53 protein-coding genes and 4 tRNA genes are annotated in these 56,222 nt (G+C 57.8%); 31 read left to right on the forward strand and 26 right to left on the reverse strand.

What is annotated here, in order from left to right:
* The first annotated feature begins 29 nt into the window (after window positions 1-29).
* The 7 genes from puuE to AB7M26_RS26295 all read left to right on the forward strand — a co-directional run bounded on the left by puuE (window position 30) and on the right by AB7M26_RS26295 (window position 6,746).
* A complete protein-coding gene (puuE, locus tag AB7M26_RS26265; protein ID WP_123496252.1) occupies window positions 30-956 on the forward strand; it encodes an allantoinase PuuE in 927 nt (308 codons plus the stop codon).
* Entirely contained in the window at window positions 953-1,468 is a 516-nt protein-coding gene (uraD, locus tag AB7M26_RS26270) for a 2-oxo-4-hydroxy-4-carboxy-5-ureidoimidazoline decarboxylase (protein ID WP_429386849.1), read from the forward strand. Before puuE ends, uraD begins: the two co-directional genes overlap by 4 nt.
* Before the next feature lie 88 nt (window positions 1,469-1,556).
* The gene (gene alc / locus AB7M26_RS26275; protein WP_427625197.1) at window positions 1,557-2,552 is read left to right on the forward strand and encodes an allantoicase; all 996 of its coding nucleotides are present in this window, start codon (window positions 1,557-1,559) and stop codon (window positions 2,550-2,552) included.
* 154 nt (window positions 2,553-2,706) lie between these two features.
* Window positions 2,707-3,210 (forward strand): ureidoglycolate lyase, encoded by a 504-nt coding sequence (locus tag AB7M26_RS26280; protein ID WP_007898831.1) that lies wholly within the window; start codon window positions 2,707-2,709, stop codon window positions 3,208-3,210.
* Between the two features lie 50 nt (window positions 3,211-3,260).
* A complete protein-coding gene (locus tag AB7M26_RS26285; RefSeq protein WP_123496246.1) occupies window positions 3,261-4,565 on the forward strand; it encodes a urate hydroxylase PuuD in 1,305 nt (434 codons plus the stop codon).
* Window positions 4,566-4,797: 232 nt separating this feature from the next.
* Window positions 4,798-5,583, forward strand: a complete 786-nt coding sequence (locus AB7M26_RS26290) for an outer membrane protein OmpK (RefSeq protein ID WP_429386853.1) — start codon at window positions 4,798-4,800, stop codon at window positions 5,581-5,583.
* 377 nt (window positions 5,584-5,960) lie between these two features.
* Window positions 5,961-6,746, forward strand: coding sequence for an outer membrane protein OmpK (locus AB7M26_RS26295; protein ID WP_123496242.1), 786 nt, complete (start codon window positions 5,961-5,963; stop codon window positions 6,744-6,746).
* 119 nt (window positions 6,747-6,865) lie between these two features.
* On the opposite strand, the gene AB7M26_RS26300 is transcribed toward AB7M26_RS26295, so the two are convergent.
* On the reverse strand, window positions 6,866-8,038 hold the full coding sequence (locus tag AB7M26_RS26300) for a patatin-like phospholipase family protein (RefSeq protein WP_123496240.1): 1,173 nt from the start codon (window positions 8,036-8,038) through the stop codon (window positions 6,866-6,868).
* A 35-nt stretch (window positions 8,039-8,073) separates the two neighbouring features.
* Window positions 8,074-9,006: a lipid A biosynthesis lauroyl acyltransferase gene (locus tag AB7M26_RS26305; RefSeq protein ID WP_429377391.1), complete on the reverse strand. Its 933-nt coding sequence runs from the start codon at window positions 9,004-9,006 to the stop codon at window positions 8,074-8,076.
* Window positions 9,007-9,124: 118 nt separating this feature from the next.
* Between AB7M26_RS26305 and minC the strand changes: the two genes are divergently transcribed.
* From minC to AB7M26_RS26335, 6 genes are all read left to right on the forward strand, one after another.
* Complete coding sequence (gene minC, locus AB7M26_RS26310) at window positions 9,125-9,862, forward strand: septum site-determining protein MinC (protein ID WP_032830770.1); 738 nt, start codon at window positions 9,125-9,127, stop codon at window positions 9,860-9,862.
* A gap of 201 nt (window positions 9,863-10,063) precedes the next feature.
* The gene (gene minD / locus AB7M26_RS26315) at window positions 10,064-10,876 is read left to right on the forward strand and encodes a septum site-determining protein MinD (RefSeq protein WP_007898841.1); all 813 of its coding nucleotides are present in this window, start codon (window positions 10,064-10,066) and stop codon (window positions 10,874-10,876) included.
* Window positions 10,876-11,130 carry a cell division topological specificity factor MinE gene (gene minE / locus AB7M26_RS26320; RefSeq protein ID WP_007898843.1) on the forward strand — a complete coding sequence of 85 codons (255 nt, stop codon included), beginning with the start codon at window positions 10,876-10,878 and terminating at the stop codon, window positions 11,128-11,130. Before minD ends, minE begins: the two co-directional genes overlap by 1 nt.
* A gap of 182 nt (window positions 11,131-11,312) precedes the next feature.
* Window positions 11,313-11,948 carry an RluA family pseudouridine synthase gene (locus AB7M26_RS26325; protein ID WP_030131660.1) on the forward strand — a complete coding sequence of 212 codons (636 nt, stop codon included), beginning with the start codon at window positions 11,313-11,315 and terminating at the stop codon, window positions 11,946-11,948.
* Window positions 11,949-12,157: 209 nt separating this feature from the next.
* Window positions 12,158-13,447 (forward strand): M18 family aminopeptidase, encoded by a 1,290-nt coding sequence (locus AB7M26_RS26330; protein ID WP_123496236.1) that lies wholly within the window; start codon window positions 12,158-12,160, stop codon window positions 13,445-13,447.
* Window positions 13,448-13,659: 212 nt separating this feature from the next.
* On the forward strand, window positions 13,660-13,836 hold the full coding sequence (locus AB7M26_RS26335) for a hypothetical protein (protein WP_007898847.1): 177 nt from the start codon (window positions 13,660-13,662) through the stop codon (window positions 13,834-13,836).
* Between the two features lie 66 nt (window positions 13,837-13,902).
* On the opposite strand, the gene AB7M26_RS26340 is transcribed toward AB7M26_RS26335, so the two are convergent.
* Complete coding sequence (locus tag AB7M26_RS26340; RefSeq protein ID WP_123360108.1) at window positions 13,903-14,616, reverse strand: UTRA domain-containing protein; 714 nt, start codon at window positions 14,614-14,616, stop codon at window positions 13,903-13,905.
* Window positions 14,617-14,966: 350 nt separating this feature from the next.
* Here AB7M26_RS26340 and AB7M26_RS26345 point away from each other — a divergent pair, with 350 nt between their 5' ends.
* From AB7M26_RS26345 to AB7M26_RS26370, 6 genes are all read left to right on the forward strand, one after another.
* Complete coding sequence (locus AB7M26_RS26345; protein ID WP_123496234.1) at window positions 14,967-16,031, forward strand: ABC transporter substrate-binding protein; 1,065 nt, start codon at window positions 14,967-14,969, stop codon at window positions 16,029-16,031.
* 248 nt (window positions 16,032-16,279) lie between these two features.
* Complete coding sequence (locus AB7M26_RS26350) at window positions 16,280-17,086, forward strand: alkaline phosphatase family protein (protein ID WP_123496232.1); 807 nt, start codon at window positions 16,280-16,282, stop codon at window positions 17,084-17,086.
* A 5-nt stretch (window positions 17,087-17,091) separates the two neighbouring features.
* Complete coding sequence (locus AB7M26_RS26355) at window positions 17,092-17,928, forward strand: ABC transporter permease (RefSeq protein ID WP_185022120.1); 837 nt, start codon at window positions 17,092-17,094, stop codon at window positions 17,926-17,928.
* Window positions 17,915-18,715, forward strand: coding sequence for an ABC transporter permease (locus AB7M26_RS26360; RefSeq protein ID WP_429377398.1), 801 nt, complete (start codon window positions 17,915-17,917; stop codon window positions 18,713-18,715). The genes AB7M26_RS26355 and AB7M26_RS26360 overlap by 14 nt, the downstream gene beginning before the upstream one ends.
* Window positions 18,712-19,701 carry an ABC transporter ATP-binding protein gene (locus tag AB7M26_RS26365; RefSeq protein ID WP_007898867.1) on the forward strand — a complete coding sequence of 330 codons (990 nt, stop codon included), beginning with the start codon at window positions 18,712-18,714 and terminating at the stop codon, window positions 19,699-19,701. Before AB7M26_RS26360 ends, AB7M26_RS26365 begins: the two co-directional genes overlap by 4 nt.
* Window positions 19,702-19,735: 34 nt before the next feature.
* Window positions 19,736-20,389, forward strand: coding sequence for an HAD family hydrolase (locus AB7M26_RS26370; protein ID WP_123496224.1), 654 nt, complete (start codon window positions 19,736-19,738; stop codon window positions 20,387-20,389).
* Window positions 20,390-20,495: 106 nt separating this feature from the next.
* On the opposite strand, the gene AB7M26_RS26375 is transcribed toward AB7M26_RS26370, so the two are convergent.
* Window positions 20,496-21,458, reverse strand: a complete 963-nt coding sequence (locus tag AB7M26_RS26375) for a zinc-binding dehydrogenase (RefSeq protein ID WP_123496222.1) — start codon at window positions 21,456-21,458, stop codon at window positions 20,496-20,498.
* Window positions 21,459-21,596: 138 nt separating this feature from the next.
* Between AB7M26_RS26375 and AB7M26_RS26380 the strand changes: the two genes are divergently transcribed.
* Together AB7M26_RS26380 and AB7M26_RS26385 are read left to right on the forward strand one after the other, a co-directional pair.
* Entirely contained in the window at window positions 21,597-23,678 is a 2,082-nt protein-coding gene (locus tag AB7M26_RS26380; RefSeq protein ID WP_185022099.1) for a carboxy terminal-processing peptidase, read from the forward strand.
* 134 nt (window positions 23,679-23,812) lie between these two features.
* Complete coding sequence (locus tag AB7M26_RS26385; RefSeq protein ID WP_429386863.1) at window positions 23,813-25,603, forward strand: bifunctional diguanylate cyclase/phosphodiesterase; 1,791 nt, start codon at window positions 23,813-23,815, stop codon at window positions 25,601-25,603.
* Between the two features lie 236 nt (window positions 25,604-25,839).
* Here the strand turns inward: AB7M26_RS26385 and AB7M26_RS26390 are convergent, their stop codons facing one another.
* The 12 genes from AB7M26_RS26390 to AB7M26_RS26445 all read right to left on the reverse strand — a co-directional run bounded on the left by AB7M26_RS26390 (window position 25,840) and on the right by AB7M26_RS26445 (window position 34,861).
* A complete protein-coding gene (locus tag AB7M26_RS26390) occupies window positions 25,840-26,163 on the reverse strand; it encodes a hypothetical protein (RefSeq protein WP_007936167.1) in 324 nt (107 codons plus the stop codon).
* Window positions 26,164-26,666: 503 nt separating this feature from the next.
* Window positions 26,667-27,764, reverse strand: coding sequence for a serine/threonine protein kinase (locus AB7M26_RS26395; protein ID WP_429386866.1), 1,098 nt, complete (start codon window positions 27,762-27,764; stop codon window positions 26,667-26,669).
* Entirely contained in the window at window positions 27,761-28,186 is a 426-nt protein-coding gene (locus AB7M26_RS26400; protein ID WP_429386869.1) for a DUF3010 family protein, read from the reverse strand. Before AB7M26_RS26400 ends, AB7M26_RS26395 begins: the two co-directional genes overlap by 4 nt.
* A gap of 378 nt (window positions 28,187-28,564) precedes the next feature.
* Window positions 28,565-29,278, reverse strand: a complete 714-nt coding sequence (locus AB7M26_RS26405) for a hypothetical protein (RefSeq protein ID WP_429386872.1) — start codon at window positions 29,276-29,278, stop codon at window positions 28,565-28,567.
* 144 nt (window positions 29,279-29,422) lie between these two features.
* Window positions 29,423-29,944 (reverse strand): ATP-binding protein, encoded by a 522-nt coding sequence (locus AB7M26_RS26410; RefSeq protein ID WP_429386875.1) that lies wholly within the window; start codon window positions 29,942-29,944, stop codon window positions 29,423-29,425.
* Window positions 29,941-30,408, reverse strand: a complete 468-nt coding sequence (locus AB7M26_RS26415; RefSeq protein WP_429386878.1) for an ASCH domain-containing protein — start codon at window positions 30,406-30,408, stop codon at window positions 29,941-29,943. Before AB7M26_RS26415 ends, AB7M26_RS26410 begins: the two co-directional genes overlap by 4 nt.
* Window positions 30,368-31,876, reverse strand: a complete 1,509-nt coding sequence (locus AB7M26_RS26420) for a PIN domain-containing protein (RefSeq protein ID WP_429386881.1) — start codon at window positions 31,874-31,876, stop codon at window positions 30,368-30,370. Before AB7M26_RS26420 ends, AB7M26_RS26415 begins: the two co-directional genes overlap by 41 nt.
* Window positions 31,877-32,168: 292 nt before the next feature.
* Window positions 32,169-32,576 carry an SEL1-like repeat protein gene (locus AB7M26_RS26425; RefSeq protein ID WP_429386884.1) on the reverse strand — a complete coding sequence of 136 codons (408 nt, stop codon included), beginning with the start codon at window positions 32,574-32,576 and terminating at the stop codon, window positions 32,169-32,171.
* On the reverse strand, window positions 32,577-32,948 hold the full coding sequence (locus tag AB7M26_RS26430) for a hypothetical protein (protein WP_007898892.1): 372 nt from the start codon (window positions 32,946-32,948) through the stop codon (window positions 32,577-32,579).
* Window positions 32,945-33,286 carry a helix-turn-helix domain-containing protein gene (locus AB7M26_RS26435; RefSeq protein WP_030131674.1) on the reverse strand — a complete coding sequence of 114 codons (342 nt, stop codon included), beginning with the start codon at window positions 33,284-33,286 and terminating at the stop codon, window positions 32,945-32,947. The genes AB7M26_RS26430 and AB7M26_RS26435 overlap by 4 nt, the downstream gene beginning before the upstream one ends.
* Before the next feature lie 111 nt (window positions 33,287-33,397).
* Window positions 33,398-33,853, reverse strand: coding sequence for a YkvA family protein (locus AB7M26_RS26440; RefSeq protein ID WP_007898895.1), 456 nt, complete (start codon window positions 33,851-33,853; stop codon window positions 33,398-33,400).
* Between the two features lie 294 nt (window positions 33,854-34,147).
* Entirely contained in the window at window positions 34,148-34,861 is a 714-nt protein-coding gene (locus tag AB7M26_RS26445; RefSeq protein ID WP_192345785.1) for an FKBP-type peptidyl-prolyl cis-trans isomerase, read from the reverse strand.
* 269 nt (window positions 34,862-35,130) lie between these two features.
* Between AB7M26_RS26445 and AB7M26_RS26450 the strand changes: the two genes are divergently transcribed.
* Both AB7M26_RS26450 and AB7M26_RS26455 read left to right on the forward strand, forming a co-directional pair.
* Entirely contained in the window at window positions 35,131-36,963 is a 1,833-nt protein-coding gene (locus tag AB7M26_RS26450) for a di-heme-cytochrome C peroxidase (RefSeq protein ID WP_429386889.1), read from the forward strand.
* A 3-nt stretch (window positions 36,964-36,966) separates the two neighbouring features.
* Window positions 36,967-38,103 carry a catalase family protein gene (locus tag AB7M26_RS26455; protein WP_429441058.1) on the forward strand — a complete coding sequence of 379 codons (1,137 nt, stop codon included), beginning with the start codon at window positions 36,967-36,969 and terminating at the stop codon, window positions 38,101-38,103.
* A gap of 308 nt (window positions 38,104-38,411) precedes the next feature.
* Here the strand turns inward: AB7M26_RS26455 and AB7M26_RS26460 are convergent.
* The 4 genes from AB7M26_RS26460 to AB7M26_RS26475 all read right to left on the reverse strand — a co-directional run bounded on the left by AB7M26_RS26460 (window position 38,412) and on the right by AB7M26_RS26475 (window position 38,941).
* Window positions 38,412-38,488 (reverse strand) — tRNA-Asp (locus tag AB7M26_RS26460).
* Window positions 38,489-38,507: 19 nt separating this feature from the next.
* Window positions 38,508-38,583, reverse strand: a tRNA-Val gene (locus tag AB7M26_RS26465).
* A gap of 187 nt (window positions 38,584-38,770) precedes the next feature.
* Window positions 38,771-38,847 (reverse strand) — tRNA-Asp (locus AB7M26_RS26470).
* Window positions 38,848-38,865: 18 nt separating this feature from the next.
* Window positions 38,866-38,941 (reverse strand) — tRNA-Val (locus AB7M26_RS26475).
* Between the two features lie 160 nt (window positions 38,942-39,101).
* On the opposite strand from AB7M26_RS26475, the gene rdgC reads away from it, so the two are divergent.
* The 3 genes from rdgC (at window position 39,102) to sugE (ending at window position 41,565) form a co-directional block, all read left to right on the forward strand.
* Window positions 39,102-40,022: a recombination-associated protein RdgC gene (gene rdgC / locus AB7M26_RS26480; protein WP_123496202.1), complete on the forward strand. Its 921-nt coding sequence runs from the start codon at window positions 39,102-39,104 to the stop codon at window positions 40,020-40,022.
* Between the two features lie 143 nt (window positions 40,023-40,165).
* A complete protein-coding gene (locus AB7M26_RS26485; RefSeq protein ID WP_007898902.1) occupies window positions 40,166-41,131 on the forward strand; it encodes a bile acid:sodium symporter family protein in 966 nt (321 codons plus the stop codon).
* Between the two features lie 119 nt (window positions 41,132-41,250).
* Entirely contained in the window at window positions 41,251-41,565 is a 315-nt protein-coding gene (sugE, locus tag AB7M26_RS26490) for a quaternary ammonium compound efflux SMR transporter SugE (protein ID WP_008071553.1), read from the forward strand.
* A 106-nt stretch (window positions 41,566-41,671) separates the two neighbouring features.
* On the opposite strand, the gene AB7M26_RS26495 is transcribed toward sugE, so the two are convergent.
* From AB7M26_RS26495 to AB7M26_RS26510, 4 genes are all read right to left on the reverse strand, one after another.
* Window positions 41,672-43,546 carry an MFS transporter gene (locus tag AB7M26_RS26495; protein ID WP_123496198.1) on the reverse strand — a complete coding sequence of 625 codons (1,875 nt, stop codon included), beginning with the start codon at window positions 43,544-43,546 and terminating at the stop codon, window positions 41,672-41,674.
* Between the two features lie 112 nt (window positions 43,547-43,658).
* The gene (locus AB7M26_RS26500) at window positions 43,659-44,810 is read right to left on the reverse strand and encodes a TDT family transporter (protein WP_123496196.1); all 1,152 of its coding nucleotides are present in this window, start codon (window positions 44,808-44,810) and stop codon (window positions 43,659-43,661) included.
* 104 nt (window positions 44,811-44,914) lie between these two features.
* Entirely contained in the window at window positions 44,915-45,226 is a 312-nt protein-coding gene (locus AB7M26_RS26505) for a cupin domain-containing protein (RefSeq protein ID WP_123496194.1), read from the reverse strand.
* A gap of 42 nt (window positions 45,227-45,268) precedes the next feature.
* Window positions 45,269-46,462: an MFS transporter gene (locus AB7M26_RS26510; RefSeq protein WP_123496192.1), complete on the reverse strand. Its 1,194-nt coding sequence runs from the start codon at window positions 46,460-46,462 to the stop codon at window positions 45,269-45,271.
* 91 nt (window positions 46,463-46,553) lie between these two features.
* On the opposite strand from AB7M26_RS26510, the gene AB7M26_RS26515 reads away from it, so the two are divergent.
* Both AB7M26_RS26515 and AB7M26_RS26520 read left to right on the forward strand, forming a co-directional pair.
* Window positions 46,554-47,093 (forward strand): TetR/AcrR family transcriptional regulator, encoded by a 540-nt coding sequence (locus AB7M26_RS26515; protein WP_123496190.1) that lies wholly within the window; start codon window positions 46,554-46,556, stop codon window positions 47,091-47,093.
* A gap of 248 nt (window positions 47,094-47,341) precedes the next feature.
* Window positions 47,342-50,812, forward strand: coding sequence for a hybrid sensor histidine kinase/response regulator (locus AB7M26_RS26520; RefSeq protein ID WP_123496188.1), 3,471 nt, complete (start codon window positions 47,342-47,344; stop codon window positions 50,810-50,812).
* Between the two features lie 111 nt (window positions 50,813-50,923).
* On the opposite strand, the gene rmuC is transcribed toward AB7M26_RS26520, so the two are convergent.
* Together rmuC and AB7M26_RS26530 are read right to left on the reverse strand one after the other, a co-directional pair.
* Window positions 50,924-52,288, reverse strand: coding sequence for a DNA recombination protein RmuC (gene rmuC / locus AB7M26_RS26525; RefSeq protein ID WP_162830921.1), 1,365 nt, complete (start codon window positions 52,286-52,288; stop codon window positions 50,924-50,926).
* A 175-nt stretch (window positions 52,289-52,463) separates the two neighbouring features.
* Window positions 52,464-52,787 carry an SEL1-like repeat protein gene (locus AB7M26_RS26530; RefSeq protein WP_123496183.1) on the reverse strand — a complete coding sequence of 108 codons (324 nt, stop codon included), beginning with the start codon at window positions 52,785-52,787 and terminating at the stop codon, window positions 52,464-52,466.
* 980 nt (window positions 52,788-53,767) lie between these two features.
* Between AB7M26_RS26530 and AB7M26_RS26535 the strand changes: the two genes are divergently transcribed.
* The 3 genes from AB7M26_RS26535 to AB7M26_RS26545 all read left to right on the forward strand — a co-directional run bounded on the left by AB7M26_RS26535 (window position 53,768) and on the right by AB7M26_RS26545 (window position 56,162).
* The gene (locus tag AB7M26_RS26535; protein WP_007898912.1) at window positions 53,768-53,992 is read left to right on the forward strand and encodes a hypothetical protein; all 225 of its coding nucleotides are present in this window, start codon (window positions 53,768-53,770) and stop codon (window positions 53,990-53,992) included.
* Window positions 53,993-54,264: 272 nt separating this feature from the next.
* Window positions 54,265-54,747: a hypothetical protein gene (locus AB7M26_RS26540; protein WP_007898914.1), complete on the forward strand. Its 483-nt coding sequence runs from the start codon at window positions 54,265-54,267 to the stop codon at window positions 54,745-54,747.
* A gap of 146 nt (window positions 54,748-54,893) precedes the next feature.
* The gene (locus tag AB7M26_RS26545) at window positions 54,894-56,162 is read left to right on the forward strand and encodes an OmpP1/FadL family transporter (RefSeq protein ID WP_123496181.1); all 1,269 of its coding nucleotides are present in this window, start codon (window positions 54,894-54,896) and stop codon (window positions 56,160-56,162) included.
* The last annotated feature ends 60 nt before the right edge of the window (window positions 56,163-56,222 follow it).

The following is a 56,222-nucleotide window of genomic DNA, read 5'->3' on the forward strand; positions in this document are numbered from 1 at the left end:
AGTCGACACGAACAAGAAGGAAGACTGCAGTGAGCGCTGACTATCCACGCGACCTGATCGGTTACGGCAGTAACCCTCCTCACCCACACTGGCCGGGCAATGCCCGCATCGCGCTGTCCTTCGTGCTCAACTACGAGGAAGGTGGCGAGCGCAATATCCTGCACGGCGATAAAGAGTCCGAAGCGTTCCTCTCGGAAATGGTCTCGGCGCAGCCGTTGCAAGGCGAGCGCAACATGAGCATGGAATCCCTTTACGAGTATGGCAGCCGTGCCGGCGTCTGGCGGATTCTGAAATTGTTCAAGGAATTCGACATCCCGCTGACCATCTTCGCCGTGGCCATGGCCGCCCAGCGCCACCCGGACGTGATCCGCGCCATGGTCGATGCCGGCCATGAAATCTGCAGTCACGGCTACCGCTGGATCGACTACCAGTACATGGACGAAGCGCAGGAACGCGAGCACATGCTCGAAGCGATCCGCATCCTCACCGAAATCACCGGCGAGCGCCCACTGGGCTGGTACACCGGCCGCACCGGCCCGAACACCCGTCGACTGGTGATGGAAGAAGGCGGTTTTCTTTACGACTGCGACACCTACGACGACGACCTGCCCTACTGGGAACCGAACAACCCGACCGGCAAGCCGCATTTGGTGATCCCCTACACCCTGGACACCAACGACATGCGCTTCACCCAGGTCCAGGGCTTCAATAAGGGCGACGATTTCTTTGAATACCTGAAAGACGCGTTCGATGTGCTGTATGCCGAAGGCGCCGAAGCACCGAAGATGTTGTCGATAGGCCTGCACTGCCGCCTGATCGGCCGTCCGGCGCGTCTGGCTTCGCTCAAACGCTTTATCGAATACGCTAAAAGTCATGAACAGGTGTGGTTCAGCCGCCGCGTCGACATCGCTCGCCACTGGCACGCAACCCACCCGTATCAAGGGGCTGCGAAATGAGCAACTTCCAAACCCTGAAGCCATCGACCCTGAGCCGCGACGCGTTTGTCGCCGCCTTCGCCGACATTTACGAACACTCGCCATGGGTGGCCGAGAAGGCCTTCGACCTGGGCCAGGACCCTTCGATCGACGAGATCGAAACCCTGCACCAGCGCATGAGCGACATCTTGTTGAGCGCTGATCACACAAGCCAACTGGCCCTGATCAACGCTCACCCGGACCTGGCCGGCAAAGCCGCCGTCCAGGGCCAGCTTACCGCTGCCAGCACTGAAGAACAGTCTGGCGCGGGTATTCACCAATGCACGGCCGAAGAGTTCCAGCGCTTCACCGAGCTGAACGACGCCTACAAGGCCAAGTTCAAGTTTCCCTTCATCATGGCGGTAAAAGGCAGCAACCGGCATCAGATCCTCGCGGCGTTCGAAACGCGCATTCACAACCCGGAAGACACCGAATTCAAATGCGCGCTAGCGGAGATCAACAAGATCGCCCTGTTCCGATTACTGACCCTATAGCGAACTTGGCCCGAGCGTTAAAAAACGCGGAAAACGCTCAGGGCCCTGCAAGCATCCCAAGCCAACTTATTAAAGGCAGACAAGAAGAATGAAAGCTTACGCCGTACCTTTCGAGAAGTTCGTCAACCTGGCCGACGCCCGCCTGGGCACCAAAATCATCTCGGTCACCGATGACTGGTTCGCCGACGCCAACCGTCTGTTCCAGCCGACGCCGGCCGTGTGGAAGGAGGGCGTGTTCGATGACAACGGCAAGTGGATGGACGGTTGGGAGTCGCGCCGCAAGCGCTTCGAAGGCTACGACAGCGCGGTGATCCGCCTGGGCGTACCGGGCTCGATCAAAGGCGTGGACATCGACACTTCATTCTTCACCGGCAACTACCCGCCATCGGCTTCGCTGGAAGCCTGTTTCCTGGCTTCGGGCGAGCCGGACGAAAACACCCAGTGGACTGAAGTGCTGTCTGCCGTCGAACTGCAAGGCAACAGCCACCACTACCACGAAATCAACAACGACCAGGCCTTCAGCCACCTGCGCTTCAACATCTACCCGGATGGCGGCGTGGCCCGTCTGCGTGTGTACGGCATTCCTTACCGCGACTGGTCGGCTGTGGGCGACAACGAACAGGTCGACCTGGCCGCAGCCCTGAACGGTGGCCGTGCACTGGCCTGCTCCGATGAACACTTCGGCCGCATGAGCAACATCCTCAACCCGGGTCGCGGCATCAACATGGGGGACGGCTGGGAAACCGCCCGTCGTCGCACGCCGGGCAATGACTGGGTGATCGTCGCGCTGGGCCACGCCGGCGAGATCGAAAAAGTCATCGTCGACACCCTGCACTTCAAGGGCAACTACCCGGACACTTGCTCGATCCAGGGTGCATTCGTGAAAGGCGGCACCGACAGCCAGATCGAAACCCAATCGCTGTTCTGGCGCGAACTGTTGCCAAGCCAGAAGCTGGAAATGCACGCCGAACACACCTTCGCCGAGCAGATCAAGGCGCTGGGCCCGATCACCCACATCCGCCTGAACGTGTTCCCGGATGGGGGCGTGAGCCGCCTGCGGGTACTGGGCAAGGTCGCTAAATAAGCGCTGAACCTGTGGCGAGGGAGCTTGCTCCCGCTGGGCTGCGAAGCGGCCCCGCTCTTTGTTTAAAAAGAATCGGGAGCGCTACGCACTCCAGCGGGAGCAAGCTCCCTCGCCACAAAAGCAACCAACACAGAATTCGGAAAAGAAGACCAGCATGCGCACATTGACGATTGAACCGCTGACCAAAGAAGCCTTCGCCCCTTTCGGTGACGTGATCGAAACCGACGGCAGCGATCACTTCATGATCAACAACGGTTCGACCATGCGCTTTCACAAACTGGCGACGGTGGAAACCGCTACGCCAGAGGACAAGGCGATCATCAGCATTTTCCGCGCCGATGCGCAGGACATGCCGCTGACCGTCTGCATGCTGGAGCGTCATCCGCTGGGCAGCCAGGCTTTCATTCCGCTGCTCGGCAACCCCTTTCTGATCGTGGTCGCGCCACTTGGCGATGAACCTGTATCAGGCTTGGTCCGCGCCTTCGTCACCAACGGCAGGCAGGGCATTAATTACCATCGCGGCGTTTGGCACCATCCGGTGCTGACGATCGAAAAGCGGGATGACTTCCTGGTGGTTGATCGCAGTGGCACAGGCAATAACTGCGATGAGCATTTTTTCAAAGAGGATGAGCGTTTGATCCTCGCCCCCCACCAATAAGAGAAGGTCTGATCACTCGACAACAGAGTGACAGGCGAGAGGTAAAGACTGTGGAAGCACATCTGTTGGAATGGCTGAACCTGAGCGTGCGCTGGGTTCACATGATTACTGGCGTGGCCTGGATCGGCGCGTCGTTCTATTTCGTCTGGCTGGAGAACAACCTCAATCGGGTCAACCCGAAAAACGGGCTGGCGGGCGATTTGTGGGCGATCCATGGCGGCGGTATCTACCACCTGGAAAAATACAAACTGGCTCCACCGACCATGCCGGACAACCTGCACTGGTTCAAGTGGGAAGCCTACTTCACCTGGTTGTCGGGGGTCGCGCTGCTGTGCGTGGTGTTCTACTCCAACCCGACGCTCTACCTGCTCGCTCCGGGCAGCAGCCTGACCGGCCCTGAAGGTGTTCTGCTGGGCATCGGCTCGCTGTTCGTCGGCTGGTTCGTCTACTCCTTCCTCTGCGACTCGGCCTTGGGCAAACGCCCTGCCCTGCTAGGCTTCATCCTGTTCGTGCTGATCATTGGCGCCGCTTACGGCTTCAGCAAAGTGTTCAGCGGTCGTGGTGCGTACCTGCACGTCGGCGCGATCATCGGCACCATCATGGTCGGCAACGTGTTCCGCATCATCATGCCGGCCCAACGCGCATTGGTGGCGGCGATTGCCGAGAACCGCACGCCCGATCCGGCGCTGCCGGCCAAAGGCTTGCTGCGTTCGCGACACAACAACTACTTCACCTTGCCGGTGCTGTTCATCATGATCAGCAACCACTTCCCGAGCACTTACGGCAGCCAATACAACTGGCTGATCCTGGCCGGGATCGCAGTGCTGGCGGTGTTGGTGCGTCACTACTTCAACACCCGTCATGACAGCCACAAGTTTGCCTGGACCCTGCCTGCTGCAGCGGTCGGCATGATCTGCCTGGCCTACGTGACCGGCCCGGCGCCGATGTCCAGCGCACCTGAAGTGGCCAAGGCGCCTGGGGCCATCGAGTACCAGCCGCTGCCGGAAACCGCCCTCGGCGGTGGCAAGAAACCGGCTGAAGCTGCACCGGCGGCGGCCCCTGAAACTGCACCCGCCCAGGCATCCAATGCCGGTCCTGCCTTCGACAAGGTGCATGACGTGATCCAGGAACGCTGCACGGTCTGCCATTCGGCGAAACCCACCAGCCCGCTGTTCAGCGCGGCACCGGCGGGCGTGATGTTCGATACCCCCGAGCAGATCAAGCTTCAGGCCCCGCGCATCCAGGCCCAGGCGGTTGCCAGCCAGATCATGCCATTGGGCAACATCACCCAGATGACCCAGCAAGAGCGCGACCTGATCGGTGCGTGGATTGTTCAGGGAGCTCAAACCCAGTAAGCAACACGCCGTTGTAGCGGGGGGGGCTTTTGTGGCCACCGCAAGCCCCCCCCCCCCCGCCACAGGTCCACTTGAAACAAAAATCACAAGATCCGAGGTGTTGCATTCCGAGCTGCCACACCCACCCGCACTGACCCACTAAAAGACACACCCCCTTGTGGGAGCGAGCAGGCTCGCTCCCACAAGGGTGGCTACCTGTGCCTCAAACAATAAAAACAAAAGGGAGCAACAGATGACTCGGACAAAAACCAGCGTGCTGTTGGGCTCTGGCCTGTTGGCCGCGAGCCAGGCCATGGCCAGCGATTTACTGCTGTGGCAAACCAACAGCCTGAGCTACCTGTACGGCAAGAATTTCGTGATCAACCCGTCGATCCAGCAGACGGTGACGTTCGAGCACGCCGACAAATGGAAGTACGGCGATAACTTCCTGTTCATCGACAAGATCTTCTACAACGGCGAACAAGACCGCAATAAAGGCCCCCACGCCTTCTATGGCGAATTCAGCCCACGCCTGTCCTTTGGCAAAATGCTCGACCGTCGTTTCGAGTTTGGCCCGGTCAAGGACGTGTTGCTGGCCATGACGTACGAGTACGGCGAAGGCGACAGCGAAGCGTATCTGATCGGCCCGGGTTTCGATCTGGCAGTACCGGGTTCCAACTACTTCACCTTGAACTTCTATCGTCGCCAGACCGAAGGCCCACGCCCCGGTGATGGTGTCTGGCAGATCACTCCCACCTGGTCCTACAGCGTTGCGCTAGGCAATTCGAACCTGTTGATCGATGGCTATCTGGACTGGGTGGTGGACAACGATCGCAATGCACGCGGCACTTACCACGCCAACTTGCACATCAATCCGCAGATCAAATACGACCTGGGCAAAGCGTTGGGCTGGGGCGAGAAATTCGTCTACGTCGGCACCGAATACAGCTACTGGAAAAACAAGTACGGAATCGAAAACAGCGCCAACTTTGACACTCACCAAAACACCGCCAGCCTGCTGGTAAAGGTGCACTTTTAAGATGGCCCGCAACCGTGCCCCACACCTGTCATGGGTGCTCTGTTGCGGGGCACTTGAGCCATGGTGCGCGAGTCAGTATTCTCCGCGCCCGCCCGAATCCGCTCTAAAAAAAAGCGCGGATATAATTCCTGACCAGAAAGCCAACTTATCCCGGCTCTGGACAGTACCAAGGCTTCTCGAATTGACGCTCAATCGACTGTTTTCGAAACAGCCGAACGGGCGTTTTTTTACTTTTTGAAAGCCTTGGCTCAGCTCTTGCTAACAGCATCAAAGCTGACCGAATGGATGATTTTTTACAGCAGCAAGAAAAGGCGCCACACCAGAGCGCCGACCTTAGAAAAATAACGTGGAACCACCTACTTTTTGGGAGCAACCGAATGAAACGTACGTGCACCAGCCTGATGCTCGCGGGATCCTTGCTGGCCGGGGGCCAGGCAATGGCCGGCGACTTGCTGCAATGGCAGAACAACAGCCTGACCTACCTCTATGGCAAGGACTTCCAGGTCAACCCGCGCATTCAGCAAACCGTCACCTTCGAGCACGCCGATGCCTGGAAATACGGGGACAACTTCGTGTTCGTCGACAAGATTTTCTACAACGGCAAGGAAGACAGCGGCGTCGGCTCGAACACCTATTACGGCGAAATCAGCCCACGCTTGTCGTTTGGCAAGATCTTCGACCAGAAACTGGCGTTCGGCCCGATCAAAGACGTGCTGCTGGCGATGACGTACGAGTTCGGTGAGGGCGATACCGAGTCCTACCTGATCGGTCCGGGTTTCGACCTGGCGATTCCCGGGTTCGACTACTTCCAGCTGAACTTCTACCAGCGTCACACCGAAGGCAGCCGTGCGGGTGACAACGTCTGGCAGATCACCCCGGTGTGGTCCTACACCATTCCCGTGGGCGATTCGAATATCCTGATCGATGGTTTCATGGACTGGGTAGTCGATAACGACCAGAACAGTAAAGGCACCTACCACGCCAACCTGCACTTCAACCCACAGATCAAATACGACTTGGGCAAAGCCCTGAACATCGGCGAGAAGCAGTTGTACGTCGGTGTCGAGTACGACTACTGGTCAGACAAGTACGGGATCAAGGACAGCCAGTACTTCAAGACCGATCAGAGCAACACGAGCTTGCTGGTGAAGTTCCACTTCTGATCGCAAAAAGCATCGCGGGCAAGCCACGCTCTCCCACAGGTTCTGTGTCGTTCACATCATCGGCGAACGACACAAAACCTGTGGGAGCGTGGCTTGCCCGCGATAGCCGCACCGCCGATTCAAGCCGGAACCGCAGGCTCCACCAATCCCAAAAACCGGCACAACTCATCCCGCTTGGCCAACGCATCGCGCCGCCCCAGATCGATCAATTCGCTGCAATACCCCGCCTCGAACAGCAGATAACTCAATACCCCTGCCCCGCTGGTCTTGGTCGCCCCCGGCCCGCGCAAAAACAGACGCAAGGCCGCCGGCAATTCCTGGCGATGCCGCGCCGCAATTTCATCGATCGGCTGACTCGGCGAAATCACCAGCACCTCCACCGGCGCTGCTCCCAATGCCCGACTCGGCGCGCCGTCGGGCAGCAGATGGCTGAACTGATTCAGACGCTGCAGCAACTCGATGTCACTTTCCAGGCTGTCAATGAACGTACTGTTGAGCATGTGCCCGCCGATTTGCGCCAGGGTCGGCTGCTGACCTGTGTAGGCGCGTTGCAGCGGCTGTTGCGGGTCGACCCCGCGCGGGTTGCCGCTGACACCCACCACCAGCACGCGGCTGGCACCCAGGTGCAGGGCCGGGCTGATCGGTGCCGATTGACGCACCGCGCCATCGCCGAAATACTCTTCGCCGATTTTCACCGGCGCAAACAACAACGGAATCGCCGAACTGGCCAGCAAATGGTCGACGCTCAATTGTGTCGGCACGCCGATTCGTCGATGGCGCAACCAGGATTCGATGGTGCCGCCACCCTGATAAAACGTGACGGCCTGGCCGGACTCGTAGCCAAACGCCGTGACCGCCACCGCCTTCAATTGCTTTTGCGCAATGGCCTCGGCAATTCCGGGCATGTGCAGTTTTTCGTTGAGTAAACCGCGCAGCGGCGAGCTGTTGAGCAGGGCCACTGGCACCGGGGCGCCAATGCCCATCAGATTGTGACTGACAAAACGGGTGGCTTGATGGATCACCCCCGGCCAGTCGCTGCGCAATACCAGATGACTGCGGAAACCTTGCCAGAAGGCAGTCAGACGCTGAATCGCGCCGCGAAAGTCCATTGCCCCACTGGCCAGGCTGACCGCGTTGATCGCGCCAGCCGAAGTACCGACGATCACCGGAAACGGATTCGCCGCGCCTACCGGTAGCAGCTCGGCAATCGCCGCCAGCACGCCCACCTGATAAGCCGCCCGAGCCCCGCCGCCGGAAAGTATCAACCCTGTAACCGGTTCAGCAGAACTCATCGCAACACTCCATGGTGCTTAAAGGGATCGGTGACTCAACCGCGTTTGGCGTACAGCTTCGCCTCGCCCGGTGGACGGGTCTTGAAGCGGCGATGTGCCCAGAGGTATTGCTCCGGACATTCGCGCAAAGCACTTTCGACCCACTGGTTGATACGAATGCAGTCAGCCTCTTCCGTCTCGCCGGGAAAGCCCTCGAGCGGCGCATGAATCACCAACCGATAACCACTGCCGTCCGCCAGGCGTTGTTGAGTGAATGGCACGACCAATGCCTTGCCCAGTCGCGCAAACTTGCTGGTGGCGGTGACGGTCGCCGCCTGAACCCCGAACAACGGCACGAAGATACTTTGCTTGGCGCCGTAGTCCTGATCCGGTGCGTACCAGATCGCTCGACCTGCCCGCAGCAGTTTGAGCATGCCGCGCACGTCGTCACGCTCCACCGCCAGCGAGTCGAGGTTGTGCCGCTCGCGACCAAGACGCTGGATGTAGTCGAACAGCGGATTCTTGTGTTCGCGGTACATGCCATCGATGGTGTGCTGCTGACCGAGCAGCGCCGCGCCGATCTCAAGCGTGGTGAAATGCACGGCCATCAGAATCACGCCCTTGCCGTCGCGTTGGGCCTGCTTCAAATGCTCCAGGCCTTCGACATGGGCCAGTTTCGCCAGACGCTTGCGCGACCACCACCAGCTCATGGCCATCTCGAAGAAGGCGATGCCGGTGGAGGCGAAGTTTTCCTTGAGCAGACGCTTGCGCTCGGCAGCGGACTTTTCAGGGAAACACAGCTCAAGATTGCGCTTGGCAATGCGCCGTCGGTCGCCGGCCACTCGATACATCAAGGCACCCAAGACGCGACCGACCGACAGCAACGCCGGATATGGCAACTGCACAATCAGCCACAACAGCCCCAAGCCACACCACAGCGGCCAGAAACGTGGAGAAAGAAATGCTGTTCGAAAACGCGGGCGATCCATTAAAGGTTCCGTCAAGACAGTGGCCGCGCATTCTACATCGTTCGACCCGGCTTGCGGCCTGCGGGCGTTCTCGTTATAAGTCTCGGCACTTTTAGTGACAAGCCGTTGTATGCCGACCATGAGCCAAACCGAACCGCTAGACCAAGATCCCGTGTTCCAGTTGAAGGGCAGCATGCTTGCCATTACGGTGCTGGAACTGGCCCGTAACGACCTTGAGAACCTTGATCGACAACTGGCCGCCAAGGTCGCCCAGGCGCCAAACTTCTTCAGCAATGCGCCGCTGGTCCTGGCCCTGGACAAACTTCCGGCCAGCGAAGCCTCGGTCGATCTGCCGGGGCTGATGCGCATCTGCCGCCAGCATGGCCTGCGCACCCTGGCGATCCGTGCCAGCCGCATTGAAGACATTGCCGCCGCCATCGCCGTCGATCTGCCGGTGCTGCCGCCGTCCGGCGCCCGTGAGCGCCCGCTCGACCCGCACGAAGGCACTGTTGCGAAAAAACCGGAAAAACCACCGGAACCGACCATTAAACCGACCAAAATCATCACGTCGCCCGTACGCGGTGGCCAGCAGATTTATGCCCAGGGTTGCGATTTGGTGGTGATTTCGTCGGTCAGCCCGGGGGCGGAACTTCTCGCCGATGGGAACATCCATGTATACGGCGCGATGCGCGGTCGTGTCTTGGCCGGCGTCAAAGGTGACACGAAAGCCAGGATTTTCTGTCAGCAAATGACCGCTGAACTGGTCTCCATCGCTGGCCACTACAAGGTTTCCGAAGATCTGCGTCGTGATCCATTGTGGGGCGCGGGCGTACAAGTCAGCCTGTCGGGCGACGTGTTGAACATCATTCGGCTTTAACGGATACTGCCGCATTTTCCAAGCATCTCTAAAACGTAGCGAAAACGGCTCAAACGAAGTAGGAAAAAGGCCAAAAGCAGTGTTTACCGGGGGTAAACGCCGCTCAGAACCGGATTCCAGCCAAGGCTGTCCGACTGCAGTAGTTTTTCAAGAGATGTTTTTCAGGGGCTAAACGTCCTTTTTCCTTAGGGGTAAAACACCTTGGCCAAGATTCTCGTGGTTACATCCGGCAAGGGTGGTGTGGGTAAGACCACCACCAGCGCCGCTATCGGTACCGGCCTCGCTCTGCGCGGTCACAAAACAGTTATCGTCGACTTCGACGTCGGCTTGCGTAACCTCGACCTGATCATGGGTTGCGAGCGCCGCGTGGTGTATGACTTCGTCAACGTGGTCAACGGCGAAGCCAACCTGCAACAGGCTCTGATCAAAGACAAGCGTCTGGAAAACCTCTACGTACTGGCCGCCAGTCAGACTCGCGATAAAGACGCGCTGACTGTCGAAGGCGTCGAAAAGGTCCTGATGCAGCTCAAGGAAGACTTCGAATTCGTGGTCTGCGACTCTCCGGCGGGCATCGAGAAAGGCGCCCACCTGGCCATGTACTTCGCTGATGAAGCGATTGTAGTGACCAACCCGGAAGTCTCCTCCGTACGTGACTCGGACCGCATGCTGGGCCTGCTGGCCAGCAAGTCCCGTCGTGCCGAAAACGGCGAAGACCCGATCAAGGAACACTTGTTGCTGACCCGCTACAACCCGACACGCGTGAGTAACGGTGAAATGCTCGGCGTCGAAGACGTCAAGGAAATCCTCGCAGTAACCCTGCTAGGCGTGATTCCGGAGTCGCAAGCCGTCCTCAAGGCCTCCAACCAGGGCGTACCTGTGATTCTCGACGATCAGAGCGACGCCGGTCAGGCGTACAGCGATGCCGTTGATCGCCTGCTGGGTAAAACCGTGGACCATCGTTTCCTCGATGTCGAGAAGAAGGGATTCTTCGAGCGACTTTTTGGAGGTAGGTAATGAACCTTTTTGACTTCTTTCGTGCCAGTAAAAAGGTCAGCACCGCGTCGGTAGCGAAAGAGCGTCTACAGATCATCGTGGCGCATGAACGCGGCCAGCGCAGTACGCCGGATTACCTGCCAGCCTTGCAGAAGGAACTGGTGGAAGTGATCCGCAAGTACGTCAATATCGGGTCCGATGACGTGCACGTCGCTCTGGAAAACCAGGGCAGTTGCTCGATCCTGGAACTCAATATCACCCTGCCAGATCGCTGAGTCGATCCGGCGGGAGCCACGGCGGCTCAGGCTCTCCAGCCATCTGTAGGAGCGAAGCTTGCTCGCGAACACAGGCAACTCGGTCTATCTGATAGACCGAGTTGACGCATTCGCGAGCAAGCTTCGCTCCTACAGGGCGCGGGGCCTGAGCCGCCGTTGGCGTTTGTTACGAGGCTGTTTTAATGCCGTTGTCCAACATCCGCATCATTCATCAGGACGCCGCCGTACTGGTGGTGGACAAACCGACCCTGTTGCTCTCCGTCCCCGGCCGGGCCGATGACAACAAGGACTGCCTGATTACGCGCCTGCAAGAAAACGGCTACCCGGAAGCGCGAATCGTCCATCGTCTGGACTGGGAAACGTCCGGTATCATTCTGTTGGCCCGTGACCCGGACACTCATCGCGAGCTGTCTCGGCAATTTCACGACCGCGAAACCGAAAAAGCCTACACCGCCCTGTGCTGGGGACAACCGGAACTGGACAGTGGCAGCATCGACCTGCCCCTGCGCTACGACCCGCCGACCAAGCCACGCCATGTGGTGGACCACGAATTTGGCAAGCACGCCTTGACCTTCTGGCGTGTGCTGGAGCGTTGTGGCGACTGGTGCCGCGTCGAACTGACGCCGATCACCGGCCGCTCTCACCAGTTGCGCGTGCACATGCTCTCCATCGGCCACCCACTGTTGGGTGACGGGCTCTACGCCCATGAGCAAGCCTTGGCTGCCTGGCCACGACTTTGTTTGCACGCCAGCATGCTCAGCTTCACTCATCCCCAGACGGGCGAACGCCTGCGCTTCGAGTGCCCTGCACCGTTCTGACTGCCAATGCAATAAAAACTGTGGGAGCGGGCTTGCCCGCGATGAGGTCGGCACAGCCAGCATGGATGTTGCCTGACCCGCCGCCATCGCGGGCAAGCCCGCTCCCACAGGGTTCTGCTGAAGACGTAAACTCGTAGCACCCGCAGCAGTCCTCCGCCAATTCTGTGACCAATACGTTAAACTGGCGCCACTGCTGTCTGGAGCTACTTATGCGCGAAGAGTTGAACCAAGGCCTGATCGACTTCCTCAAGGCCTCCCCTACCCCGTTCCATGCCACTGCCAGTCTTGTCCAGCGCCTGGAAGCGGCCGGTTTCATGCGCCTCGACGAACGTGAGCCATGGACCACTGAAGCCCATGGTCGTTACTACGTCACCCGTAATGACTCTTCGATCGTCGCGTTCAAAATGGGCCGTCATTCGCCCTTGCACGGCGGCATCCGACTGGTCGGCGCGCACACCGATAGCCCATGCCTGCGGGTCAAACCCCAGCCGGAACTGCAACGCCAGGGCTTCTGGCAACTGGGTGTCGAAGTCTATGGCGGTGCACTGCTGGCACCGTGGTTCGACCGTGATCTGTCTCTGGCCGGTCGCGTAACCTTCCGCCGCGACGGCAAGGTCGAGAGCCAGTTGATCGACTTCAAGGCACCGATCGCGATCATCCCGAACCTGGCCATTCACCTCAACCGTGAAGCCAATATGGGCTGGGCGATCAATGCCCAGACCGAACTGCCGCCGATCCTCGCGCAATTCGCCGGTGACGAGCGCGTGGACTTCCGCGCCGTGCTCACCGATCAACTGGCCCGTGAACACGGCCTGAACGCTGACGTAGTGCTCGATTACGAGCTGAGCTTCTACGACACCCAAAGCGCAGCGGTCATTGGCCTGCATGGCGACTTCATTGCGGGTGCGCGCCTCGATAACTTGCTGTCGTGCTACGCCGGCCTGCAAGCTTTGCTGACGACCGAAACCGACGAAACCTGCGTGCTGGTCTGCAACGATCACGAAGAAGTCGGTTCCTGCTCGGCCTGTGGCGCCGACGGCCCGATGCTTGAGCAAACCCTGCGTCGTCTGTTGCCCGAAGGGGATGAATTCGTACGGACCATTCAGAAATCCCTGCTGGTTTCGGCCGACAACGCCCACGGCATGCACCCGAACTATGCGGACAAGCACGATGCCAACCACGGCCCGAAACTCAACGCGGGCCCGGTGATCAAGGTCAACAGCAACCAGCGCTATGCCACCAACAGCGAAACCGCCGGGTTCTTCCGCCATTTGTGCATGGCCGAAGAAGTGCCGGTGCAGAGCTTCGTGGTACGCAGCGACATGGGCTGCGGCTCGACCATCGGCCCGATCACCGCCAGCCACCTGGGCGTGCGCACTGTGGACATCGGTTTGCCGACGTTCGCCATGCACTCGATCCGTGAGTTGTGCGGCAGCCATGACCTGGCGCATCTGGTCAAAGTGCTGAGCGCGTTTTACGCCTGCCGCGAATTGCCGTAGTCCTCAAAGATCAGCTCCTACAGGATGAACGCGCCCCCTGTAGGAGCTGCCGAAGGCTGCGATCTTTTGATCTTGATCTTTTGGCGTCTTCACATGCGCTGAAAATCAAGATCAAAAGATCGCAGCCTTCGGCAACTCCTACACACGCATCACCTCCGCTCGTCCGAAAGCCGCCTAGACTTGCAGTACCCCTCTCCGACAAGGCTGTCACCATGATCTCGTTGTCTTCGTTCCACGCCATGCTGATCCCGATTCTTTCCGGGATGATCATGCTGGCCATCGGCTTCAACTTTCGCGACAAGAACGCCGGTGTGTTCGCGATGTGGGTTGGCATGCTGATGATCCTCGCCACTGTGATCTACAAGATCCTCGCCAAACTCAACGAATAAATCCTCGCGCCTGGCTCGCATTGATTTTGACGGGCTCGCCAAGTGATGTGCAGTTGAATGCGTGTCCTACACCACATCCACCCCGACATGAATCGCATCATGGCGCCAGAACTCCAGGTCACAATCGATCAGTCGTTGATGCTGATCGTAATTGACCCGGGCAATCCGCAACCCCGGGCTGCCCACCGACACCCGTAAAGCCGCCGCGGCGTCCACCGATAACGCCGTTGGCACAATCTCGAAGCGCACCCGCCCGTAATGCAAGTCGTAATGCCGCGCATACAGTTCGGTCATCGACTGATTCAGATCGAAGTCCAGAATCCCGGGAAAAAACTGCGGGTTCAGGTAGTGCTCCACATACAACACCAATCGCCCGTCAATCCGTCGCGAGCGGCAAATCTGAATCACGCTCGACAGCGCCGGCAACTGCAACCAGGCACACACCGCCGCCGATGCCGGTTGCAAACGGGCCGAAATCACCTCGGTGGACGGCACTCGCCCCTGCGCACTGACCATCGCGTGAAAGTGGCTGCGCTGCATCAGGTTGTAAGCCAGCCTTGGTGGCGACACGAACCAGCCGCGCCGTTCCTCGCGATAAATCTGGCCCTGGGCCTCCAGCTGCAATAAAGCCTCACGCACGGTGATCCGTGTGGTACCGAACAACTCACTGAGCTTGCGCTCTGCCGGCAACTTGCTCCCGGGCGCCAACAAACCGTGGTCGAGCTGTTCTTGCAGAACCTGCCCGATGGCTGTCACCGCTTTGGTGGTCTCGATGCGCATCAACGTTACCTATCTGGACTAGACCAGCACTGATTCAGGGCAGAACCGTGATTCAAATCGGTTCCTTCAACTGCCTGCAAGCCTAGGCACTGCATATGACTGACAGATGACAAAGCCGCCGAACGGTTGCGCCAGACACCTGCAATTTTATGGCCAAGTCCCTTTCATATCAGCTCTTTAGCCATGGTCTACGCTTATCTCGCACCCCGCGTATCCGAGCGCAGAGAATTCAGGCCGACCGGTCGTCGACATCAAAATGTCATCCAACCCGCCTAAATTGGCTCAGGTATTGCTGACCTAGACCAACACAACCGCAATCGCAGCGTTGAAAACGCCCAAAGGAGCTTCGGATGAAACAGTTTTTCCTGGCATCACTGTTAGGCTCGACCATTGCCCTGTGCACCACCGCCATGGCGGCGGATGATCTGAAAACCCTGGAAGCCGCTGCGAAAGCGGAAGGTGCAGTCAACAGCGTCGGCATGCCCGATGACTGGGCCAACTGGAAAGGCACCTGGGAAGACCTGGCCAAGAAATATGGCCTGAAACACATCGACACCGACATGAGCTCGGCCCAGGAAATCGCCAAGTTCGCCGCCGAAAAAGACAACGCCACGGCCGACATCGGCGACGTCGGTGCCGCGTTCGGCCCGATCGCAGTCAAGCAAGGTGTCGTGCAACCTTACAAACCCACCACCTGGGAACAGATTCCGGACTGGGCCAAGGACAAGGACGGTAACTGGGCGCTGGCCTACACCGGCAGCATCGCGTTCATCATCAACAAAAAGCTGCTGCACGGTTCTGAAGCGCCGACCAAATGGGCCGACCTCAAGACTGGCAAGTACAAAGTCTCTATCGGTGACGTGAGCACCGCGGCACAAGCGGCCAACGGTGTACTGGCCGCCGCCCTCGCCAACGGTGGTGACGAAAAAAACATTCAGCCAGCCCTGCTGCTGTTCGCTGACATCGCCAAGCAAGGCCGCCTGTCCATGGCCAACCCGACGATCGCCACCATGGAAAAGGGTGAAATCGAAGTCGGCGTGGTCTGGGACTTCAACGGTCTGAGTTACAAGGCCAAGATGGCGAATCCGGATGACTACATCGTGCTGATTCCATCCGACGGCTCGGTGATTTCCGGTTACACCACCATCATCAACAAATACGCGAAGAACCCGAACGCCGCCAAGCTGACCCGCGAATACATCTTCAGCGATGCCGGCCAAATCAACCTGGCGAAAGGCAACGCCCGTCCGATCCGCGCTGAGCATCTGAAGTTGCCGGAAGAGGTCAAGGCCAAACTGCTGCCTAACGAGCAGTACAAAAAGGTCACACCGATCAAAGACGCCGACGCGTGGGAAAAGACCTCCAAGTCGCTGCCGCAGAAGTGGCAGGAAGAAGTCATTATCAATATGCCGTAACACGGTAGATCCCCACATTGGGTACCCAATGGAGATCCAGTGTGGGAGTGGGCTTATGGTGAGGAGGCTTTTGTGGCGAGGGAGCTTGCTCCCGTTGAACTGCGCAGCAGTTCCTTTTTTGGGGCCGCTTCGCAGCCCAACGGGAGCAAGCTCCCTCGCCACAGGCAAGCCCCCTCGCCACATAAGCCCGCTCCCACAGGGGATTGGTTGCGTATTTGAATCATCTGTTTTGCGGAGTTCCAGCCCCTATGAAGCACAACGTCATCCTTGTCGTGCTCGACGGCCTCAATTACGAAGTCGCGCGCCATGCCATGGGGCATCTGCAGGCTTACGTTGGCGCAGGACGCGCGGCACTCTACAAGCTGGAGTGCGAACTGCCGGCCCTGTCCCGACCGCTTTATGAATGCATCCTGACCGGCGTTACGCCGATCGTCAGCGGTATCGTTCACAACAACGTCTCGCGCCTGTCCAACCAGCGCAGCATCTACCATTACGCCACCGACGCCGGCCTGAAAACCGCCGCCGCGGCCTATCACTGGGTCAGCGAGTTGTATAACCGTTCCCCGTTCATGGCCGCCCGGGATCGTCATACCGATGACCCCAAACTGCCGATCCAGCACGGTCATTTCTACTGGAGCGACCACTACCCCGACTCGCACCTGTTCGCCGACGCGGAAAACCTGCGCCTGCGCCACGCGCCGAACTTTTTATTGGTCCACCCCATGAATATCGACGACGCCGGGCACAAGCACGGCCTCGACACCTCGCAGTACCGCAACAGCGCTCGCTCAGCCGACATCATCCTTGCCGATTACCTGCAAGGCTGGCTCGACGCCGGTTACCAGGTGCTGGTGACGGCTGACCACGGCATGAACAACGACCGCTCGCACAACGGCCTGCTGCCCGAAGAACGCGAAGTGCCGTTGTTCGTCCTCGGCGATGCCTTCAGCTTCAACCAAAACGCCGCGCCGAAACAGACCGAAATCTGCGGCACCGTCTGCGAACTGCTGGGCGTGCCCCACGACAAACCTGTGTGCCGGGAGCTGCTCAAGTGAATGCCATGACCCGCGGTAAATGGCTGGCCGCTTTGTGCCTGGTGCCCTTCGCGATTTTCTTCTTCGTGTTCCAGATCGCCCCGCTGCTCTGGGTAATGATCAACAGCCTGGAATCGGAAGAGTTCGGCTGGGGCCTGGCCAACTTCAGCAAAATCTTCAATTCGAAGTTCTATCTGCAGGCGATCCAGTACAGCCTTGAGATCAGTTTCTGGTCCAGCGTGTTTGGCATCATCATCGCCGTACTCGGCGCCTACTCCTTGCGCCGGGTCGACTCGAAACTGCGCAACTTCGTCAACGCCTTCGCCAACATGACCAGCAACTTCGCCGGCGTGCCCCTGGCCTTTGCGTTCATCATTTTGCTGGGGTTCAACGGCACCTTCACCATCATGTTGAAACAGGCGGGGATCATTCAGGACTTCAACCTGTACTCGAAAACCGGCCTGATCATTCTCTACACCTACTTCCAGATTCCCTTGGGCGTGCTGTTGCTCTACCCGGCTTTCGACGCCTTGCGCGAAGACTGGCGTGAGTCCGCCGCGTTGCTCGGTGCCAACGGCTGGCAATTCTGGCGACACATCGGTTTGCCGGTGCTGACCCCGGCGCTGCTGGGCACGTTCGTGATTCTGCTGGCCAACGCCCTTGGCGCATACGCCACGGTCTACGCCCTGACCACCGGCAACTTCAACGTATTGCCGATCCGCATCGCGGCGATGGTCTCCGGCGACATTTCCCTGGACCCGAACCTGGCCAGCGCCTTGGCCGTGGTGCTCGTGGCGTTGATGACCCTGGTGACCGTCGTGCATCAGTTGCTGTTGAAGAGGAGCTACCATGTCTCGCGCTGAACTGGGCCCCGTCGGTATCTACCACCGGGTGGTGGTGTATTTGTTGTTTGCCATTCTGCTGTTGCCGCTGCTCGGAACATTGATCTACTCGATCTCCAGCAGTTGGTCCGCGACGATCATGCCCAGCGGTTTTACCTTCAAGTGGTACCTCCAGCTGTGGAGCGATCCGCGCTTTCTCGACGCATTCGGTCAGTCCTTGCTGGTCTGCGTCGGCTCGCTGATTCTGTCGGTGGTGCTGATTCTGCCGCTGCTGTTCGTGGTGCATTACCACTTCCCGAAACTCGACGCTTTGATGAATATCCTGATCCTGCTGCCCTTCGCGGTGCCGCCGGTGGTGTCGTCGGTGGGGTTGTTGCAGCTCTATGGCTCGGGACCGTTCGCGATGGTCGGCACGCCGTGGATTCTGATTGGTTGCTACTTCACCGTGGCGCTGCCGTTCATGTACCGGGCGATCACCAATAACCTGCAAGCGATCAACCTGCACGACCTGATGGACTCCGCCCAACTGCTCGGCGCCAGCACTTGGCAAGCGGCATTCCTGGTGGTGCTGCCGAACCTGCGCAAGGGTCTGATGGTGGCGTTGCTGCTGTCGTTCTCGTTCCTGTTTGGTGAGTTCGTGTTCGCCAACATCCTCGTCGGCACCCGCTACGAAACCCTGCAGGTCTACCTCAACAATATGCGGAACAGCAGCGGCCACTTCACCAGTGCGCTGGTGATCTCCTACTTCTTCTTTGTGCTGGTTCTGACCTGGGCGGCCAATATCTTGAACAAGGACAAAAGCGAATGAGCTATGTCAGCGTCCAACACCTTCAGAAAAATTACTCTGGAACTACCGTATTCAGCGACATCAACTGCGAAATCAAGAAAGGCGAATTCGTCACGCTTCTCGGCCCGTCCGGTTGCGGCAAGTCCACCCTGCTGCGTTGCATCGCCGGTCTGACCTCGGTGGACGGCGGCAAGATCCTGCTGGAAGGTCAGGACCTCGTCCCATTGAGCCCGCAAAAACGCGGGATCGGCATGGTGTTCCAGAGTTATGCGCTGTTCCCGAACATGACCGTGGAGCAGAACGTCGCCTTCGGTTTGCGCATGCAGAAGGTCAACGCGGACGACAGCCACAAGCGCGTCGCCGAAGTGCTGGCACTGGTGGAGCTCAACGACTTCGCCGCCCGTTACCCGCATCAACTGTCCGGTGGCCAGTGCCAGCGTGTCGCCCTGGCTCGCTCGCTGGTGACCCGACCTCGGTTGCTGTTGCTGGATGAGCCGCTGTCGGCGCTAGACGCGCGGATTCGCAAGCACCTGCGCGAACAGATCCGTCAGATCCAGCGCGAACTCGGTCTGACCACGATCTTCGTCACTCACGATCAGGAAGAAGCCCTGACCATGTCTGACCGAATCTTCCTGATGAATCAGGGAAAGATCGTACAAAGCGGCGATGCCGAAACCCTCTACACCGCGCCAGTCGATGTGTTTGCCGCAGGCTTCATCGGTAACTACAACTTGCTGGATGCCGACAGCGCCAGCAAGCTGTTGCAACGACCGATCACCCACCGCCTCGCCATTCGTCCGGAAGCTATTGAACTGAGCCTGAACGGCGAACTCGACGCGCAGATTCGCAGCCACAGCCTGTTGGGCAACGTCATTCGCTATCGGGTCGAAGCCCGGGGCGTGGAATTGGTGGTGGATGTGCTGAACCGTTCGGCGGCCGATTTACATCCTGATGGTCAGCGCCTGGCGCTTTCCATCGATCCGACGGCCCTGTGTGAGGTAGCCTGATGACCTTGCTGATGTTGAAGAGAGAACTGCACTGATGGCCCTGGCAATTTTTGATCTGGACGAAACCCTGATCCACGGCGACTGCGCCACCCTCTGGAGCGAGCAAATGGGTCGCCTGGGCTGGGTTGATCCCGAGTCGTTCATGCGTCAGAACAACGAACTGATGGACGCTTACAGCCACGGCAAGTTGCGGATGGAGGAGTACATGACCTTCAGTCTGGAACCGATGATCGGTCGCACGCCGCAAGAGGTCGAGCACTTGGTCGCGCCTTGGGTAGAAGACTTCATCGAGCCGATCATTTTCAGCGACGCCACCAAAGCCATCGCCGCCCACCGCAAGGCCGGCGACCGGATCCTGGTGATCTCGGCCTCGGGCACGCATTTGGTCAAGCCGATTGCTGACCGCTTGGGCATCGACGAGATTCTCGGCATCGAGCTGGAACTGTTGCATGGGGTGTACAGCGGCCACACCGTTGGCACCCTGACCTACCGCGAAGGCAAGATCACCCGGTTGCTGGAATGGCTCGATGCCGAAGAGGAAAACCTGGAAGGCGCGAGTTTCTATTCCGACTCACGCAACGATTTGCCGCTGCTGCTGAAGGTGGATTTCCCACACGTGGTGAATCCGGATCCGGTCCTGCTTGAGCACGCCGAAAAGGCCGGTTGGCCGATCCATATCTGGAAGTAGTCCAAATCCTGTGGGAGCGGGCTTGCCCGCGATTCAGGCGACGCGGTGTGTCTTTCATACCGCGTCATCGTTCATCGCGGGCAAGCCACGCTCCCACAGGTGAGTGTCAAACCAGGCTTTCGTCAATCACCAGCACCAGCTTCCCCGACACCTTATTAGTCGCCAGTTCCGCAAATGCCGCTTCGGCATCCTTGATCGCAAATGTCCTGGCCAGTTGCGGGCTCAAACGCCCTTCGGCAAACAGCGGCCAGACATGCTGGCCGAGATCGCTGAACAAATCGGCCTTGAACTGCTCATCGCGGTTGCGCAAGGTTGAACCCAGCAGTTGCACCCGCTTGGCCAGTACCTGCGCCAGATCCAGCTGCGCCTCGCGACCGCCCATCAAACCGATCAGCACCCAACGACCATCGCGAGCCAGCAGCTTGAGGTTCAACGCCGCGTAGTTGCCACCCACCGGGTCGAGGATCACGTCGAACGGCGCAAGATCATTCAAGCTGTCCAGATCGCCGTTGCGCACCACTCCACCCTGTGCGCCCAACGCTTCACAGTAGGCCAGACGCTCGGCGGAACCGACGCTGACCCAGCACGGGTTACCAAACGCCTTGCACAGCTGAATGGCAGCTGAACCGATTCCACTGGCCCCGGCGTGCAGGAGAACTTTCTCACCCGGTTTGAGCGCAGCCAGTTGAAACAAATTCAGCCAAACGGTTGCATACACTTCCGGCAACGCGGCCGCCTCGGCCAGGGACAAACCTTCGGGAACCGGCAACACATGCCGTCCGTCGACAACTACCTCTTCGGCCATCCCACCCCCGGCCAGCAAGGCGCAAACCCGATCACCGACCTGCCAGGAAGAGCCCGGACCGACCTCGCTGATCACCCCCGAACACTCAAGACCCAGTACTTGACTGGCCCCCGGCGGGGGCGGATATAGTCCCGCCTTCTGTAACAAATCGGCGCGATTAAGTCCTGCTGCCGACACCCGGATGCGAACTTGTCCTACATCGCACGTAGGACTCGGCTCTTCAACCCACTCCACTCGCCCCTCAACGCCTTGCAATGCTTTCACAGTGCCTCCATAGTGAGTCTGGACTGAGCCCGAAGCTGTAGCGCCGGGCTTTTTGCATTATGCGACCGGTCCTTGTGGATCCGGCGACTTCAAAGACGGCCTAATATGCGTTATCAATTGTCCCCGCGTCGAATCAGCATGAAGCATCTGCTCCCCAGCACCGCCCTCGCTCTTGTCATTGGTCTCGGTCTTTTGCCGATGTCGAGCAATTCGTTCGCAGCCAACAGCTGGGACAAGCTTCAGCCCGATCGTGACGAAGTAATCGCCAGTCTGAACGTCGTCGAATTGCTCAAGCGTCACCATTACAGCAAACCACCGCTCGACGATGCACGCTCCGTGATCATCTACGACAGCTATATCAAGCTGCTGGATCCATCGCGTAGCTATTTCATGGCCAGCGATATTGCCGAATTCGACAAATGGAAAACCCAGTTTGACGACTTCCTCAAAAGCGGCGACCTGAACGCCGGGTTCACCATCTACAAGCGCTACCTGGACCGCGTCAAGGCGCGTCTGGACTTTGCCCTTGCCGAGCTGAACAAGGGCGTCGACAAGATCGACTTCACCGCCAAGGAAACCTTGCTGGTCGATCGCAAGGATGCCCCTTGGCTCAAGACCACCGCCGAGCTGGACGACCTGTGGCGCAAACGCGTCAAGGACGAAGTGCTGCGGATGAAGATCTCCGGCAAAGAGTCGAAGCAGATTCAGGAAACCCTGACCAAGCGTTACAAGAATCAGCTGTCGCGTCTGGACCAGACCCGTGCGGAAGACATCTTCCAGGCGTACATCAACACCTTCGCCATGTCCTACGACCCGCACACCAACTATCTGTCGCCGGATAACGCGGAAAACTTCGACATCAACATGAGCCTGTCCCTGGAGGGCATCGGCGCCGTGTTGCAGAGCGATAACGATCAAGTGAAAGTCGTACGCCTGGTGCCTGCCGGCCCGGCCGACAAGACCAAGCAGGTTGCACCGGCCGACAAGATCATCGGCGTGGCCCAGGGCAACAAGGAAATGGTCGACGTAGTCGGCTGGCGCCTGGACGAAGTGGTCAAGCTGATTCGGGGCCCCAAAGGCACCGTGGTGCGCCTGGAAGTGATTCCGGCCAGCAACGCGCCGAATGACCAGACCACCAAGATCGTGCCGATTACCCGCGAAGCGGTGAAGCTTGAAGATCAGGCGGTCAAGAAGTCAGTTCTCAACCTCAAGCAGGATGGCAAGGACTACAAACTCGGCGTCATCGAGATCCCGGCCTTCTACCTGGACTTCAAGGCCTTCCGTGCTGGCGATCCGGATTACAAGAGCACCACCCGCGACGTCAAGAAGCTGCTGACCGAGCTGCAGAAAGACAAGGTCGACGGCGTGGTCATCGACCTGCGCAACAACGGCGGCGGTTCCTTGCAGGAAGCCACCGAGCTGACCAGTCTGTTCATCGACAAAGGTCCGACCGTACTGGTGCGTAACGCCGATGGCCGGGTCGATGTGCTGGAAGATGAAAACCCGGGCGCGTTCTACAAAGGCCCGATGGTGTTGCTGGTCAACCGTTTGTCCGCCTCGGCTTCGGAGATTTTCGCCGGCGCCATGCAGGACTATCACCGCGCGCTGGTCATCGGCGGCCAGACCTTCGGCAAAGGCACCGTGCAGACCATTCAGCCGCTGAACCATGGCGAACTGAAACTGACCCTGGCCAAGTTCTACCGGGTTTCCGGCCAGAGCACCCAGCATCAGGGCGTGCTGCCGGACATCGATTACCCGTCGATCATCGACACCAAGGAAATCGGCGAAAGCGCCCTGCCGGAAGCCATGCCGTGGGACACCATCCGTGCGGCCATCAAGCCTGCGCTTGACCCGTTCAAACCGTACATCACGCAGCTCAAGTCCGAGCATGAGGTGCGCACGGCCAAGGACGCGGAGTTTGTGTTTATCCGCGACAAACTGGCCCTGGCGCAGAAGTTGATGAGCGAAAAAACCGTCAGCCTCAATGAAGCCGAACGTCGTGCACAACATGCCGATATCGAAGCCAAGCAACTGGCCATGGAAAACCTCCGTCGCAAGGCCAAGGGCGAAGAACCGCTCAAAGAGCTGAAGAAAGAAGACGAAGATGCCCTCGCGGGTGAGCCGGACAAGACCAAGCCAGAAGACGACGCTTATCTGAGCGAGACCGGGCGGATTCTGCTGGATTACTTGAAACTCAACACCGCGGTTGCCAAGCACTAAGTTGCTATAACCAAGATGATGGCAATTTAATGCTGACGCTCCCCGGATCGTCATCAAACAGACATCATTCTGTCGTGAAATAAAGGACTGGGTGCACCTTGCACCCGGTCCTTTTTTTATCGCCAGAGAATGCCATGACCACGACCGAACAGCTGAGTGCCTTGAGCTCGATACTGACTCAAAGCGGTTTGCACAGCCTGTTCCAGCCGATCATTTCTCTCTCTGAACGACGAATCATCGGTTACGAAGCTCTCAGCCGCGGCCCCTCCAACAGTCCGCTGCACTCCCCTGTTGCCCTGTTCGCGGTAGCTCGCCAGGCCGGTCGCCTCAGCGAACTGGAGATCGCTTGCCGTCAAAGTGCTTGCCGACGCTTCAATGAACAGCAACTGCCCGGCAAACTCTTCCTCAACGTATCCCCGGAATCCCTGCTCGAAGCCGCCCACCAACCCGGACGCACTTTGCAACTGTTGCAGGATTTCGGCATCCCACCGAGCCAGGTGGTGATCGAACTCACCGAACAGACCCCGACCGACGATTTCCAGCTGCTGCAAAACGCCCTGCATCACTATCGGGCAATGGGCTTTTCCATTGCACTGGATGATCTGGGTGCCGGTTATTCGAGCTTGCGCCTCTGGTCTGAATTGCGCCCGGATTACGTCAAGATCGATCGGCATTTTATCGACGGCATTCACCAGGACGCGCTCAAGCGTGAGTTCGTCGGTTCGATCCTGCAGATCGCCAAGGCTTCACGAGCAAAAGTGATCGCCGAAGGCATCGAATTGCCGGAAGAACTGGCGGTGTTGACCGAAATGGGCGTCGATCTGCTGCAAGGTTATCTGCTCTGCCGGCCCCAGGAGCATCCGCCCCGCGATGCCCGAACTTTCATACCCAAACCAAACAGCGTCGCCGCAATACTGAACGAAGAAGTCAGCGACCTTAGCGCCCTGCTCAACGACCAACCGGCGGTGACCAGTGACACCCCGACCGCCACCGTGCTGGAAGCCTTCCGCCGCCAGGCCAACCTGAACTCCCTGGCAGTGCTCGACAAACAGGGCCAGCCCTGTGGCATCGTCCACCGCCATTCGCTCTCGGACGCCTTGCTCAAGCCCTTTGCCACTGACCTGTTTGCCCGCAAGCCGATCAGTCGCTTGATGAGCGACGACTTCCTCGCTGTGGAGTTGAGCCAGTCGCTGCAACAGGTCAGCCGCTTGATCACCAGCCGCGCCCGCCAACGCATTGAAGAAGACTTCATCATCACCCTCAACGGCAGCTATTTGGGTCTGGGCCGAGTGATCGACGTGCTCAAGCTGATTACCGAACTGAAAATCCAGCAAGCCCGCTACGCCAACCCGCTGACCCTGCTGCCGGGCAACGTACCGATCCAGCAATGCCTGACACGGCTGCTGCAACAGGAACGGGAATCGGTGATCTGTTACGTCGACATCGACAGCTTCAAACCCTTCAACGACATCTACGGCTATGGTCGCGGGGATGAAGTCCTACTGTGTCTGGCGCAATGCCTGAACGACCGCATCGACCCATCCCGCGATTTCGTCGGCCATATCGGCGGCGACGACTTCCTGCTGGTCCTCGGCCCGGAAGACTGGCGCAAACGCCTGAACCAATTGCTGGACGACTTCCACAGCCAATGCCGACGCTTTTACCGCAGCGAACACCTGGAAGCCGGTTGCTTCATCGCGCCTAACCGCCAAGGCGTAAGACAGGAATTTGCGCTGCTGTCCCTGTCCATCGGCGTGGTGCATTTGCATCCACAGGCCTGTGCACAGCTCGATGCGAGCCAATTGGCGGAAATGGCATCACAGGCCAAGCATCACGCGAAGAATGTGCCGGGGTATAGCGTGCATGTGATTGATAGCCTGGCGGTGCCAGCAGTCGAGGAAGCGTTGGTTGCCGGGCATCGGTGATTGCCGCTCAAAAAAGATCGCAGCCTTCGGCAGCTCCTACAGGATGTACGCCATTCAATGTAGGAGCTGCCGAAGGCTGCGATCTTTTGATCTTGCTCTTGTGGCAAGGGCCGGCAAGTTAAGACGCAGAACCTGTGGGAGCGTGGCTTGCCCGCGAAGAACGATAACGCGTACTACCTGAAGAACCGCGGTGCAATCTTCGCGGGCAAGCCCCCTCACCACAAAACCGTTCGGCGCTACTCCGAAGACCGCGCCCGCAACCGCCGCCCAATTACATCCAGCACATCGCAGCCATCGCGCAGCGGAATGGCGCAGAGCAAGGCAAAATCACTGAGAATCATCGAATCGCACTCGACTGAACCACGCATGGACAGGTTCTCAAGCACTTGGGTGACAGCACGGATTCGATAGCTGGCGGCTTCAGTCAGAATGTCCAGCGGTGCGTGGGTGTCGACAAACAGGGTGGGCATGTCGGTGCAGTTGCTGGTGAGAGCCATGAAGCGGTTTTTGGGGTGGGGGATTGGTTTTTCGTAGGGTGGATCAGGATGAAGTGTTGGCATTTGAGACCTTCCGATGAAAATGGGAGCTGCCAAAAGCCTTCCTACAGGCTTGGGTGGCAGCTATACGCGGGGTAGGAATACCGAGCATCGGAAACTCGACCACGCCGAAGCGTGCCCGCGCATAGCCGCCGCGACAGATATTACGGACGCACATTGACGGCCGCAAATCTGACTTCGATTGCTAACGCATTACCGATGCTTAAAGGGTTCCTACACCCCCTCACTGATATTCAGTGACCACCAAAGCCTACCGATCGAACTCACTGCGCACCAGTTCACGAAAACCGCCACAACTTGAAGGAAACTTCCGAAGACCTTGCCCAGAAATTTCGCTCAAAAAAGCAAACGTGGCGGAAGGCTTCGCTGAAGCTTGGCTTGATTTCTCCACCGTGGGTTAACCGCTTTCGACCCATGGCTGCCGGTGGCGACAGGCAGAAATCGGCCAGAAGCGGACGTCACCCCACCGTTGCCCATGGATCGCTTGAAGAAGGCAGGCGATGACCTCAACTCTTCGCTTCAATATTTTTGACGATTTCGTCAATGCTGTTTCCAGTGATTAAGTTGTCTCGCCGCCAGTCCCCTCCGTTTTTGGACTTTTGGACATAAAGATTCCCTTCAACATTGCAAATCCTGTACGAAGTGCTACCCCTAAGTACTGGTTGCCCTCCGATTACCGACCAGTCAGGAATACCAAATTTAATATTATTGAGTTGAGTATAAAAGGCAGAGGCTGACGGATATCTTCTGGCTGGATCGATATGGGTTGCCTTTCTTATAACTCTTCTGAGATTTTCAGGCACCCAGGAAGGAAGTGAAGAAACATCTAAAATCTTCCCCCTTTGAATCTTCCGTCGAATACATGCATCAATAAAAATGGCTTTGTCAGGTCTGGATGATAGACGATCGTGCTCGCGTTTTTCAGCGGTGTTCAGCCACGCCATCTCCTCATAAGGTAAGTAGCCGCCCAAAAGCTGATAAAGTATCATCCCGCACTGATATATATCACCTTGAAATCCATAGGAGTCCGAATCAATCGATTCAGGTGGTCTGTAAAGAACAGCATGACTGGAGGCGGGGATCGACTCGCATCCTTCCGGTATATATTTGATAGAGCCAAAATCGCCGATTATTGCTCTTCCGTCCTCACCAACGTAAATGTTGGACGGTTTCAAATCTCTGTGTAGATAGCGGCGCTGGTGTAAATGAACAACGCCACTCAAAATCTGCTTGGTGCGCTCAACAGCAAGCAAGTTGCCGTGCTCCGTCTTTTCAAGCGCATCGTCAAGATCGCCAGTTGAGCATCGGGGGGTCACAAAATAGGCCCACTCCCCATCTAGCAACCCTGCATTCTTGACTTGAAGGATATTGGGGGCTTCGATCGCCGCTAGAGTACTAGGCTCTGCGTGGTATTTCGCGTTGCCGCCCCAATAATAGAATTTTACAGCAACCTCGTTTTTCAAGATCCTATTTTCACCGAAAAAAAGATAACCGTTTCCACCTTTGGTTATCTCTCGGGTGAACCTAATATCCTTGCTTAAAATCTTGAGTTGCGCCTTTATCTTCGGAGGGACACTAACGTTATCAATAAGGATCTCACTCATGCCACTAGCTTACGGATAAATAGCGCGGCAGATTTGAATGCATCCTCTTGATATTTTTTAAGGTTCGTAGGCAGCTCAAACGGTTTTTTCCTTTCGGCAGCAGCTATTCCCTGGCCTGTCTCAAATGCCACCTTAGAGACCCCATTAAGCTGAATAAGCGCCTCCATTTTGAATGAGATTGCACCACCTGCCATTTGTCCCTTCTGGGCACGCTTCTTAATCACTGCTAGGTCAACGTCGTGCTGCCTAGCAAAGTTTTCGAATGTTTCAAAAAAGGACTTAATGTGATCGTTGGACTCGTCATCCCCTAGCATAATTTTGCGAGGCTCGATATCAAGATGCACATATCCAGAGTCTGTTTTTTCCAACAGGACAATAATAGCCTCGGAACCCTTCAGTTCTACACCACAGATCTTATTCATGAAATTCCTTTTTTAAAGCTTAGGACTGCTGCCGATTACATTTATAAAAGCTACACAGCCAAAAAGCTAGCACATGGCCACCGAGAGGTCTACGCAACTTTTGTCCGGTTTTCGCCGCACCCTCCGGCAGTTTTAGAACCAACAACCGCTGGCCGGACAGGTCGCTATCGGCCCAGAGTGTGTAAAAACGCTTCGCCAAAATTGAAGTGTGCGCGTCTACGTTAAATCTGAAATTTATCGGCACGTCAGCAGATGTGGATTTCGCGTAGAAGCGCGATTTTCAGTCCAGATTTGAGTACCTGTCGCGCTCAAAAACGTTTTTTTACACACCCTCGGCCAAGAGCGGACGTTCAAAAGGGCAATAAAAGAAGTGGCTAATCATAAAGCAGTATACGTCTCCTCAAAGCTCTTGAGGGCTTGGGCAACCTTGAATCGCAGCATCAATGAGGCGGATAGCTTGACCATCGAATCAAAGAGCGAGTGTCCCGCTGGGATTGTGCACTCACCCAAGCATACGTCTTTCGGTGAAGCAGTCTCATATGCATAAACTGTGTAGAAAACCTTTTCCCTCTCCCGATTTAGGCCAACAGTTATGTATCTTGCCGGCTTGGGCAAGTTCGGTTGCTCATAAATTGAAAAACGCATTTCATCATCAAAAGGGATGAACAACGCAGTAGCTGACATAACGAACAGACTTGCTACATCCATTGCCTCTTCTACTTCAGGGAGACTCGGTGCCTGATATTCATGCTCAAGTAAATTACGCATGCTGACGGTTTTCCGAAGCAGGCTTGGAGCAAAAAGTCCCATCGCACGCAACTTTTCAACCTTGCGTGGAACATTCCATCTGAATGAATCGAATCCGAATGAGATCAACAATTGATCCATCTGGCTAACTATTGCACGCTTTGAGTTCGTCGCCGCGTTCACTAGCGCAGAAAGCCCACCACGCTCATAGTCGTCTTCTGCAAGAAGCAAAAATTCAAAGGGAGAGGTATTGAGCTCAATCAGATGAAATCCCCCACCCTCTAATGATACTTCCGCGCGACTAATATCGATATCATGAGCAATACAAAATGCCTTGATTTCCATAAGATTTTCGACCCTCGACCCTCAGATGTATCTGGACAATCAGAAAAAATTAAATAGTTTCTGGCTAGGACAGTGCCTTGATCACCTGCAAGGACATGGCCTGTTGGCGCTTCGCTGTGGGCCGCTTCGTCGGTAATGTGATATTTAAATTATCGCTTTGATTGCTTTGGCAAAGGCCTCTGGGCTGGGTTCCTTTAGCACCTGAAGTGAAATCCCCAGTTGACTACAAACTTTATGTGCCTGAGTACGTTCTGCTGATAGAAACGCGGCAATATTTTCGATATCCGCATCTCTGCCATCGCGCTCGCGAATACGGCCGGCAATTATCTCAGGTGAGGCCTCCAGCAGCACCACACCTTTTAGATTCAGCGTTTTAAATACATCTGCTCCCAACGGCGAAAACTCACCTTGACTATTCAATAATATGAAGTGCCCATCCAGCAGAAGATGCGTGCCACCTGAGTTATGCCTCGCGACTGCTTCTGCGAGCGCGACCTGGTTTGCATCCACATCGCTGACTCGCTTGTCGGCTTCCCAATTAGGGAGAGCGCGCTCCTCCTTAATCAGTTTGCTCGCTGACGTATGTGTGAGCCCCAGGCGTGCGGAAATTCGGGAAGCTAAATAAGTCTTCCCGACGCCATGCACACCGGCGATAAAAATGTTCATGTAGGCTTCTCCGATGGAAACATTGCACGTAGAACGCGTGGGAAGTCGTTAGGGTCAATGTAAAGAAATGATTGAGGGGGAGTGAAGTTGGGGAAAAGAATTTTAGGATCTATTTGCACCTCGGCGACCTTTACGCGGTTGATCATCACCCCAAACGCGGTTTTCTTGCCTTTCACATACGACTTCAGCTCTTCATAGGTCACGCCGCCGCCGTTGGCGTCGGCCAAGGTCCACAGGGTCTCAAAATCGCACTCTTCAACCCGATTCACAAAGGCGACGCCCACAAGTCTCTGAACCGGCGCCGACGAATACAGCACCATGACGCCGATGTCGGTTGCCGGCCAGCTGCGACGCAATTCAACGCGCTTCGTTCCTGCACAGATCAGATCTGCATACCTAGGTTTGATCGACAGCAGAACTGCCCTACCGCTCGGTTGCTCGGATGATTCGGGAAAAAGACTCATTAGAAATTTTCGTAATGGATTGAATTGGCCCCTTAATCACTCGAAGACGCTTCAGCGTTGCGTACCCGAGTGGGGGATCGAAGTGGCAGATTAGCCGGAAGAGCATCACCTTTGTTTCGGATTGCGCCATTTCCTCTATTTGCTCATCGGAGTAGACGGTTCTACGGCTTACAATTTCCGCGATTTCTTCAGCTGATTCGGACCACTCATAACGTTCAACCACGCCGAGCGACGTTATCGCACGCATATCGCGACTTCTGTAGAAAAGGACGATGTCGCCGGAACGTGGTTGTCTACTTGGGGCGTGACATAGATAAGCGAGTTTGATGGCATTGCCTACATGGCGACGAGGATGATCATCAGGAAGTCCTTGTCCTGGATCTTGATAATCAGGGAACAAAATTTCATGAAACGCGGGCACGATTGGCACTAGAAATTTTTGAACGTCATCACCGCTTAGGTAATGTGGATAATAACGACGGACGTATTCGAATGGCCCCATGAGTAATGCAGGAGGCTCTATCGGATGAGCCTTGAAGTAGACAGCGTCGCCTCGATACTCGCCTGCGTATTTGAACCCATAGTCGTCGATCAAGGTGATCAGCTGCGTATGCCGCTGGTTATTGGCGTGAAGGAAAATTGATTCGCAATGGTGATTCGTTGCGTGCTGGAACGCCGCACGCAGGAAAAGCTCGCCTAGCTTGCGTCCACGTACGGTTTCGCCCACTTTGAACGTGCAGAGTTTAAGTGATTGGCCTGGGAGTACTTTCCCGTCATCCGTAATAGGCTCGTTCGTCTGAACTGCGTAAATACAAATGGCCGAAATTGTTGGCACCGGTCCGTCGCGGTATACCCAAGCGCGCCGGCCTTCCATGGCCTTGAGACGAAACCAGTCATCAAAGCCTGCATAGCCCGCTCGAATACTGTTAAAAAACGGTTCTGCAAGCTGGTGAGTTAATGTATGCAGCTCCACATCTTCAACGTTGGGAAGATGTACCTCTCCGAGCTCATGGAGTCGGCATAGCCAATCATTCGCTGTCTGGATGAAATACATGCGGGTGCTCAGCCCGCGCTCGCGCGCCTTGCGGTGCAAACCTTGGTCTTCTGTAACCAGCGCGTGTGTAGCGTTGCACTCCAGTGCGTAAAGAATCTCGTTGTCACACGCATCGTTTTCTGAAGTAAGAGCATTGTTCCATGGACACTGCGGGCCAGCTTGCAGCTCCGAGTACTGGCGGAGCCTTTGCAAGGTACGCCTGCGTCGGTCTTGATTGGTATCGCGTTGGATGTCTTCAACCGAAGCGGGATGGTAAAGCAACTGATGACCATGGACGTTACAGAGCCTGACGAAGTTTGTTAGGCTCGGCTGCAATACCACCATTGAGTCCTGCAGCGGTATCAGGATATTAGTATCCAATAGAAAGCGGAGACGGAGTGCCAAGGATCCCTCCAACCAGCGACGTTTATCCATAACATTGAATGCCCGACTTACGACACCGTGGCCTTCTACCGTATCTATCCCATGGACCTGCCATCGGATCGCTATTAGCTTGTCAGAGCGTAGCCTCTCTTTAGCAATCCACAATGCAGAATTTGAATAAGTTTCCTGTCATAAAAAGACCCTGCGATAATCACTTGGGTATTTTCTAGATATATTGCCGTATGCTTCCGGCCCGCTATTGGCCGAAAGCAGCTCGCCATGGAATTTATAATTGACCATCGTTAGGCCCCTCCACAACATTTACTTATCGAAGGACATCGAACTACTGCTCAGCATCGCCGCTCGCCAACTCTTTCAACTTGATCTCAGCCAGCGGATGCCCGGCCTTCGCCGCCATTTCCCACCAGCGAGCCGCTTCAGCCGGATCCGGCGCCTTGCTCGGCGTTCCGGCCAGGCTGATCACACCCACCTGATAGGCCGCCTTGCCATCCCCCGCCAACGCGGCCAGGCGCAGTAATCGCACACCCTCCTCGCGTGCCCCAAGACCGACGCCGCGAAAGGTCAGAATGTGGCCGTAGAAGCTCTGGGCGCCGACATCACCCAGGTTCGCCATACGCGCGAACTGGCCCTCGAGCCAATTCCAGCCTCGCGGCTGACGCACAAACCACGACCAGTGGAACAACCGGCGGGCCAGCCAGTAACTGGCCCGCGCCTTGAGTCGTAAAAACACTCAGGCTTCCGCCGACTCGGGGTACTCGTATTCGAACACCCGCACCACTTCCGAGGCATGCCAGGACGCGGCAGCCACGCCATCGGACGGGCCGGAAAAGCGCCCGAGGCGCTCGACACATTCGAAGAAGCCGGTGCGCGGCAAGCGACTGGCGCCCTGGCTGATCACCAACGAGCTGCGCAACGGCTGCTCGGCTCTGGCATCCAGCGCGGCCAGGTGCTCAAGGGCTGCGGTCAAGGTTTGCATGGCCGGCGTGGGTAGCTGCAAACGCTCCAGCAACGCCCGATAAGTCAAAAGATGGCGCTGACGACGCGCCTGATCCAGCTCCCCCAACAATCCGTCCCAATGTTGACGACTGATGCGTACGCTCACGATTCATCCCTCCATCCTGGCACCGTCAATTCCCAGGCGAGGCTGCGGCGAATAGCAGCGTCGGGTTGACGCTCACCACTTTCGATCAAGGCGAGATATGACGGGCTGATGCCTACCGTGCGGGCCAGCGCCTCAATGGCGATGCCCTTCCCTTCGCGCAAATTGCGTAGTTGATCCAGACCCGGAAGAATCTGGTCTGGTGCCGCCGCGGGAGGCACTGTGGCGTCACGCGGTGGTTGTTGCTTGATGCCTGCTGCTTTCAGTAGAGCCTGATACTGAGCCCATGGCAGAACCGCATATTCGGGTTCGCCTTCGCGTGTAATTATCTGAATATCCATGACTACCCCGTAGGACAACGACACTTAGCGAGTCGGCGCTTTTCCCTAGAAGTGTAATCCTAACAGCGGCCAAGGTCGCGGGGGTATGAATATGGATGATCCTGAATCGGTTCAGTTTTTTTTCGGGCCCTGAAGTTGCAGTTGTTCCGGGGTATCAGGCAGGCGCTCGACCACTGCGAGCTTTTCCGGCAACTGACGCTTGCGCCAGGCACGGAAGGCGTTGAGTTCGTCATCGAGGACTTTCATCAACCAGGCCAGCACGGCAATGTCGTCGAGCATGCCGAATACCGGGATGAAATCCGGGATGGCATCTACCGGGCTCAGGAAATACATCAGGCCAGCCACCACCGAGACCAGTGCTTTTGGGCTGATGGCCCGGTACTCACCACGCCAGTAGGCCAGGCAGAGTGCCTGCAACAAACGCAGATCATCTTTGAGTTTGCCCAGACGATTACCCTGGCTGGCACCTTTGCTGGCAACCGCGAACAGCAGGGTCGGCAAACGACCACGGGCGAGCAGGCGTCCAGCCAGAGGCAGGAAACGAGCAAAATTCCAGGGCGTTTTCATTTATTACTCCCACTGAAATGTTATCCACACAAATTGTGGATAACCTTGTGAACAGAGCTGCATTTCACCGCTGAAAGCCCCGTTTCATAAGGGCCTGACTCAGATCGGGCGTTTTTTACTCACATAAAAAAACCCAAGATTTCATTGACTTGGCGTTCTGGCCCGTCTAGCTCGAGCGCCCTCACTGGCTATGACTTCAGCGTACCGCATCCGTTCGCTTTGTTTACCTCCACTGAACGCCAGATGCAACAACGCCCCGCATAAGCGAGGCGTTGTTTTTAAAGCAGACGCGAATTACTTGGGGGCGTCTTGTTTTGCTGGATCCTTGATGGCCAGCAGCTCCAGGTCGAATACCAGCACCGAGTTGGCTGGAATCGCAGGGCTTGGGCTTTGGGCACCGTAAGCCAGTTCGCTAGGGATGTACAGTTTGTACTTCTCGCCAACGTGCATCAGTTGCAGGCCTTCGACCCAACCCGGAATCACACCGCTGACCGGCAGATCGATCGGGCTGCCGCGCTCGACGGAACTGTCGAAAACGGTGCCATTGGTCAGTTTACCGGTGTAGTGAACAGTCACTACGTCGGTCGGCTTAGGCTGAGCGCCATCGGCTTTCTTGACCACTTCGTATTGCAGGCCGGAAGCCGTGGTGGTGACACCCGCTTTCTTGCCGTTCTCTTCGAGGAATTTCTTGCCGGCGGCTGCCGACTCTTCGCTCATCTTGGTCAAACGCTCTTCAGCACGCTTTTGCAATGCAGCGAAGGCTTCAACCAACTCTTCATCTTTCAGCTTCTGTTCTTTCTTGCCGACGGCATCTTCGATGCCCTGGGCTACCGCTTTGGAATCCAGGTCATCCATGCCTTCCTGAGCCAGGCTTTTGCCCATGTTCAGGCCGATACCGTAGGAAGCTTTTTGCGCCGGGGTTTTCAGCTCTACGCTGGTTTGCGAATCACAACCCGCAAGTACCAGGCCAACCAGGGCCACCGCCGCCGCCAACCGATGCTGTTTCATGCTATTTCCTTGTTCATGCGCCTAAAGGGCAATCGAGTAAAGCCGCGAGCTTATCAGGCCGCCACGACCAATGGCTACCGGCATGAGAGCAGGAAACGTCTGATAAGTTCAGGTGTTTAAACGCATTTCGGCAATAGTTGGATGAAGCTTCTGTCATCTGCCTCCCACAGACTCGGGTGCCGGTTCCCACAGCCTCTGGCGTAATGGCCTCTTGCCGCACTTCGTAAGCTGAGGCATAAGAGAGCTACAAACTGACAAGGACGTTTATCGTGCGCTTCATATTCCGCTTGCTGATTCTGATCGCAGTATTGCTAGGGCTGGGCCTCGCCGTAGTGCTGTATTACGTCGCCAACCCGAAATTGCCGGCCTGGTCACCGGCGCAACAGGTAAATTACCTGGAGCAATGGAGCGCCGCCGACCGCCAGGCTTACTACTTCACGCCTCAGGGTACCCAGGTCAAAGGCTTGCGCTATGACTGGTTCAATGCCCTGGAACTGCCCTTCTCGCAAAAACGATTCGCCGCTCCTGAATACCTTGCACGCTTTGGTTTTCTGATCGACCCGAGCCAGAAAGCCACGCCGAACAACCCTGGTAACCTGCCCGTCGGTTTTGCCCGTCATCAAAACCCCGGCAGCCAGGACGAGTTTCTGGACATCACGTGCGCCGCCTGCCACACCGGTGAATTACGCTTCAATGGCCAGGCTGTGCGCATCGACGGCGGCTCGGCCCAGCATGTGTTGCCCTCCAGCGTCCCGACCCTGCGTGGCGGCAGTTTCGGCCAGGCACTGGTGGCCAGTCTCGCCTCGACTTACTACAACCCCTGGAAGTTCGAACGTTTCGCCCGCAACGTTCTGGGTCAGGACTACGACGCACGGCATCAACAACTACGCCAGGATTTTAAAGTCTCACTCGATACCTTCTTGAAAGTGGCCTGGAACGACACCCATCGAGGCCTTTACCCCACCGAAGAAGGTCCCGGCCGCACCGATGCTTTCGGGCGCATTGCCAACGCCAGCTTCGGCGACGCGATTTCACCCGCCAACTATCGGGTGGCCAACGCTCCGGTGGACTACCCGCAACTGTGGGACATGTGGACCTTCGACTGGGTGCAGTGGAACGGTTCGGCGCAGCAACCCATGGCCCGTAATATCGGTGAGGCCTTGGGTGTGGGCGCCACGCTGAATTTCTTCGACAGCAGCGGGCAGCCGCTCAAGGGCGACGACCGCTACCCGTCCAGCGTCCGGGTGCGCGATCTGCATCGGATCGAAGAAACCTTGCAGCGACTCAAACCGCCCGCCTGGCCGGAAGCCCTGTTGGGCAACATCGACAAGCCCCTGGCCGCAAAAGGCCGCGAACTGTTCGCTGAAAACTGCGCGGGGTGTCATGTCCCCCGCGTCACCCAAAGCGACGTCAGACCAGTGCAACATCTGAAATTGCTGCCTGTGGAGGTCATTGGCACAGATCCCGGCGCCGCCAACAACATTGCCGATCATCGCTTCGATCTGACGGCTTTACAGTGGGATCCGGCAGAGCTTGCGCAACTGGACATAAAACTGCATCCCAAACCCACAGAACCCTTGGATATGAGCCAATTGTCCGTGGCCAAGGGACTGGCTTACGTCACTGCTTTCGTGGGCAACCAGGCCTACCGCGAAGCCAAAGTGACACCCGCAGAGCGCCCGAACCTGGACGGATTCGGCCTGCCGATCGGCGTTCAGGAGTTGCGCAGCTACAAGGCCCGACCTTTGGCGGGCGTCTGGGCCACGCCGCCGTTTTTGCATAACGGTTCGGTACCGAGCATTTATCAACTGCTCTCGCCGCAAGATGAACGCGCCACCACGTTCTACAAGGGCACCTTCGAATACGACCCTAAACACTTGGGCTATCGCACCGAAGCCTTCACCAACGGTTTTGTCTTCGACACGCGCATTACCGGCAATCACAACAGCGGCCACGAGTTCCGCGCAGGTGAACGCGGTAACGGCGTCATTGGTCGCCTGCTGCAACCGGAGGAACGCTGGGCGCTGCTGGAATACCTGAAAGTATTGGGTGGCCCGATGGAGTCGCAATTGCCAGACCGCCGCCTCAGTCAAAAGGATTGATCCATGCTGATTACTCTCTGGTTGCGCCTGGGCGCCTTCCTCGGCAAAACCCTGCTGTGGTTGTTGGGTCTGGGCCTGCTCGGCTGGGCGCTGATCATGGCCTGGTCCGCCTGGCAGCATCGCGGCCCGGTATCGGCCGAAGAACTGATTCCGGACGGCGAAGCGGCAATGACCCAGGACATCATCCAGACGGCCGTGCGAATCGTCGATCAACACCGCGAAAGCACCCGCTACCTGCGCGATGCCCATGCCAAGGCCCATGGCTGCGTGAAGGCCGAGGTACAGGTGCTGCCGGATTTGACGGCGGAGTTACGTCAGGGCGTGTTCAGCGAACCGGGCAGAACCTGGCAAGCGACGATACGGCTGTCCAACGGCAATGCGTATCCGCAGTTCGACAGCATCCGCGATGCTCGGGGCATGGCGATCAAACTGCTCGATGTGCCTGGCAAACAGTTGCTGAGTGATCGACAAGGGCACAGCGAACAGGACTTCGTGATGTTCAACCATCCGAACTTCTTTGTCAGCGATGTCGCTGAGTATCGTCAGAATGTGGCTGCTCAGGCTGATGGCAAAAAGGCGATGGCGTTCTTCCCGGGCTGGGACCCGCGCACGTGGCAAGTTCGCCATCTGTTTATTGCGCTGGCGACGCTCTCCCCTGCCCCGGCAAGCCCGACGCAGACCACTTACTTTTCGGTTTCGCCGTACAAGTTCGGTGAGGCCAACGCCAAATTCCGCGTGATGCCTGACCCTGATAGCTGCCCGGCCTACGCGCTGGCCGCGCAAAATCAAAACCTGCCGAACTTCCTGCGCAGTGCGCTGAATCAGCAGCTGGCGACCGATCGGGTGCCGGCCTGTTTCGTTTTACAGATCCAGCGTCAGGATGCGGGCAAGTACATGCCGATTGAAGATACCAGTATCGAGTGGAGCGAAAGCGACGCGCCCTTTGAAACCGTGGCCCGGATCAAACTGCCTGCCCAGGATTTCGACACCCCGGCGCTGAACCTGCAATGCGACAACCTGTCGTTCAACCCATGGTTCGGGCTTGAAGCCCATAGGCCGATTGGCGGGATCAACCGGTTGCGCAAAGCGGTGTATGAGGCCGTCAGCGACTACCGGCACAGCCGTAACGCCGAACAATAGGCAAGACAGAAACGAAAAAAGCGACCCGAGCAGGTCAATGCCTGTCAGTTCAGGTGCACAACTTGTGGGAGCGAGCCTGCTCGCGATGACGGCGGTACATTTAGCATCAATGTTGGCTGACCCGCCGCTATCGCGAGCAGGCTCGCTCCCACAGGGGCTGCGGTGTTCAAGTCCTAACTGACGGGCGCTGCCCGAACAGGTCGCTTTTTCAGTGAATCCGCTACAAAGCCAAATCCCAGACAGCAAAAAGCCCGCATTAAGCGGGCTTTCTGTGGTGATCTGGCGTTCAGTGTTCCAGATACCGAATATGGCGCAGCGGACGGGACTCGAACCCGCGACCCCCGGCGTGACAGGCCGGTATTCTAACCGACTGAACTACCGCTGCGCGTAGCGTTGAAAGTAAGTGGTGGGTGATGACGGGATCGAACCGCCGACATTCTGCTTGTAAGGCAGACGCTCTCCCAGCTGAGCTAATCACCCTTTACCTTCGTTGCGGGGCGCATTGTGCCACAGATTTTCATAAAGTGTTGATTTAATTGATAAAAAATCAAAAAAAACTGAAAACCGGTAAAACGACACACCCTGCAGGAACTTCAGACAGAAAAAAACCCGCGTTAGCGGGTTTTTCCGTGGTGACCTGGCGTTCAGCGTTCCAGGTTACCGAATATGGCGCAGCGGACGGGACTCGAACCCGCGACCCCCGGCGTGACAGGCCGGTATTCTAACCGACTGAACTACCGCTGCGCGTAACACTAAAGCGAATGGTGGGTGATGACGGGATCGAACCGCCGACATTCTGCTTGTAAGGCAGACGCTCTCCCAGCTGAGCTAATCACCCTTCACTTTCGGTGTGGCGCGCATTCTACGGAGCGACCCAACCTCTGGCAAGCACTTTTTTAATTAATTTTCTCAGGCCTTCCAAAGGCTTAGAGAAGGGTTGGCCTATGGCACACGGAGGACAATAATGCCCCCCTTTGTATAAAGGAGAGACTCACCCCATGTGGTTCAAAAACCTGCTTATCTATCGCCTGACCCAAGATCTGCCTTTTGATGCCGAGGCGTTGGAAACTGCACTGGCCACCAAACTGGCGCGTCCATGTGCAAGCCAGGAGTTGACCACCTACGGTTTCGTCGCGCCATTCGGCAAGGGCGAAGACGCGCCGCTGGTGCACATCAGCGGCGACTTCTTGCTGATCGCCGCCCGTAAGGAAGAACGCATTCTGCCGGGCAGCGTCGTGCGTGATGCGGTGAAGGAAAAGGTCGAAGAGATCGAAGCCGAACAAATGCGCAAGGTCTACAAAAAGGAACGCGATCAGATCAAGGATGAAATCATCCAGGCCTTCCTGCCCCGCGCCTTTATCCGCCGCTCGTCGACCTTCGCCGCCATCGCGCCGAAACAGGGCCTGATCCTGGTTAACTCGGCCAGTCCGAAACGTGCCGAAGACCTGCTGTCTACCCTGCGCGAAGTGATCGGCTCGCTGCCAGTGCGTCCGCTGACGGTGAAAATGTCGCCGACCGCCACCATGACCGAGTGGGTCACCACCCAGAAAGCGGCGAATGATTTCTTCGTGCTGGACGAGTGCGAACTGCGCGACACACACGAAGACGGCGGCATCGTGCGCTGCAAGCGTCAGGACCTGACCAGCGAAGAAATCCAGCTGCACCTGAGCACCGGCAAAGTGGTCACTCAACTGTCGCTGGCCTGGCAGGACAAACTGTCGTTCGTGCTTGACGACAAAATGGTGGTCAAGCGCCTGAAGTTCGAAGACCTGCTGCAAGATCAGGCAGAACAGGACGGTGGCGACGAAGCCCTGGGCCAACTGGACGCCAGCTTCACGCTAATGATGCTGACCTTCGGCGACTTCCTGCCGTCGATGGTTGAGGCGTTGGGTGGTGAAGAGATGCCGCAGGGCATCTAAAGACGTTTGATGCCTACTGTGGGAGCGAGCCTGCTCGCGATAGCGGAGTTTCAGTCAACATCATTGTTGAATGTCAGCCCCTCATCGCGAGCAGGCTCGCTCCCACATTGGTTTTGTGGTGCTACTTAAACAAGGATCAGGCCATGCGCGCACTGGCTGCATTGAGTCGTTTTGTCGGCAACACCTTCGCTTACTGGGTACTGATTTTCGCCGTCGTGGCGTTTGTGCAACCGACCTGGTTCATCGGCTTGAAAGGCGCCATCGTACCGCTGCTGGGTCTGGTGATGTTCGGCATGGGCCTGACCCTCAAGCTTGAAGACTTCGCCGAAGTCGCTCGCCATCCGTGGCGCGTGGCGCTGGGCGTGGTCGCTCATTTCGTGATCATGCCCGGTGTGGCGTGGTTACTCTGCCAGGTTTTCCACCTGCCGCCAGAGATCGCCGTCGGAGTGATTCTGGTCGGCTGCTGCCCAAGCGGCACCTCCTCGAACGTGATGACCTGGCTGGCGCGTGGCGATCTGGCGTTGTCGGTGGCCATTGCCGCCGTCACTACCCTCCTCGCTCCGCTGCTGACGCCAGCGCTGATCTGGCTACTGGCTTCGGCCTGGTTGCCGGTGTCGTTCATGGAGCTGTTCTGGTCGATCCTGCAAGTCGTGCTGCTGCCGATCGTGCTCGGCGTGGTTGCCCAGCGCGTACTCGGTGATCGGGTTCGTCACGCGGTAGACGTGTTGCCACTGGTGTCGGTGGTGAGCATCGTGATCATCGTCACTGCCGTGGTGGCTGCCAGCCAGGCGAAGATTGCCGAATCCGGCCTGCTGATCATGGCCGTGGTGATGTTGCACAACAGCTTCGGCTACTTGTTGGGTTACTTCACCGGGCGCCTGTTCAACCTGCCACTGGCCCAGCGCAAATCCCTGGCGCTGGAAGTCGGCATGCAGAACTCCGGCTTGGGCGCGGCCCTGGCCAGTGCGCACTTCTCGCCGCTGGCAGCGGTGCCAAGCGCGCTGTTCAGCGTCTGGCACAACATTTCCGGAGCACTGCTCTCGACGTATTTCCGTCGTATGAGCGAGAAGGAAGACCGGCAAATCGCTGCTCAGCAGGCGGCGGATTAAGCCGCAAACTTGATCCTCGGATTAATGATGGGCACTCTATTGCGCAACGCGGGGACGACCTCGCGGCTCGATCGAATCATTAATCCGGGGACGACCCCATCCATCGATGGAGGTCTCTGATGTCCTGGATCATTCTGTTTCTCGCCGGCCTGTTCGAAGTCGGCTGGGCCGTCGGCCTGAAATACACCGACGGTTTCAGCCGCCCTCTTCCTACCGCACTGACCATCGCGGCCATGGCGATCAGCCTTGGCCTGCTGGGCCTTGCCATGAAGGAATTGCCGCTGGGCACGGCCTATGCGATCTGGACTGGCGTGGGTGCGGTGGGCACGGTGATCGCCGGGATCATTCTGTTTGGTGAATCCATGGCGCTGTTTCGGCTGGCCAGTGTGGCGTTGATCATTGCCGGGTTGGTTGGGCTCAAGGTTAGCGCTTAGGCCTCTACTGTCTTCGCGGGCAAGCCTCGCTCCTACAGGGGTTGGTGGTGTGTCCTCAACCTGTAGGAGCGAGGCTTGCCCGCGAAGAGGCCCGCCCGCTCAACGACTACCTGACGGCCCCACGCAATTCCCCCACCAACCCTTGCAATGTCGCCGGTTCAGCCGCTTCAACGGCCACCGCCGGGCCCGCCACCAGGGTCACCCGCGACCACAGTCGACGAAACACGCCCTTGTCCGGATCACGGCTGAAGAAACTCCCCCACAACCCCTGCAATGCCAGCGGAATCACCGGCACCGGCGTTTCTTCGAGAATCCGCGTCAGCCCGCCCTTGAACTCGTTGATCTCGCCATCGGCGGTCAACTTGCCTTCAGGGAAAATGCACACCAGCTCACCGTCCTTCAGATACTGAGCGATGCGGGTGAAGGCTTTTTCGTAGATATGAATGTCTTCCTGGCGCCCGGCAATCGGAATCGTCCCCGCCGTGCGGAAGATGAAGTTCAGCACCGGCAGATTGTAGATTTTGTAGTACATCACAAAGCGAATCGGCCGACGCACCGCGCCGCCTATCAGCAACGCATCGACGAACGACACATGGTTGCAAACCAGCAATGCCGCGCCTTCATCGGGAATCAGCTCCAGATTGCGATGCTCAACGCGGTACATGGAATGGCCGAGCAGCCAGATCATGAAGCGCATGCTGAACTCGGGGACGATCTTGAAGATGTAAGCATTGACGCCAATGTTCAGCAGCGACACCACCAGGAATAGCTGCGGAATCGACAGCTTGGCGATGCTCAGCAAGACGATCGACACAATCGCCGACACCACCATGAACAGGGCGTTAAGAATGTTGTTGGCGGCGATCACTCGCGCCCGTTCGTTCTCGACAGTACGCGACTGGATCAGCGCATACAGTGGCACGATGTAGAAACCGCCGAAGACCCCAAGCCCGAGGATGTCGATCAACACCAGCCAGGCGTGACCAAACCCCAGGACTTCGATCCAGCCATGACCGGCAACGCTGTCTGGAATCGCGCCGGAATGCCACCACAGCAACAGGCCAAACACCGTCAGACCGAATGAGCCAAACGGCACCAGACCGATCTCGACTTTGCGCCCGGAGAGTTTCTCGCAGAGCATCGAACCCAGTGCGATACCGACCGAGAACACGGTAAGAATCAGCGTCACCACAGTCTCGTCGCCGTGCATCCATTCCTTGGCATACGCCGGGATCTGCGTCAGATAAATCGCCCCGACAAACCAGAACCATGAGTTGCCGACGATCGAACGCGATACTGCCGGGGTTTGCCCCAGGCCCAACTTCAAGGTAGCCCAGGACTGGCTGAAAATGTTCCAGTTCAAACGCATTTCCGGCGATGCCGCGGCAGCCCGGGGAATGCTGCGGCTGGCCAGGTAACCAAGCACGGCGATACCGATGATTGCCGTGGACACGACCGGCGCGTAGTTGCTGGCCGACATCATGATCCCGGCGCCAATGGTCCCGGCGAGAATCGCCAGGAAGGTGCCCATTTCCACCAGACCATTGCCGCCCACCAACTCCTCTTCGCGCAACGCCTGCGGCAGGATCGAGTACTTCACCGGCCCGAACAGCGCCGAGTGGGTGCCCATGGCAAACAACGCGACCAGCATCAGCGACAAATGATCGAACATGAAACCGACCGCGCCCACCGCCATGATGACAATTTCCCCGAGCTTGATCAGACGGATCAGCGCGTCCTTGGCAAACTTTTCCCCGAACTGCCCCGCCAGAGCCGAGAACAGGAAAAACGGCAAGATAAACAGCAACGCACACAGGTTGACCCAGATCGATCGGTCACCCTCGATGGTCAGCCGGTACAAAATGGCGAGGATCAACGACTGCTTGAAAATGTTGTCGTTGAAGGCACCCAGGGACTGCGTGACAAAAAACGGCAGGAAGCGCCGGGTGCGAAGCAAGGTGAACTGCGAGGGGTGACTCATCTTCCATGTGTCCCTGATGTTGGGTAGCTGATGTTGGATAAAAAGTGGCGTGGCAATTGTTATTGGAATGTCGAGCGTCGATCCAGGCCACAGATTACCCAATCTTTGCCGGTTATTTGTTTAATCCTGCAATGCACGGCGAAACAAACAACTCACCTCGCCATGCGCCCTGCACCGTGCGTTTGGCAACAATCAGCCACATCACCGCCAACAACGCCACCAGTACACAGCCAAAGACACTGAAAAACGTCAGATGCAACGTGCTCGCCAGGTTCAACGTCGCCAAAGAATAGACGCCCAACGGGAAAGTGAAGCCCCACCAGCCGAGGTTGAACGGGATACCGGCGCGCAAGTAACGCACAGTGATCAACAGCGCAATCAGCATCCACCAGAGCCCGAAGCCCCACAGCGTGATGCCGGCCACCAAGCCAAGCCCTGCGGCGATCTCGCCGATACCCGGCAAACCGTTGGCGGCAAAGATCGCTGGCGCGTCGGCCCCCAACAGCAACATGCCCAGCGCACCGGTGCCAATCGGCCCCAGGGCCAGCCAGCTCGAGGCGGCCATGTTCTCGTGGGGCAATTTATGCAACGCCATGCGCAGCAACAGGATGGTCAGGATGCTGAACGCCACCGGCAGGGAAAAGGCCCAGAGCACGTAGCTGGTCACCAGCACCACCAGTTGTGAATGAGCATCGGCCAGATGCGGCGCCAGCAAGCCGCCGCTGACCGCCGCCACTTCCGCCGCCACCACTGGCAACAGCCAGACCGCAGTCATCTGGTCGATGCTGTGCTCCTGACGGGTGAACATCATGTAGGGAATCAATACGCCGCAGGCCAGCGACATCGCCACGTCCAGCCACCACAGCACTTCGGCGACAGGAATCACACCGTCACCCCAGCGCGGCAAACCGAACAGCAGAAAGCCATTGATGAGGGTCGCAAGGCCCATGGGAATGGTGCCGAAAAACATCGAAACCGTGGAGTGCCCGAAAATCCGCCGCGCCTCGTCGAAGAACATGACCCAACGCGCGGCATACATGGCCGTGAACATGACAAACAGGACAATGTTGAACAGCCACAGGCCTTCGGCAAACGCATGCAGACCGGGATTCGCCACCGGCAATTGCGCAAGCGCGAGCGCCAATACACCCGTGCCCATGGTCGCTGCGAACCAGTTGGGGGTGAATTGGCGGATGGCTTCTCGAGGGTGCTGCAAATGACTGAGTGGTTTGATACCGGGTTTAACGCTATGGGTACAGCTCATAGTGAACTCCTGTCCTCTCGTGAGGTGGAGCTCATGGTAGATCCGAATAGAATATCGATATAACGGGTAATATCTCTAACTGTTATCTGTTTTGCAGATACACATCAGACGCTGCCTTCAGTCTCGATCACCAATATCCGCGCCACACCCAGCGGATGAGCCACATGCTCGGTGCCCACCGAGGCATAAAAGATATCGCCGACTTCGAGTAGCGTTTCCTTCTCCTGGCCTTCTTCGCGATAACGCATCTGCACCTGCCCATCGAGCACCACGAACACTTCCTGACCGTCGTTGATATGCCACTTATAGGGCTGATCGGTCCAGTGCAAACGAGTGGTGATGCCATTCATATTGGCAATGTCCAGCGCCGCCCAGGCGCGGTCACCAGTGAAGGATTTGCTGCGGATGATCTTCATGGGTCGGTCCGTCGAAATGAATGGCAGTGCCAAGGCTAACGGTCATCGAACATCGACGCCACAGACTTTGACGGACTGCTCACGCATCAACCCGACCAGCGCACCGAGCGACAGTATGATCAGCACCGCACCATAACCATCGGTGGTTGCCACCAGGCCAAAGGTCCGCGTCAGACTGCCGGCCAGTAACGACGGCAAACAGAAAGCCAGGTAACTGAGTGCGTAAAACGCCGACATCAAACCCGCCCGCTCATGAGGCAAGGCCAGCGGCACGATGCTTCGCAGGGCACCCAGGAAACCCGCGCCAAAACCGCCACCCGCCACCAGAGTGCCGAAGAAAAACAACGGCAGGCTGGCGCTGTTTACCGCTAGCAGAATCAGCGCAACGCCCGCAGGCAGCAGGCTCGCGCCCAACAGCAAGACTTTGTCGGCCGGCCGATTGCGCAAGGTGTAGATCATCAATGCACCGGTCACTGTCAACACGGCCACCGTAGCCCCACCAATCAGATTCGAGGTGGACCCAGTGGCGGTCCGCACCAGAGACGGCGCCAGGGAAGCGAAAAAACCACCGAGCGCCCAAACCGCTAGATCTATCGGCAACACCCGCCACAGCATACGCCGTGCCTGAATCGGCACATGCAAGGTCGGGCGCAGCGAGGCCCAGGCACCCGGTTGTCGAGTGACGCTTTCCGGCAGGCGCCAGACATACAACGCTTGCATCCCAAACAGCGCGAACAGCACCCAATAGGTCAATCGCAGCGGCAGCGGCGCAAACTCGGCCAACACGCCGCAGCCCATGGCACCCAGCGCCATGCCCAGCAACGGCGCGACGCTGTTGACCATCGGCCCTTGCTGACGGTCAGTGTCCAGCAGCGCCGCACTTAAAACGGCGGTGGCCATGCCCGTGGCAAAACCCTGCAGGACCCGCGCACTGATCAGCCAGGCAACGCTGTCGGCGTTGATAAACAGCAACATCGCCAGCATGTTCAGCAATACGGCGGTAAAAATCACCGGTTTGCGCCCCAGATAATCCGAGAGCGAACCGACCGTGAGCAGCGCCGCCAGCAAGCTGAGGGCGTAGACGCCGAAAATCAGGGTCAGGGTCGCTGCCGAGAACCGCAGGTGTTCTTGATACAAGTGATACAACGGCGTTGGCGCGGTGGAAGCGGCGAGAAAACTGAGTAAGGTGATCGCCAGAAACCACAGGCTGGAACGGTTTGACGTGAGACGGGACATAGGCACACTCCGCAAAAGCTAACTTTTTGCTTTTTCGGAGTGTGCTACCGACTAACGCTTAAAGCAAATTCTTTGTGTTAAGGTCCGCCGTATGGCTATTAAAGAAGGTTTACGCCCAGGTGGTCGTAGCGCCAGGGTCCAAGAGTCGATTCATTCGGCAGTCCGCGCACTCCTCGAAGAACAGGATCGCGCCAGCGTGACGGTGCCGCAAATCGCTGCACGGGCCGGGGTGACACCGTCGACCATTTACCGGCGCTGGGGTGATCTGTCGGTGCTGCTGGCCGACGTCGCCCTCGCCCGCATGCGCCCCGACAGCGAACCGGCCAATACCGGCAACCTGCGCGGTGATGTGCGGGCCTGGGCGGAGCAGTATCTGGACGAGATGAGTTCCGAACCCGGGCGCAACATGATGCGCGACGTACAATCCAGCGCCACACCGGGCTATTGCGTGACGATCATTGGTGGGCAGTTGCAGACGATTCTGGATCGCTATCCCGATCAGCCGAAGCCGAGTGTCGATCGGCTGATCAATATGGTGGTGGCGCCGACGGTGTTTCGCATTTTGTTTTCAGCGCAGGCGCTGGAGGTTGAAGAGTTGTATCGGTTGATTGATATTGCGCTGAATCAGTAACCGCCATCGCGAGCAGGCTCGCTCCCACAGTTGATCTTCAGTGGACACATAAATTGTGACCGGCATAGATCCAATGTGGGAGCGAGCCTGCTCGCGATGAAGCCTGCACAGGCATCAAAGATCTGACGGCTCCCAACCTGCGACACCCCGCCACGTCACGACCTTGGTCGACACTGACTAACTCAAGCGGTCATGCGAGACTGTCCTGACCGGGCGGGCGTCCCGGATGTCTTTTGTCTGGAGTTCCCATGTCGCTGTCCATCGGGCTGATCGCCACCGTCGCCCTGGCCTATATGGCCATCCTGTTCGCTATCGCCTTTTACGGTGATCGGCGCAGCACGCCGTTGCCGCCACGGGTGCGTGCCTGGGTGTACAGCCTGTCGCTGGCCGTTTATTGCACCAGTTGGACATTCTTTGGTGCCGTGGGCCAGGCGGCCGAACAACTCTGGTCATTCCTGCCGATCTACCTCGGACCGATCCTGCTGCTGGTGTGCGCGCCGTGGGTTCTGCAGAAAATGGTGATGATCAGCAAGCAGGAGAACATCACCTCCATCGCCGACTTCATCGCCGCTCGTTACGGCAAATCCCAGTCGCTGGCGGTGGTGGTGGCATTGATCTGTCTGGTCGGCGTGCTGCCGTACATCGCCTTGCAGCTCAAGGGCATCGTGCTGGGCGTGAACCTGCTGATTGGCGCCGGTGCCGACGCCATGGGCACGCGCGCGCAAGACACGGCGCTGATCGTCTCCCTGGTACTGGCCCTGTTCACCATCGTTTTCGGTACCCGCAACCTCGACGCCACGGAACACCACCGCGGCATGGTGCTGGCGATTGCTTTTGAGTCGCTGGTCAAGCTGTTCGCTTTTCTCGCAGTCGGCGCGTTCGTGACCTACGGCCTGTACGACGGTTTCGACGACCTGTTCGACCAGGCCATGCTCGCCCCGCGCCTCGAAGCGTACTGGAAAGAAACCATCAACTGGCCGTCCATGGTGGTGCAAACCGGCGTGGCGATGATGGCGATCATCTGCCTGCCCCGGCAGTTCCATGTGACCGTCGTGGAAAACATCGACCCCCAGGACCTGCGCTTGGCCAAGTGGGTGTTCCCGGCCTATCTGGCGCTGGCGGCGCTGTTTGTCGTGCCGATCGCGCTGGCCGGTCAGATGTTACTGCCCAGCTCGGTGCTGCCGGACTCATTCGTCATCAGCCTGCCTCTGGCCCAATCTCACCCTGCCCTGGCGATGCTGGCGTTTATCGGCGGCGCTTCGGCGGCGACCGGTATGGTGATCGTGGCCAGCGTGGCGCTGTCGACCATGCTCTCCAACGACCTGTTGCTGCCGTGGTTGCTGCGACGTAACAACGCCGAGCGCCCATTTGAAGTGTTCCGCCAGTGGATGCTTTCGGCGCGCCGGGTGAGCATCGTGGTCATTCTGCTGTTGGCCTACGTCAGTTATCGACTGCTGGGCTCCACCGCGAGCCTGGCAACCATCGGCCAGATCGCCTTCGCCGCCGTGACTCAACTGGCCCCGGCCATGCTTGGCGCGCTGTACTGGAAACAGGCTAACCGTCGTGGGGTGTTTGCCGGGCTGGCCGCCGGCACGTTCCTCTGGTTCTACACGTTGGTGTTGCCGATCGCCGCCAACAGTCTTGGCTTGCCCTTGAGCAGTTTTCCAGGCCTGGCCTGGCTGCAAGGCAACCCGTTGAACTTGCCGATCACGCCGCTGACCCAAGGCGTGGTGCTGTCCCTGGCGGGCAACTTCACCTTGTTCACCTGGGTCTCGCTACTGTCACGCACGCGGGTTTCGGAGCACTGGCAGGCCGGCCGCTTCATCGGCCAGGAAATCAGCGCGCGACCCAACGCCCGCTCAATGCTGGCAGTACAGATCAACGACTTGCTGCAACTGGCTGCCCGTTTTGTCGGCGAAGAACGCGCTCGTCAGAGTTTCATCCGTTTCGCCTACCGTCAGGGCAAAGGCTTCAACCCGAACCAGAATGCTGACGGTGAATGGATCGCCCATACCGAACGCTTGCTGGCCGGCGTACTCGGCGCATCTTCGACCCGGGCGGTGGTAAAAGCCGCCATCGAAGGCCGGGAAATGCAGCTCGAGGATGTCGTGCGGATCGCCGACGAAACCTCGGAAGTGCTGCAGTTCAACCGCGCCTTGCTGCAAGGCGCCATCGAGAACATCACCCAGGGTATCAGCGTGGTCGACCAGTCGTTGAAACTGGTGGCCTGGAACCGGCGCTACCTTGAACTGTTCAATTACCCCGACGGTTTGATCAGCGTTGGCCGGCCGATTGCCGACATCATTCGCTACAACGCCGAGCGCGGTCTGTGCGGCCCCGGCGAAGCGCAAGTGCACGTCGCCCGTCGCTTGCACTGGATGCGTCAGGGCCGGGCCCATACCTCCGAACGGTTGTTCCCCAATGGTCGAGTGATCGAGCTGATCGGTAACCCGATGCCCGGCGGCGGTTTCGTCATGAGTTTCACCGACATCACCGCGTTCCGCGAGGCCGAACAGGCGCTGACCGAAGCGAACGAAGGCCTCGAGCAACGGGTCATCGAACGGACCCACGAACTGTCACAACTCAACGTTGCCCTGACCGAAGCCAAGGGCACCGCCGAATCGGCGAACCAGTCGAAAACCCGTTTCCTGGCCGCCGTCAGCCATGACTTGATGCAACCGCTGAACGCTGCGCGGCTGTTCTCTGCCGCCCTCTCCCACCAGGAAGAAAATTTATCCAGTGAAGCCCGCAAGCTGGTTCATCATCTGGACAGTTCGCTACGCTCGGCCGAGGACCTAATCAGTGACCTGCTGGACATTTCCCGCCTGGAAAACGGCAAGATCAACCCTGATCGCAAGCCCTTCGAGCTCAATGAGCTGTTCCATACGCTGGGCGCCGAGTTCAAGGCTCTGGCGCAGGAACAGGGGCTGAAATTTCGCGTCAGGGGCAGCGCGTTACGGGTCGACAGTGACATCAAATTGCTGCGACGGATTTTGCAGAACTTCCTGACCAACGCCTTCCGCTACGCCAAAGGGCCGGTGCTGCTCGGCGTTCGGCGGCGCAACGGCGAGCTATGCCTTGAGGTCTGGGACCGTGGACCGGGTATTCCAGAAGACAAACTGCAGGTGATTTTCGAAGAATTCAAACGCCTCGACAGCCACCAGACCCGGGCCGAGAAAGGTCTGGGCCTGGGCCTGGCGATTGCCGATGGGCTGTGTCGCGTGTTGGGTCACACCTTGCGCGTGCGTTCCTGGCCGGGCCGCGGCAGTGTGTTCAGTGTCAGCGTACCGCTGGCTCGGGTACAAGCCGCGACGCCGGCCAAAGTGGCCGAACTCAATGGCCATTTGCTCAGCGGCGCGCAGGTGCTGTGTATCGATAACGAAGACAGCATCCTGATCGGCATGAACAGTTTGCTGACGCGCTGGGGTTGCCAGGTCTGGACCGCGCGCAACCGTGAGGAATGCGCGACGCTGCTCGGCGATGGGATGCGCCCGCAACTGGCGCTGGTGGATTACCACCTGGACGATGGCGAAACCGGGACCGAGTTGATGGCCTGGTTACGCACGCAACTGGGCGAGCCGGTGCCTGGGGTGGTGATCAGTGCCGATGGACGGCCGGAGACGGTGGCCCAGGTGCATGCAGCGGGCCTGGATTACCTGGCCAAACCGGTGAAACCGGCGGCGTTGCGGGCGTTGTTGAGTCGGCATTTGCCGTTGTAGGGTGATGATTGAGGTCTGTGTCGCCTTCAAAAAATCGCAGCCTTCGGCAGCGCCTGCATTGGGTCGGCGTACACCCTGTAGGAGCTGCCGAAGGCTGCGATCTTTTGTTCTTTATTCGGGTAACTCGGCCAAGCCATCGACATCCGTCATCGCTCGCTCCAGCAGGTCCGCCGGCAAGCTCTTGCTGGCTCGCGCCCCGAGCAACTTGAGCTGCTCGCTGCGGCTGACCAGGTTGCCGCGGCCTTCCGTCAGCTTATTGCGTGCAGAGCTGTAGGCTTTGTCCAGTTGCTGCAGGCGATTGCCGACTTCATCCAGATCCTGAATGAACAACACGAACTTGTCGTACAGCCAACCGGCGCGCTCGGCGATTTCCCGAGCGTTCTGGCTCTGGCGCTCCTGCTTCCACAAGCTATCGATGACCCGCAAAGTGGCCAGCAGCGTGGTTGGGCTGACGATCACGATATTGCGGTCGAATGCCTCCTGAAACAGCGTCGGCTCAGCCTGCAACGCCGCAGAAAACGCCGCTTCGATCGGGACGAAAAGCAGAACGAAATCCAGACTGTGCAAGCCGTCGAGCCGCTTGTAATCCTTGCCGGCCAAGCCTTTGACGTGAGTGCGCAGGGACAGCACATGCTGCTTGATGGCGATCTGGCCGATGGCATCGTCCTCGGCCGCCACGTATTGCTGATAGGCTGTGAGGCTGACTTTGGAATCGACCACGACCTGCTTGTCGCCGGGCAGGTAAATAATCACATCCGGCTGGAAACGCTCACCGTCCGGCCCCTTGAGATTGACCTGGGTCTGATACTCTCGCCCCTTCTCCAGACCCGCGTGCTCAAGCACCCGCTCGAGAATCAGTTCGCCCCAGTTGCCTTGGGTTTTCTGCCCTTTCAAGGCCCGCGTCAGGTTGGTGGCTTCATCGCTCAGGCGCAGGTTCAGCTGTTGCAGCCGCTCCAGTTCCTTGGCCAGGGAAAAACGCTCGCGGGCTTCGGCCTGATAGCTTTCCTCAACGCGCTTTTCGAACGACTGAATGCGCTCCTTCAACGGATCGAGCAACTGCCCCAAACGCTGCTGACTGGTTTCGGCAAAACGCTGCTCGCGCTCGTCGAAGATCTTGCCCGCCAGCTCGGCGAATTGCGCGCGCAACTCGTCTCGCGAGCCTTGAAGGTCGTTGAGGCGCTGCTGATGGCTTTCCTGCTGCTCACGCAGCTCGGCATTGAGGGAGGCGGCCTGCGCGTCGAGGCGACGCAACTCAGCCTCTTTACCGGCGCGTTCGATGTTCCAGGCGTGAGATGCGTCGCGGGCGTCGTCGCGTTCGATCTGCAGCAGTTCGACTTCACGGCGCACCGCGGCCAGATCGGCCTGTTTGGCGGCATTGGCCTGGCTCAGGTCAGCGATTTCATCACGGCAAGTATCAAGCTGGGCATTCAAGCCGTCCTGCGTCAGTTGGGCAATGGCAAGACGTTCTTCCAGCAACGCCAGCTCGGCCTGCCCCGCACTCGCCCGACGCTGAAGTTGCCAGGCCAGTACCAGTAACGGCAACCCGGCGCCCGCCAGCCCCAGCAATGCGCTGGTCAAGTCCATCGCCATAGCCACTCCTGCCGATTCGATAAAGCGTGAAGGTTAACCAAGGCGTCAGGTCTTGGACAGCTCAGTCTTCGCTCAGGCCCAGTTCCTGCTGCGCACGTCGGTCGCCCGCACGCGCGGCCTGACGCAGGAGCTCCTGGCCAATGCGGCGATCCCGGGCGTTTCCGCATTCGCGGCACATTAGCTGGCCGAGACGGCTTTGCGCGGCCACGACGCCTTCACGGGCAGGCTGCTTAAGCAAGCGTCCGGCGAAGTGTTTGATGTTGGAGTTTTCGCCCAGGCGCGGGCTGTCGAGTAGCCACTCGGCCACACGCATTGAAAAGCGCTTGGGTGGGGTAACACTGGGAGGGGTGGAAGCAGCAGAGATTGATACTGAGCGAAACTTCATAAAGCACTGTAGGGCAGATCGGAAGGCGCGCCACTCTACTCTTTTTTTCGTACAGGTAAAGTCGAAAAAAGCCTGCACGCCCGTCCTAGAGCAAGCGCTTGGGACAATCCACAGAAGCTGTGGATAACTCAGTGGACAACCGCCTTTGAACTCGCGCAAAGCCGTGTGGCGTGGGGCTCGCAGTCAAACTGACGATTTTTTCACCAGTAAAAAAAAGCGATGTTTTTCATTGACTTAAATTTTCATTACAGGCACCCACTCCCGTTGAGGCGAGGATGACAGTGGGATGACAGTTCGCGCAATTTATGTGCACAAGTCCCTGTGAGGCGGTTATATCGATGCGCTTTTTCGGCGCGCTTTTCGGTAGCGTCTGGGGATAAACCCGAGCAACCCGTGCCGCCGGTCGATCCTGACTCGCTCGTTCGCTCGGATCAACGGTCGGGTTCTGGGCTATTGCGGGGCACGGGCCTGCTCTTTGATAGCTCAATCAAGACTTGCCGACAGGCACTTCAGCGCTTTTTTACAAACAGCCTTCCCTTCTGCAGTTCAATCCGTTAGTATCCGCGGCGTTAGTACCAAGCTGAAAGTCAATTCTGGTCGAACAAATCCCCCGGTCAGCCTTCCCTAAGAGAAGCCTCCACCGACAAAACGGGATCGACCACCTCGATGGTTTCCAGATAAATCTTGCGCCAACACAGCCTTTGAATCGAAAGCAAAGGGTGTTGCCAAGCTCACTTACTCTGACCGAACCAGCCTGCAAATTGATCAGGATCTTCACCCCGGGCCCAGAACCTTTGCCCTTGATGTGTTGCCTGCCCTCCTAAGTACCTACCTGCCAGCCCAAGCGCGCCAATTTATCAGCGCTTCAAACTGGCTGCTTTGTTCCAGTCGGGTTCTTCGTTCGACCAATGGTGGTCGTCGTCACTGGAACGTTTTAACTTTGCACGGTTCTTATCCGTGTCGCTTGTAGGAACACCAATATGTCCACTCAAATCCACACTCAGGATGCCATTCGCACCCTAACCAACGCTTTTGCTCCAATGAACTGCCTGATTATGGCCGCTCGCAAAGGCTGCTTCAGCTTCACTCTGGTCAACGAACACGGCATCGCTCGTCATAGCGAACGCCTGTACCCTGATCAATACTCCAGCGCAGAACCGCTGCAGGCTGTGATCGAGCGTACTCGCCAGGCACTGGTTGCCTGAGACGCCAGAAAAGCTGAAAACTCAAAAGCCCTGCTGAAAAGCGGGGCTTTTTATTGCCCGATATTTCTCATTTCGTGACCTGCGGCTAAGCACCAACCGATATAACGGTTATAACTCGAAGCCGGAAATATTTTAAAAACAGTCCTTTACAGCGAAATAATGACACTACACTTCAACTCAAGCGGCTTGATCCGCTTGCGGCGAGCCTGAATCGATCCACTGCTGCCAAGGCCCTTCAGGTATCGCCGACCACCTCATGTTTCGAGGGCTTTATGGGAATCGCTGCCAGCGAACTGTGTCGTTATGTGATCCGTCCGACGTTGATCTACCTCGGACGCCATAGCGCAACTGCCGAATCCCTGCTACTGGGCATCGCCGCCAGTCAGTCAGCCCTTGGTTCAGCCCTGCATGACCGCCGTGGACACGGCCTGTACCGAATCACCGAACCCCGCCACCAGGCCCTTTGGGATCACTATCTGGCCCTGGACCCGGATCGGGCAAGCCTGGTCCGCGGCCTTGCCAGCCAGCATGCTTTTCTCAGCGGGCCGCATCTGGAATTGACCGTCAACCTGCGTTACGCCACTGCCATCGCCTGGCTGCTGGTAGAAGAACAGAACACTCCCCTCCCCGCCTCCGATGACTTGTTGGGAATGGCCCGAATCTGGCGCCAGACTTTCCAGCCCCAAGGTCGCCTGCGAGATTTCACCTACGCGTGGCAGACCTGTGTTTCATCGTTGAATCAGGTCGCCTGCTGATCCACCCATTTCCGAAAATCGCACAACAGGTAGCGATTTTGGTCGGATTGTCCTACAAAACCGCTCTAACTCAAGCGTTACAGGCTATAGCGCCCAGACGAAAATCTTGGTAATTTCCGCCCCGGTGATCACCAGGAATTCTAATAATGAAAAAAGTAATGCTCAAAACCACCATTAGCCTCGCCGTTGCCATGGCATCCACCCAACTCTTCGCAAGTGGCTTCGCACTCAACGAACAAAGCATCAGCGGGATGGGGACAGGTTTTGCCGGGCGATCTTCATCTGCCGACGACGCATCTACGGTTTTTGGTAACCCTGCCGGCATGTCTCGCCTCAAGCGCGAACAAGTAACCGGTGGTGTTGCATTTATCGACGCGCACGCTGATATCAGTGATGCGAGTTCCAGTCCGAATAGTGGCACCAACAAAGGTGATATGGTCCCTTTCATGGGTGTGCCCATGGGCTACTACGTAAAGCCAATCGATGACCAGTGGGCATTCGGTTTCGGCGTCTACGCTCCATTCGGCCTGGTGACCGACTACGAGAACGGCTTCGCCGGCAAATACTTCGGCAGCAAGAGCGAAGTCAAAATCGTGACTCTTCAGCCAACCGTCAGCTACGCCTTCAACGACAAGGTGTCGATCGGTTTTGGTCCGACCATCAACCACATTGCCGGCACCCTGGAATCGAACCTGTCGATCACTCAGGCCGCACCGGACGGCAAGGTCAAGATCAAGGGTGACGACATCGCGCTGGGCTACAACATCGGCGTGCTGGTTCAAGCCACCGACAGCACGCGCGTCGGCCTGACCTACCACTCGAAAGTGAAGTACAAGCTCGAAGGCGACACCAAGGTCAATTACAACCTCCTCGGTGCCGTTGGTCAGAACCCGAACCAGAAGTACGATGCGTCTCTGGATATCACCACGCCTGAGTCGGTCGACTTCTCGGTCACTCATCAACTGGATGATCAGTGGACGCTCTACGCAGGTAGCACCTGGACTCGCTGGAGCCGCCTGAAAGAAATCACCGTCGAAAACAAAGGCGTTCCGGCCCTCCTCAATGGCCAGTTCGGTACCATCACCGAAGAACAGAACTGGCACGACACCTGGGCGCACGCCATCGGCGCTTCGTACCAGTTGAACAAACAATGGGTTCTGCGTACCGGCCTGTCCGTTGACCAGGCACCGACCAATAACGAAAACCGTTCCCCGCGCATTCCGACTGGCGATCGCAAGATTTTCAGCCTGGGCGCCGGCTGGAGCCCGACCGACGACCTGACCATCGACGTAGCGTACTCGTACCTGCGCGAAGAGTCGGTCAAGGTCAACAACAGCAACGGCCGTCAGAACTACAGCGCAGAGTATGAAAACTATGCGAACGGTTTCGGTGTTGGCGCAACATACCGTTTCTGATGATTCACGGCGACTCCCTCGCCGCCTGAATTGAAAAAGCCCCGCGCTCTTGTACAGAGG

The sequence above is a fragment of the Pseudomonas sp. F-14 TE3482 genome (assembly GCF_053629455.1).

What these genes read in the sequence shown, in the direction of transcription:
- uraD (WP_429386849.1), top strand. Translation starts at nt 953, where the DNA reads ATGAGCAACTTCCAAACCCTGAAGCCATCGACCCTGAGCCGCGACGCG.
- alc (WP_427625197.1), top strand. Translation starts at nt 1,557, where the DNA reads ATGAAAGCTTACGCCGTACCTTTCGAGAAGTTCGTCAACCTGGCCGAC.
- AB7M26_RS26280 (WP_007898831.1), top strand. Translation starts at nt 2,707, where the DNA reads ATGCGCACATTGACGATTGAACCGCTGACCAAAGAAGCCTTCGCCCCT.
- AB7M26_RS26290 (WP_429386853.1), top strand. Translation starts at nt 4,798, where the DNA reads ATGACTCGGACAAAAACCAGCGTGCTGTTGGGCTCTGGCCTGTTGGCC.
- AB7M26_RS26295 (WP_123496242.1), top strand. Translation starts at nt 5,961, where the DNA reads ATGAAACGTACGTGCACCAGCCTGATGCTCGCGGGATCCTTGCTGGCC.
- AB7M26_RS26300 (WP_123496240.1), bottom strand. Translation starts at nt 8,038, where the DNA reads ATGAGTTCTGCTGAACCGGTTACAGGGTTGATACTTTCCGGCGGCGGG.
- AB7M26_RS26305 (WP_429377391.1), bottom strand. Translation starts at nt 9,006, where the DNA reads ATGGATCGCCCGCGTTTTCGAACAGCATTTCTTTCTCCACGTTTCTGG.
- minC (WP_032830770.1), top strand. Translation starts at nt 9,125, where the DNA reads ATGAGCCAAACCGAACCGCTAGACCAAGATCCCGTGTTCCAGTTGAAG.
- minE (WP_007898843.1), top strand. Translation starts at nt 10,876, where the DNA reads ATGAACCTTTTTGACTTCTTTCGTGCCAGTAAAAAGGTCAGCACCGCG.
- AB7M26_RS26325 (WP_030131660.1), top strand. Translation starts at nt 11,313, where the DNA reads ATGCCGTTGTCCAACATCCGCATCATTCATCAGGACGCCGCCGTACTG.
- AB7M26_RS26330 (WP_123496236.1), top strand. Translation starts at nt 12,158, where the DNA reads ATGCGCGAAGAGTTGAACCAAGGCCTGATCGACTTCCTCAAGGCCTCC.
- AB7M26_RS26335 (WP_007898847.1), top strand. Translation starts at nt 13,660, where the DNA reads ATGATCTCGTTGTCTTCGTTCCACGCCATGCTGATCCCGATTCTTTCC.
- AB7M26_RS26340 (WP_123360108.1), bottom strand. Translation starts at nt 14,616, where the DNA reads ATGCGCATCGAGACCACCAAAGCGGTGACAGCCATCGGGCAGGTTCTG.
- AB7M26_RS26345 (WP_123496234.1), top strand. Translation starts at nt 14,967, where the DNA reads ATGAAACAGTTTTTCCTGGCATCACTGTTAGGCTCGACCATTGCCCTG.
- AB7M26_RS26350 (WP_123496232.1), top strand. Translation starts at nt 16,280, where the DNA reads ATGAAGCACAACGTCATCCTTGTCGTGCTCGACGGCCTCAATTACGAA.
- AB7M26_RS26355 (WP_185022120.1), top strand. Translation starts at nt 17,092, where the DNA reads ATGACCCGCGGTAAATGGCTGGCCGCTTTGTGCCTGGTGCCCTTCGCG.
- AB7M26_RS26360 (WP_429377398.1), top strand. Translation starts at nt 17,915, where the DNA reads ATGTCTCGCGCTGAACTGGGCCCCGTCGGTATCTACCACCGGGTGGTG.
- AB7M26_RS26365 (WP_007898867.1), top strand. Translation starts at nt 18,712, where the DNA reads ATGAGCTATGTCAGCGTCCAACACCTTCAGAAAAATTACTCTGGAACT.
- AB7M26_RS26370 (WP_123496224.1), top strand. Translation starts at nt 19,736, where the DNA reads ATGGCCCTGGCAATTTTTGATCTGGACGAAACCCTGATCCACGGCGAC.
- AB7M26_RS26380 (WP_185022099.1), top strand. Translation starts at nt 21,597, where the DNA reads ATGAAGCATCTGCTCCCCAGCACCGCCCTCGCTCTTGTCATTGGTCTC.
- AB7M26_RS26385 (WP_429386863.1), top strand. Translation starts at nt 23,813, where the DNA reads ATGACCACGACCGAACAGCTGAGTGCCTTGAGCTCGATACTGACTCAA.
- AB7M26_RS26390 (WP_007936167.1), bottom strand. Translation starts at nt 26,163, where the DNA reads ATGCCAACACTTCATCCTGATCCACCCTACGAAAAACCAATCCCCCAC.
- AB7M26_RS26395 (WP_429386866.1), bottom strand. Translation starts at nt 27,764, where the DNA reads ATGAGTGAGATCCTTATTGATAACGTTAGTGTCCCTCCGAAGATAAAG.
- AB7M26_RS26400 (WP_429386869.1), bottom strand. Translation starts at nt 28,186, where the DNA reads ATGAATAAGATCTGTGGTGTAGAACTGAAGGGTTCCGAGGCTATTATT.
- AB7M26_RS26405 (WP_429386872.1), bottom strand. Translation starts at nt 29,278, where the DNA reads ATGGAAATCAAGGCATTTTGTATTGCTCATGATATCGATATTAGTCGC.
- AB7M26_RS26410 (WP_429386875.1), bottom strand. Translation starts at nt 29,944, where the DNA reads ATGAACATTTTTATCGCCGGTGTGCATGGCGTCGGGAAGACTTATTTA.
- AB7M26_RS26415 (WP_429386878.1), bottom strand. Translation starts at nt 30,408, where the DNA reads ATGAGTCTTTTTCCCGAATCATCCGAGCAACCGAGCGGTAGGGCAGTT.
- AB7M26_RS26420 (WP_429386881.1), bottom strand. Translation starts at nt 31,876, where the DNA reads ATGGATAAACGTCGCTGGTTGGAGGGATCCTTGGCACTCCGTCTCCGC.
- AB7M26_RS26435 (WP_030131674.1), bottom strand. Translation starts at nt 33,286, where the DNA reads ATGGATATTCAGATAATTACACGCGAAGGCGAACCCGAATATGCGGTT.
- AB7M26_RS26440 (WP_007898895.1), bottom strand. Translation starts at nt 33,853, where the DNA reads ATGAAAACGCCCTGGAATTTTGCTCGTTTCCTGCCTCTGGCTGGACGC.
- AB7M26_RS26445 (WP_192345785.1), bottom strand. Translation starts at nt 34,861, where the DNA reads ATGAAACAGCATCGGTTGGCGGCGGCGGTGGCCCTGGTTGGCCTGGTA.
- AB7M26_RS26455 (WP_429441058.1), top strand. Translation starts at nt 36,967, where the DNA reads ATGCTGATTACTCTCTGGTTGCGCCTGGGCGCCTTCCTCGGCAAAACC.
- rdgC (WP_123496202.1), top strand. Translation starts at nt 39,102, where the DNA reads ATGTGGTTCAAAAACCTGCTTATCTATCGCCTGACCCAAGATCTGCCT.
- AB7M26_RS26485 (WP_007898902.1), top strand. Translation starts at nt 40,166, where the DNA reads ATGCGCGCACTGGCTGCATTGAGTCGTTTTGTCGGCAACACCTTCGCT.
- sugE (WP_008071553.1), top strand. Translation starts at nt 41,251, where the DNA reads ATGTCCTGGATCATTCTGTTTCTCGCCGGCCTGTTCGAAGTCGGCTGG.
- AB7M26_RS26495 (WP_123496198.1), bottom strand. Translation starts at nt 43,546, where the DNA reads ATGAGTCACCCCTCGCAGTTCACCTTGCTTCGCACCCGGCGCTTCCTG.
- AB7M26_RS26500 (WP_123496196.1), bottom strand. Translation starts at nt 44,810, where the DNA reads ATGAGCTGTACCCATAGCGTTAAACCCGGTATCAAACCACTCAGTCAT.
- AB7M26_RS26505 (WP_123496194.1), bottom strand. Translation starts at nt 45,226, where the DNA reads ATGAAGATCATCCGCAGCAAATCCTTCACTGGTGACCGCGCCTGGGCG.
- AB7M26_RS26510 (WP_123496192.1), bottom strand. Translation starts at nt 46,462, where the DNA reads ATGTCCCGTCTCACGTCAAACCGTTCCAGCCTGTGGTTTCTGGCGATC.
- AB7M26_RS26515 (WP_123496190.1), top strand. Translation starts at nt 46,554, where the DNA reads ATGGCTATTAAAGAAGGTTTACGCCCAGGTGGTCGTAGCGCCAGGGTC.
- AB7M26_RS26520 (WP_123496188.1), top strand. Translation starts at nt 47,342, where the DNA reads ATGTCGCTGTCCATCGGGCTGATCGCCACCGTCGCCCTGGCCTATATG.
- AB7M26_RS26530 (WP_123496183.1), bottom strand. Translation starts at nt 52,787, where the DNA reads ATGAAGTTTCGCTCAGTATCAATCTCTGCTGCTTCCACCCCTCCCAGT.
- AB7M26_RS26535 (WP_007898912.1), top strand. Translation starts at nt 53,768, where the DNA reads ATGTCCACTCAAATCCACACTCAGGATGCCATTCGCACCCTAACCAAC.
- AB7M26_RS26540 (WP_007898914.1), top strand. Translation starts at nt 54,265, where the DNA reads ATGGGAATCGCTGCCAGCGAACTGTGTCGTTATGTGATCCGTCCGACG.
- AB7M26_RS26545 (WP_123496181.1), top strand. Translation starts at nt 54,894, where the DNA reads ATGAAAAAAGTAATGCTCAAAACCACCATTAGCCTCGCCGTTGCCATG.